Annotated in this window: 53 protein-coding genes and 2 pseudogenes; 29 read left to right on the forward strand and 26 right to left on the reverse strand. The window is 70.0% G+C overall.

Features of this window, described 5'->3' with window-relative positions; genetic code table 11:
- Both ETD85_RS63210 and ETD85_RS21075 read left to right on the forward strand, forming a co-directional pair.
- Positions 1-282 (forward strand): annotated as a pseudogene (locus ETD85_RS63210) (hypothetical protein); the annotation flags it as partial.
- A gap of 132 nt (positions 283-414) precedes the next feature.
- Positions 415-690 carry a TetR/AcrR family transcriptional regulator gene (locus ETD85_RS21075; protein WP_276617241.1) on the forward strand — a complete coding sequence of 92 codons (276 nt, stop codon included), beginning with the start codon at positions 415-417 and terminating at the stop codon, positions 688-690.
- 75 nt (positions 691-765) lie between these two features.
- Here the strand turns inward: ETD85_RS21075 and ETD85_RS21080 are convergent, their stop codons facing one another.
- From ETD85_RS21080 to ETD85_RS21090, 4 genes are all read right to left on the reverse strand, one after another.
- Positions 766-1830, reverse strand: a complete 1065-nt coding sequence (locus ETD85_RS21080; RefSeq protein ID WP_138691470.1) for a hypothetical protein — start codon at positions 1828-1830, stop codon at positions 766-768.
- A 633-nt stretch (positions 1831-2463) separates the two neighbouring features.
- Positions 2464-2706, reverse strand: a complete 243-nt coding sequence (locus ETD85_RS21085; protein ID WP_138691471.1) for a hypothetical protein — start codon at positions 2704-2706, stop codon at positions 2464-2466.
- Positions 2703-2864, reverse strand: a complete 162-nt coding sequence (locus ETD85_RS63215) for a hypothetical protein (protein WP_170246775.1) — start codon at positions 2862-2864, stop codon at positions 2703-2705. Before ETD85_RS63215 ends, ETD85_RS21085 begins: the two co-directional genes overlap by 4 nt.
- Complete coding sequence (locus ETD85_RS21090) at positions 2858-3688, reverse strand: ATP-binding cassette domain-containing protein (RefSeq protein ID WP_338087159.1); 831 nt, start codon at positions 3686-3688, stop codon at positions 2858-2860. The genes ETD85_RS63215 and ETD85_RS21090 overlap by 7 nt, the downstream gene beginning before the upstream one ends.
- On the opposite strand from ETD85_RS21090, the gene ETD85_RS21095 reads away from it, so the two are divergent.
- The 3 genes from ETD85_RS21095 to ETD85_RS21105 all read left to right on the forward strand — a co-directional run bounded on the left by ETD85_RS21095 (position 3629) and on the right by ETD85_RS21105 (position 6790).
- A complete protein-coding gene (locus ETD85_RS21095) occupies positions 3629-5146 on the forward strand; it encodes an FAD-dependent monooxygenase (protein WP_138691472.1) in 1518 nt (505 codons plus the stop codon). The two genes, ETD85_RS21090 and ETD85_RS21095, sit on opposite strands and share 60 nt — an antisense overlap.
- Before the next feature lie 56 nt (positions 5147-5202).
- Positions 5203-5715, forward strand: coding sequence for a TetR/AcrR family transcriptional regulator (locus tag ETD85_RS21100; protein WP_170246776.1), 513 nt, complete (start codon positions 5203-5205; stop codon positions 5713-5715).
- Between the two features lie 217 nt (positions 5716-5932).
- Positions 5933-6790 carry a universal stress protein gene (locus ETD85_RS21105; RefSeq protein ID WP_138691474.1) on the forward strand — a complete coding sequence of 286 codons (858 nt, stop codon included), beginning with the start codon at positions 5933-5935 and terminating at the stop codon, positions 6788-6790.
- A 239-nt stretch (positions 6791-7029) separates the two neighbouring features.
- On the opposite strand, the gene ETD85_RS21110 is transcribed toward ETD85_RS21105, so the two are convergent.
- The 5 genes from ETD85_RS21110 to ETD85_RS64725 all read right to left on the reverse strand — a co-directional run bounded on the left by ETD85_RS21110 (position 7030) and on the right by ETD85_RS64725 (position 12044).
- Entirely contained in the window at positions 7030-9234 is a 2205-nt protein-coding gene (locus tag ETD85_RS21110) for a xanthine dehydrogenase family protein molybdopterin-binding subunit (protein ID WP_138691475.1), read from the reverse strand.
- Positions 9231-10214, reverse strand: coding sequence for an FAD binding domain-containing protein (locus tag ETD85_RS21115; RefSeq protein WP_138691476.1), 984 nt, complete (start codon positions 10212-10214; stop codon positions 9231-9233). Before ETD85_RS21115 ends, ETD85_RS21110 begins: the two co-directional genes overlap by 4 nt.
- A 6-nt stretch (positions 10215-10220) precedes the next feature.
- A complete protein-coding gene (locus tag ETD85_RS21120; RefSeq protein WP_138691477.1) occupies positions 10221-10820 on the reverse strand; it encodes a (2Fe-2S)-binding protein in 600 nt (199 codons plus the stop codon).
- Positions 10821-11130: 310 nt separating this feature from the next.
- Positions 11131-11718 carry an MmyB family transcriptional regulator gene (locus ETD85_RS64720; RefSeq protein ID WP_206058433.1) on the reverse strand — a complete coding sequence of 196 codons (588 nt, stop codon included), beginning with the start codon at positions 11716-11718 and terminating at the stop codon, positions 11131-11133.
- Positions 11688-12044 (reverse strand): helix-turn-helix domain-containing protein, encoded by a 357-nt coding sequence (locus ETD85_RS64725; protein ID WP_206058434.1) that lies wholly within the window; start codon positions 12042-12044, stop codon positions 11688-11690. Before ETD85_RS64725 ends, ETD85_RS64720 begins: the two co-directional genes overlap by 31 nt.
- Positions 12045-12313: 269 nt before the next feature.
- Between ETD85_RS64725 and ETD85_RS21130 the strand changes: the two genes are divergently transcribed.
- From ETD85_RS21130 to ETD85_RS64730, 4 genes are all read left to right on the forward strand, one after another.
- Positions 12314-13288, forward strand: coding sequence for an aldo/keto reductase (locus tag ETD85_RS21130; RefSeq protein WP_138691478.1), 975 nt, complete (start codon positions 12314-12316; stop codon positions 13286-13288).
- A gap of 25 nt (positions 13289-13313) precedes the next feature.
- Entirely contained in the window at positions 13314-14171 is an 858-nt protein-coding gene (locus ETD85_RS21135; RefSeq protein WP_240779276.1) for an aldo/keto reductase, read from the forward strand.
- 105 nt (positions 14172-14276) lie between these two features.
- The gene (locus tag ETD85_RS21140) at positions 14277-14975 is read left to right on the forward strand and encodes a flavodoxin (RefSeq protein ID WP_206058435.1); all 699 of its coding nucleotides are present in this window, start codon (positions 14277-14279) and stop codon (positions 14973-14975) included.
- Positions 14976-15043: 68 nt separating this feature from the next.
- Positions 15044-15184: a hypothetical protein gene (locus ETD85_RS64730; RefSeq protein ID WP_206058436.1), complete on the forward strand. Its 141-nt coding sequence runs from the start codon at positions 15044-15046 to the stop codon at positions 15182-15184.
- A 14-nt stretch (positions 15185-15198) separates the two neighbouring features.
- Here the strand turns inward: ETD85_RS64730 and ETD85_RS21150 are convergent, their stop codons facing one another.
- Positions 15199-15471, reverse strand: coding sequence for a hypothetical protein (locus ETD85_RS21150; RefSeq protein WP_138691480.1), 273 nt, complete (start codon positions 15469-15471; stop codon positions 15199-15201).
- A 135-nt stretch (positions 15472-15606) separates the two neighbouring features.
- Positions 15607-16878 carry an MFS transporter gene (locus tag ETD85_RS21155; RefSeq protein ID WP_276617243.1) on the reverse strand — a complete coding sequence of 424 codons (1272 nt, stop codon included), beginning with the start codon at positions 16876-16878 and terminating at the stop codon, positions 15607-15609.
- Between the two features lie 53 nt (positions 16879-16931).
- On the opposite strand from ETD85_RS21155, the gene ETD85_RS21160 reads away from it, so the two are divergent.
- Positions 16932-17489: a CGNR zinc finger domain-containing protein gene (locus ETD85_RS21160; RefSeq protein WP_138691482.1), complete on the forward strand. Its 558-nt coding sequence runs from the start codon at positions 16932-16934 to the stop codon at positions 17487-17489.
- Between the two features lie 154 nt (positions 17490-17643).
- On the opposite strand, the gene ETD85_RS21165 is transcribed toward ETD85_RS21160, so the two are convergent.
- Positions 17644-18081 carry a hypothetical protein gene (locus ETD85_RS21165; protein ID WP_138691483.1) on the reverse strand — a complete coding sequence of 146 codons (438 nt, stop codon included), beginning with the start codon at positions 18079-18081 and terminating at the stop codon, positions 17644-17646.
- Positions 18082-18119: 38 nt separating this feature from the next.
- Between ETD85_RS21165 and ETD85_RS21170 the strand changes: the two genes are divergently transcribed.
- Together ETD85_RS21170 and ETD85_RS21175 are read left to right on the forward strand one after the other, a co-directional pair.
- Entirely contained in the window at positions 18120-18557 is a 438-nt protein-coding gene (locus ETD85_RS21170; RefSeq protein ID WP_138691484.1) for a hypothetical protein, read from the forward strand.
- Positions 18554-19066 carry a nitroreductase/quinone reductase family protein gene (locus tag ETD85_RS21175; RefSeq protein ID WP_206058437.1) on the forward strand — a complete coding sequence of 171 codons (513 nt, stop codon included), beginning with the start codon at positions 18554-18556 and terminating at the stop codon, positions 19064-19066. The genes ETD85_RS21170 and ETD85_RS21175 overlap by 4 nt, the downstream gene beginning before the upstream one ends.
- An 84-nt stretch (positions 19067-19150) precedes the next feature.
- Here the strand turns inward: ETD85_RS21175 and ETD85_RS21180 are convergent, their stop codons facing one another.
- The gene (locus ETD85_RS21180) at positions 19151-19984 is read right to left on the reverse strand and encodes an alpha/beta fold hydrolase (protein ID WP_138691485.1); all 834 of its coding nucleotides are present in this window, start codon (positions 19982-19984) and stop codon (positions 19151-19153) included.
- Between the two features lie 86 nt (positions 19985-20070).
- Here ETD85_RS21180 and ETD85_RS21185 point away from each other — a divergent pair, with 86 nt between their 5' ends.
- The 4 genes from ETD85_RS21185 to ETD85_RS21200 all read left to right on the forward strand — a co-directional run bounded on the left by ETD85_RS21185 (position 20071) and on the right by ETD85_RS21200 (position 22678).
- Entirely contained in the window at positions 20071-20799 is a 729-nt protein-coding gene (locus tag ETD85_RS21185; protein ID WP_138691486.1) for a TetR/AcrR family transcriptional regulator, read from the forward strand.
- Between the two features lie 176 nt (positions 20800-20975).
- The gene (locus ETD85_RS21190; RefSeq protein WP_138691487.1) at positions 20976-21407 is read left to right on the forward strand and encodes an Rrf2 family transcriptional regulator; all 432 of its coding nucleotides are present in this window, start codon (positions 20976-20978) and stop codon (positions 21405-21407) included.
- A 92-nt stretch (positions 21408-21499) separates the two neighbouring features.
- Positions 21500-22084: an SDR family oxidoreductase gene (locus tag ETD85_RS21195; protein ID WP_138691488.1), complete on the forward strand. Its 585-nt coding sequence runs from the start codon at positions 21500-21502 to the stop codon at positions 22082-22084.
- 177 nt (positions 22085-22261) lie between these two features.
- Entirely contained in the window at positions 22262-22678 is a 417-nt protein-coding gene (locus ETD85_RS21200) for a nuclear transport factor 2 family protein (protein WP_138691489.1), read from the forward strand.
- A 263-nt stretch (positions 22679-22941) separates the two neighbouring features.
- On the opposite strand, the gene ETD85_RS21205 is transcribed toward ETD85_RS21200, so the two are convergent.
- The gene (locus ETD85_RS21205) at positions 22942-23778 is read right to left on the reverse strand and encodes an NmrA/HSCARG family protein (protein WP_138691490.1); all 837 of its coding nucleotides are present in this window, start codon (positions 23776-23778) and stop codon (positions 22942-22944) included.
- An 88-nt stretch (positions 23779-23866) separates the two neighbouring features.
- On the opposite strand from ETD85_RS21205, the gene ETD85_RS21210 reads away from it, so the two are divergent.
- The 4 genes from ETD85_RS21210 (at position 23867) to ETD85_RS21220 (ending at position 26393) form a co-directional block, all read left to right on the forward strand.
- On the forward strand, positions 23867-24505 hold the full coding sequence (locus ETD85_RS21210; protein WP_206058438.1) for a TetR/AcrR family transcriptional regulator: 639 nt from the start codon (positions 23867-23869) through the stop codon (positions 24503-24505).
- 264 nt (positions 24506-24769) lie between these two features.
- Complete coding sequence (locus tag ETD85_RS67520; RefSeq protein WP_420847251.1) at positions 24770-25165, forward strand: hypothetical protein; 396 nt, start codon at positions 24770-24772, stop codon at positions 25163-25165.
- 85 nt (positions 25166-25250) lie between these two features.
- A complete protein-coding gene (locus tag ETD85_RS21215; protein WP_138691491.1) occupies positions 25251-25850 on the forward strand; it encodes a GNAT family N-acetyltransferase in 600 nt (199 codons plus the stop codon).
- Between the two features lie 291 nt (positions 25851-26141).
- Positions 26142-26393 carry a hypothetical protein gene (locus ETD85_RS21220; RefSeq protein ID WP_138691492.1) on the forward strand — a complete coding sequence of 84 codons (252 nt, stop codon included), beginning with the start codon at positions 26142-26144 and terminating at the stop codon, positions 26391-26393.
- On the opposite strand, the gene ETD85_RS21225 is transcribed toward ETD85_RS21220, so the two are convergent.
- The 3 genes and pseudogenes from ETD85_RS21225 to ETD85_RS21235 form a co-directional block, all read right to left on the reverse strand.
- Positions 26354-27067, reverse strand: a complete 714-nt coding sequence (locus ETD85_RS21225; RefSeq protein ID WP_138691493.1) for a hypothetical protein — start codon at positions 27065-27067, stop codon at positions 26354-26356. The two genes, ETD85_RS21220 and ETD85_RS21225, sit on opposite strands and share 40 nt — an antisense overlap.
- A gap of 869 nt (positions 27068-27936) precedes the next feature.
- A pseudogene (locus ETD85_RS21230) lies at positions 27937-28152 on the reverse strand (hypothetical protein); the annotation flags it as partial.
- 51 nt (positions 28153-28203) lie between these two features.
- Positions 28204-28812, reverse strand: coding sequence for a TetR/AcrR family transcriptional regulator (locus tag ETD85_RS21235; protein ID WP_138691494.1), 609 nt, complete (start codon positions 28810-28812; stop codon positions 28204-28206).
- A 94-nt stretch (positions 28813-28906) separates the two neighbouring features.
- Here ETD85_RS21235 and ETD85_RS21240 point away from each other — a divergent pair, with 94 nt between their 5' ends.
- The gene (locus tag ETD85_RS21240; RefSeq protein ID WP_138691495.1) at positions 28907-29656 is read left to right on the forward strand and encodes an SDR family oxidoreductase; all 750 of its coding nucleotides are present in this window, start codon (positions 28907-28909) and stop codon (positions 29654-29656) included.
- Positions 29657-29800: 144 nt separating this feature from the next.
- Positions 29801-30454: an NADPH-dependent F420 reductase gene (locus ETD85_RS21245; protein WP_138691496.1), complete on the forward strand. Its 654-nt coding sequence runs from the start codon at positions 29801-29803 to the stop codon at positions 30452-30454.
- 210 nt (positions 30455-30664) lie between these two features.
- Here ETD85_RS21245 and ETD85_RS21255 read toward each other — a convergent pair whose 3' ends face one another.
- Positions 30665-33931: an ATP-binding protein gene (locus ETD85_RS21255; protein ID WP_138691497.1), complete on the reverse strand. Its 3267-nt coding sequence runs from the start codon at positions 33929-33931 to the stop codon at positions 30665-30667.
- 100 nt (positions 33932-34031) lie between these two features.
- Here ETD85_RS21255 and ETD85_RS21260 point away from each other — a divergent pair, with 100 nt between their 5' ends.
- The 3 genes from ETD85_RS21260 (at position 34032) to ETD85_RS21270 (ending at position 36510) form a co-directional block, all read left to right on the forward strand.
- Positions 34032-34670: a hemerythrin domain-containing protein gene (locus ETD85_RS21260; protein WP_138691498.1), complete on the forward strand. Its 639-nt coding sequence runs from the start codon at positions 34032-34034 to the stop codon at positions 34668-34670.
- Positions 34671-34706: 36 nt separating this feature from the next.
- The gene (locus ETD85_RS21265) at positions 34707-35135 is read left to right on the forward strand and encodes a DUF4267 domain-containing protein (RefSeq protein WP_138691499.1); all 429 of its coding nucleotides are present in this window, start codon (positions 34707-34709) and stop codon (positions 35133-35135) included.
- A gap of 64 nt (positions 35136-35199) precedes the next feature.
- On the forward strand, positions 35200-36510 hold the full coding sequence (locus ETD85_RS21270; protein ID WP_138691500.1) for an FAD-binding oxidoreductase: 1311 nt from the start codon (positions 35200-35202) through the stop codon (positions 36508-36510).
- Positions 36511-36568: 58 nt separating this feature from the next.
- Here the strand turns inward: ETD85_RS21270 and ETD85_RS21275 are convergent, their stop codons facing one another.
- The 6 genes from ETD85_RS21275 to ETD85_RS21300 form a co-directional block, all read right to left on the reverse strand.
- On the reverse strand, positions 36569-37819 hold the full coding sequence (locus tag ETD85_RS21275; protein ID WP_138691501.1) for an MFS transporter: 1251 nt from the start codon (positions 37817-37819) through the stop codon (positions 36569-36571).
- A complete protein-coding gene (locus ETD85_RS21280; protein WP_206058439.1) occupies positions 37810-38310 on the reverse strand; it encodes a MarR family winged helix-turn-helix transcriptional regulator in 501 nt (166 codons plus the stop codon). The genes ETD85_RS21275 and ETD85_RS21280 overlap by 10 nt, the downstream gene beginning before the upstream one ends.
- Before the next feature lie 87 nt (positions 38311-38397).
- Positions 38398-39498 (reverse strand): hypothetical protein, encoded by a 1101-nt coding sequence (locus ETD85_RS21285; RefSeq protein WP_206058440.1) that lies wholly within the window; start codon positions 39496-39498, stop codon positions 38398-38400.
- 170 nt (positions 39499-39668) lie between these two features.
- On the reverse strand, positions 39669-41336 hold the full coding sequence (locus ETD85_RS21290) for an ABC transporter permease (protein WP_138691502.1): 1668 nt from the start codon (positions 41334-41336) through the stop codon (positions 39669-39671).
- Positions 41337-41341: 5 nt separating this feature from the next.
- Positions 41342-41941 carry an ABC transporter ATP-binding protein gene (locus tag ETD85_RS21295; RefSeq protein ID WP_138691503.1) on the reverse strand — a complete coding sequence of 200 codons (600 nt, stop codon included), beginning with the start codon at positions 41939-41941 and terminating at the stop codon, positions 41342-41344.
- Complete coding sequence (locus ETD85_RS21300; protein ID WP_138691504.1) at positions 41938-42486, reverse strand: PadR family transcriptional regulator; 549 nt, start codon at positions 42484-42486, stop codon at positions 41938-41940. The genes ETD85_RS21295 and ETD85_RS21300 overlap by 4 nt, the downstream gene beginning before the upstream one ends.
- 211 nt (positions 42487-42697) lie before the next feature.
- Here ETD85_RS21300 and ETD85_RS21305 point away from each other — a divergent pair, with 211 nt between their 5' ends.
- From ETD85_RS21305 to ETD85_RS63225, 3 genes are all read left to right on the forward strand, one after another.
- Positions 42698-42931, forward strand: coding sequence for a DUF6289 family protein (locus ETD85_RS21305; RefSeq protein ID WP_138691505.1), 234 nt, complete (start codon positions 42698-42700; stop codon positions 42929-42931).
- Positions 42932-43152: 221 nt separating this feature from the next.
- Positions 43153-44646 carry a hypothetical protein gene (locus ETD85_RS21310; protein WP_138691506.1) on the forward strand — a complete coding sequence of 498 codons (1494 nt, stop codon included), beginning with the start codon at positions 43153-43155 and terminating at the stop codon, positions 44644-44646.
- A gap of 85 nt (positions 44647-44731) precedes the next feature.
- The gene (locus tag ETD85_RS63225) at positions 44732-44884 is read left to right on the forward strand and encodes a hypothetical protein (RefSeq protein WP_170246779.1); all 153 of its coding nucleotides are present in this window, start codon (positions 44732-44734) and stop codon (positions 44882-44884) included.
- Between the two features lie 33 nt (positions 44885-44917).
- On the opposite strand, the gene ETD85_RS21315 is transcribed toward ETD85_RS63225, so the two are convergent.
- Together ETD85_RS21315 and ETD85_RS21325 are read right to left on the reverse strand one after the other, a co-directional pair.
- Positions 44918-46174: a cytochrome P450 family protein gene (locus ETD85_RS21315; RefSeq protein ID WP_138691507.1), complete on the reverse strand. Its 1257-nt coding sequence runs from the start codon at positions 46172-46174 to the stop codon at positions 44918-44920.
- Positions 46175-47030: 856 nt separating this feature from the next.
- Positions 47031-47339: a hypothetical protein gene (locus ETD85_RS21325; protein WP_206058441.1), complete on the reverse strand. Its 309-nt coding sequence runs from the start codon at positions 47337-47339 to the stop codon at positions 47031-47033.
- A gap of 231 nt (positions 47340-47570) precedes the next feature.
- On the opposite strand from ETD85_RS21325, the gene ETD85_RS21330 reads away from it, so the two are divergent.
- Positions 47571-49759, forward strand: a 2189-nt coding sequence (locus tag ETD85_RS21330) for an nSTAND1 domain-containing NTPase (protein WP_138691509.1), incomplete at its 3' end; no start/stop codon positions are given.

A 49759-nucleotide genomic window follows, 5' to 3' on the forward strand; every position in this document is an offset into this window, starting at 1 on the left:
GCCGCCAGCATCGGCATCACCGAACGCACCGCGCAGAACATCGTGCGCGATCTCTACGAAGCCGGCTATCTGACCCGCGAGCGCATCGGGCGGCGCAACCGCTACAGCCTCAACCTCGACCGGCAGTTCCGCTACCGCACCGAGGCCGGTGTGCCGATCAGCGTGCTGACCGACATCTTCACCCAGCGCGAGCTGTCCCCCCGAAACGGCCAGCCCGGCGAAACGCCGGGCAAGGCGATCCCGCCTCTCCGCACCCGGTTCCGGCTGGATGACAGCCGCTGACCTGCCACGACAGGCAGCGCCACTCCGGCTCGGAGGCGGCTTGGCGCTGGCCCCGCGCTCCCGGACGCACCGGCGCGGCCGGCGCGCCGCACCCACCGCCCGAACGGCTTCAGACTCTGGCCCGCCGCGCCTTTGTCACGCTGCTCCGGACCTCCGACTACGAGCGCGTCCGGGCGGCCCTGCAGGAGACGATCGGCCCGCTTGTTCGTCGACCGGCTCGCGGGCCTGCTCGAAGGCCCCGACACCCGGTTGCGCGCCCACCTGACCGGAGCCCAGCTCCTCGGCGTCATCCAAGCTTGGACGATCATGGATCCCGAGGGCGTCACCGACGCCGCCCTCGACCGGGCCATCGAACTGTACGGCGCCTCCCTCCAATGCCTCATCAGTCCTGACGGTGACACGCGATGACCCGGACGTCACCGGCGGCCGGCGGCGGGCACACCGCTGCCACCTGACGTGCTCGGCCGGCGGGTGCGGGGATGGTCAGCCGGTGTAGTCGGTGGTGTGGGTGGTGCCGGCTGGCCACAGATATTTGCCGTTGTCGGCCGGTGAATAGCGGGTGTTCCCGTCGCCGGTGCGCGCCTGGATGAGGTTGTTGCGCCAGGTGGAGCCGCGAGCGGAGCCGCCCCAGATGTTGCCGTACAGGAAGCCGTACAGCTGATCGAGCTCGGCTGAGAACACGTTTCCGGTCACGGTGATGTTCTTGGCGTTGTCGACGGTGCCGATGCTGAGGGCGTAACCCCATCCGGAGATGTAGTTGTCCGTGACGGAGACGTTCTGGTAGACGCCCGTGCCTTGCAGGGCGAGCGCATTGGTGTTGCCGAGGGATGCCAGGGTGTTGTGGCGGACGATCATATTTCCGCCGTCGCCTTCGCTCTGCGGTCCGATGCCATCGTGGTGATAGACATCGTGTGTGGTGTCGGCCATGTCATGGATGTAGTTGTTCGTCCAGGTCGAGGGGCGGTCGGGGAATCCCGTCACCATGATCATCCCAGCGTTGCCCCAGATGTCGTTGTGGTCCATGACGGCGACGGCTTCCTTCATCGTCGTCGCGAGCTGCCAGGAGTCCTCGAACGGCGTGCCCGGTTCGGTGTGGGAGGAGGACACCGTGCCGTCGTTGCCGGGAGGCATCGCGTAGGAGCTGGGCTTGAACGTCGAGTACAGGAACTTGATGTTGGTGTCGGAGTAGATCTGCACCAGGTTGTCGTTGGGGTTCGTGCCCTCGAACAGGCAGCCCACGAAGGTGAGATTGTCGCCGTAGATGTAGGTCTTCAAGGCGGTGAAGCGCGTGAAGGCGATCACGCTGTTGTCCGGGTATTCGACCCGCAACGGCTTGTCGGGGCTCATGCCGGCCGCGTAGTCGGTGAGCTTTCCGGGATAGGCCCCCAGCCCGAGGCCACCGGCGTTGGCGGGGGTGTTGGAGTAGCCGGTGTTGGAGAAGTCCGGCCAGTATCCCGAGCCGTCGTTGGGCCGCGCCTCGATGGCGGAGGTGAGAGTCGCACCGCTGGCGGCAGCGGCCTGGCCGTCCTGCGTGCTCGCACCGGCCATCAGGACCGAGGTGACGAGAGCGGCAGCGGCGGCGGCGCCAGCCCATCTGATCAGGCGGTTTACCGAGAAGTGGCGCGGTTGCGATAAATGCTGAGATGGCATCCTATTAAGGTCCCCAAGTCTTTGGACAATAAGATAACAACTCCGGACGGGCTGAGCTTGTGGTGTGCATGGGCCTCCTGCCGGCCTTCGTCATGCACGTTATGCCTTTGCCGTCCGGCGCCGAACACCTTAGGCCATGTTGATCAACTCACACAAGGAATCCGAGGAGGCGGTTCGCCGCGATTTCCTTGGCTCGGGCGAGGGCGGAGCGTGGCGGTGACGCTTCGTTCATCGGGAGTTTCCCTACTGGCAGGATCGGCCCCCAAGACGATCTGCAGGTGGGGCTCGGAGGCCGTATTGCCGCAGCTAGAGGGTACTGATCGACAACGTCGCCATTCGGCTGACAACGTGCGATTTGATGCGGTAAAGTGCTTCGGAAAGTCGCGCGCGATAGTGCCGTCGTCGGTAAATGCCGGGCGACAATGCTTGGGCTTTGTTAATTTCTGGTGCCGCTGCCCTCTTCCTTGCTTCCGTTTCGTATACCTGGCCGCGTAATGAGATGACGGGTGCGGGCAAGGAGCGTGCCGGACATCAGGATTGACCGCATTTTTCCGGGCAGAGCTTGACCTCCGGGTATTGTGTTGACGGCTTGTCCAGGAGTGGCTGCCGTCGTGCCTTCCGGTGCTGGTCGAGAAAGGCTGCCACATAGGGGCGGGCAATCGCGGCGCTGCACTTCGCGGGCTTGATGCCGAGGGGAGGCCCCATCAGCGGAATGTCGGTGAACGCCTGGTGGTCGCTATCCGTCACCACGATCCAGCGCTTCCATCCGGTCAACAGCTTCCAGTCACGTCCGATGATGAGTCGTTGCCGCCGGGGACGTGCTGCTCCGTACCGATGATCATGAACGGCCGGGAGAAGCCGCTCCTGGGGATCCGGGCGTAGGTGCTGCCGTCCACGTCGATCCCGGCGCGTACGCGGGAGTCCTTCACCATGGCCGCCAGGGCGGAGGTTGAGTTTCCGCGTCACCGCGACGAATCCGGAGGTCAGCAGCGAGCGAGGCGACCGGCTCATCCAGGATCAGCAGCTCGGGCCGCTTGGCCAGGCTCAGGGTGAGGGCGAGCTGGGCGCGCTGGCCGCCGGACAGCTTGCCCGCCCGGTGAGCGGGATCGAGGCCGAGTTGCGTGATGCGTTCGCGTGCCATGGCCTCGTCCCAGCGGGGGTTGAGCTGTGCGCCCAGTCGCAGGTGCTCGGCGACGGTCAGTCCCGCGTAGACGGGGGTGTCGTGGGCGACGAACCCGACCTTGGCCAGCTGCGCGGGCGTGCCCGCGGGGCGGCCGCCGAGCACGGTGATGGCGCCCGCAGTCAGTTGGAGCTGGCCACCGGCAAGCTTGGTCTTCCCGGTCCCGACCGACCCGACAACGTGCTCATATGTGTTCCATATGCGGGCGTTGCGATACTCGCGTGCTTCTGGTTGAAGACGAGCGGCCCCTCGCCGGGTACATCGAGGCCGGGCGGCTGCTGCGCCCACCCGGGACGGATCGCGGTCACCGCCCGGACCGGCAGCGGCCTTGACATCACCGTCGACCGCCCGACCCGGTGACGAAGGGACGCGAGATCGCGGGGCACCGACTCGCTTCGGGAATAACCCCTCCCTGTGAAGTGATCCGGTCTGGTGCCGCCATCTGGCGGGACGGTGACTGTGATCACATGCGTCCCCACTCTCTGACTTAGTAATCGGTACCGTATCGTTTACTAAGTGACTGACACCGTACTGGTCGCAGGCGCCGGCCCCACCGGGCTGGCCCTGGCCATCCACCTGGCATTACACGACATTCCCGTCCGCGTCATCGACGCCGCACCTGGCCCCGCCACCACCTCCCGCGCCCTCGGCCTGCAACCACGCGGCGTCGAGGTCCTGGAACGCATCGGCGCGCTCGGCGACCTGCCGCAACGTTCCCAGTCCTCGCTCAACATGTCCTACAACGAGGGATCGCGCACCGTACTGCGGCTCCACGTCGGTCAAGCCGTCGCCGACCAGCCGAAACAGGCGCTGCTGATCTCGCAGGCCGACGTCGAGGGCACCATGCGGCAACGCCTGGCCGAGCTGGGCGGCCAGGTGGAGTGGGGCACCCGGCTGGTCGCGGCCCGGCAGGACGACACGAGCGTCACCGCCACCGTGCAGACGGCCGGCGGCGGCGAGCAGCACATCGAGACCCACTGGCTGATCGGCTGTGACGGCGCGCACAGCACCGTACGCAAACTCGCCGGCATCGGCTTTCCCGGCCGCAAACTCCTCGAACGCCTGCTGATGGTCGACGTGCGGGCCCGCTGGCCGCTGGACAAGAACGGCAGCACGACCTGGATGGACGCCGGTCACATGCTGTCGGTCACCGCGCTGCCGGACGACACCTGGCGGGTGTTCACCGAACCCCCGCCGGACCTGCCGGACCAGCTGTCCGAGAACGAGATCACCGAGCGGGTGCTGAGCGAGTTCTCCCGCCGCAGCGGCGTCGGCCTCGACACGGTCAGCGACGTCCGCTGGGCCTCGGAGTTCCGCATCCACCGCCGCCTCGCCGACGCCTACCGGCGCGGCCGGATCCTGCTGGCCGGCGATGCGGCACACATCCAGAGCCCCACCGGCGGCCAGGGGCAGAACACCGGGCTGGGCGACGCGGAGAACCTGGCCTGGAAGCTGGTGCTGGTCGCCCGCGGCCGCGCCGAGCAGCGCCTGCTCGACACCTACGAGGGCGAGCGACGGCCGCTGGCCCGAAAAGTCCTGCGCGCCACCAGCACCGCCGTGGACATCATGCTGCCACACGACCCGTGGAAACGCCTGCTGCGCGACAAGGTCGTCCTGCCGATCGTCCGCCTGCCCGGGATCCAGCGCCGGCTGTGGCTGGCCGCCTCCCAGCTCGGCATCAGCTACCGGGGCGGACCGCTGGCCTCCGCCTCGCATCGGTGGACGCGCGGCCCGCGCCCCGGCGACCGGATGCCCGACCTCGCCTGCCGACGGCTCGACGGCGGTCAGACCACGCTGCACGCCGCGATCGCTGGACGCTGGGTGGTGCTGGCCGGCGATCGGCACGTCGCCGCCCGCCACGCCGAGGCCGCCGCGGCACAACTGGGCGCCGACCTGGTCCTCGCCCTCACCCCGGTGGAGCCGCACCCGCACGATGTGGTGCTGATCCGCCCCGACGGGCACATCGGTTGGCGTGACCAGCCGGGACCCGACAAACTGACGGCATGGCTGAACCAGGTGCTGTGGCCGGCATAGAACGCCACGGCCGCCCACGCGACCCAGGAAACGACGCCGCCATCCTGGAGGCGGCGTTGGACCTGCTGATCGAACGCGGCGCGGCGGGCACCAGCATCGAAGCGGTCGCCCAACGCGCCGGGGTGGCAAAACTGACCGTCTACCGCCGCTGGCGGGCCAAGGACGACCTTCTCATGGCCGCACTGGAGCACGCCCGCGCCCCCGACATGGACGCTGCCCCAGCCGGGCAGTCGATCGACGATCTCGTCTCGTCCATCGCCGAGCTCCTCAGCCGCCCCCGCTTCCGCGCGCTGATGGCTCGCGTCATCGGCGCGTCAGTCGACTACCCGAGGCTGGTGACCGCCTACACCGAGCGCTACCTGCGCCCACGGCTGGACGCCCTGGCGCAGATCGCGCAGCAGGCCATCGACGCCGGCCACTTCCCACCGGACACCGATCCGAGCGTCATCCACGACATCCTGGCCAGCTCGATCGGATCCGTCCTGCTCCAGCATGCGGAAGATGTGACCGCAGCACAGGTCGAGCGCCGGCTGCGGATTCTGTTGCACCACATCGGATACCAGCCCTGATCTCCATGCGCGAAGAAGGCTGTGGCGGCCGGGCCAGCAGGCGGTCGCGCGCGAAACTCGTGGCTGGAGCGGCACCCATGGCCGGTCGTCCCTGCTGGCCAGGGACTTTGTCCCCTGGAGACGGGGCCGGGGCGGGCGTGTACTGAAGACGTGAGATCGGGATGGAAGGAGCGGTACCGTCCACGGCTTGCCGCGCGCGTCTGAGGAGGCCAGGGAGATGACGAGAACGATCGTGGTGGGGATCGACGGCTCGCCGGCATCGTACGCCGCGCTGGACTGGGCGGCCGATGACGCGGCCCGGCGCAGGCTGGGCGTGCGCATCGTGCACGTACGCGGCCCGTGGACAGCCGAACACTCGCTGACCGCGGCCGGCGATCACCAGACGTTGACCGAGCAGTGCGACGCGATGCTGCGGGCGGCGGCGAGCCGGGCACAGCAGCGGCGGCCCGGCCTGGAGGTGACGACCGCGCTGGGCGTGGGCGCGGTGGCCGAGCGGCTCAAGCACGAGGCGCGGAGCGCCGACACCGTGGCGCTGGGCAGCCGCGGCCTCGGCAGGGTCTCGGGACAGGTGCTGGGCTCGGTCGGGCCGGCGCTGACCGGCCAACTCTCCTGCCCTCTGGTCATCGTGCACGAGCCGGCTCAGCAGCCGTACGGCGAGGTCGTCGCCGGGTTCGACGGCTCGGCTGACGCTGAAGCCGCCCTGGAGTACGCGCTGGAGCAAGCGCAGGCTCGGGATGCCCGGCTGCGCGTGCTGTACGGCCTGCAGGCGCCGGTGCAGACTCCGCATCCGGTGGGCTACGGGCCCATCCCGAACGGCATCACCGAGCAGGAGATCGAGCAGCGGCTGACAACGTGGCGGCAGAAGTACCCGGAGGTCGAGATGGTCGTGTCGGTCCTGGCCGGGAATCCGGTCACGGTGCTGGCCCGGGCGTCCCGGCAGGCCGATCTGGTCGTGGTCGGGTCGCGCGGACTCGGCGGGTTCGCCTCCGCCGTGCTCGGCTCCGTGAGCCGCGGCATCCTGCGCCGCGCTCGGTGCCCGGTGGCCGTGATACGCCGGCCGGACCGGACATCATGACCGTCATCCGCACCCCGCCGCACCTGACCGGCAGGCCCGCCGTGACTGGGACGCGCCGCAGGCCGAGACGGCCGGTGCTCCAGACTTCGACCGGGGCAGCCGCAACGTAGGGTCTGCCGCCAGGCGGAGCTGGCCGCGCCGCCGCGCCGCCGCGCGGCCTGGCGCCGGTCGCATCGACCGCCGCCGCGCGGACGCGCCTGCGTACCACCTTCATGATGGTTGACGTCTCGGCTCGCCTTTCAGAGCAGGGCGTCGATGGCGATGGGGAGCTGGCGGATGCGGCGGCCGGTGGCGTGGAAGACGGCGTTGGCGATGGCGGGTGCCACGCCGACCAGGACGACCTCGCCGAGGCCCTTGACGCCGATGGGGTCGGCGACGTCGTCACGGCCGTCGAGGTAGATGGCTTTCAGCTGGGGGACGTCGGCGTTGACCGGGACGAGGTAGTCGGCCAGGTTGGCGTTGGTGATCCGGCCGTCGCGGGGGTCGGTGAGCGTGTGTTCCAGCAGGGCCGCGCTGATGCCGCCGACCATGCCGCCGATGGCCTGGCTGTCGGCGAGTTTGGGGCTGATGATGCGGCCGGCGTCGTAGACGGCGAGCATGCGCCGGACCCGGACCAGGCCCAGCCGCTGGTCCACGGCGACCTCGGCGAACACGGCTCCGTAGGCGTACATGGAGGACTGCGGACGCGCGGGCGTGTAGGCGCCGTCCGCTTCGAGGTGGGTGCGGTTGTTGCGGGCCAGCAGCTGCCGGTACGTCTCCCCGCGTCCGGGATCGTCCTTGAGCTGGAGCCGGCCGTCGCGGACCACGACGTCGGCCGGGGCGGCGCCGTGCAGCGGCGACGTGGCGTCTTCCACGGCGAGCTGGATCGCCTGCAGGCGCAGTTTGTCGCAGCCGTCCTGCACGGTGGATCCGACGCTGGCCATGGTGAGAGAGCCGCCGTGGACGGGGGCGGGCGGCAGGATGGTGTCGCCGAGCCGGAAGGTCACCGCGCGGACGGCCAGGCCGAGGGCGTCGGCGGCGATCTGGGTCATGGACGTGTACGTGCCGGGGCCCATGTCACTGGTGGCCGATTCGACCAGGGCGGTGCCGTCGGCGTTCAACCGTACCCGGGCCTGGGCCGGGGCGCGGAGGGTGTCGTAGACGGCGGCTGCCACGCCGGTGCCGATCAGCCAGTCTCCGTCGCGGGTCTGGCCGGGCTCGGGGTTGCGGCGGCTCCAGCCGAACTCGCGGGCGCCGGCGGTCAGGCACTCGCGCAGCCGCCGGGTGGAGAACGGCAGTCCGCTGGCCTGGTCGTTTTCGGGCTCGTTGCGCAGGCGCAGCTCGATCGGGTCGATGCCGAGCTCGTGGGCGAGCTCGGCGATCGCGCTCTCGATGGGGAAGGCGGCGGTGGAGTATCCGGGACCGCGCATCGGGGTGGGCGTGTTCACGTCCAGCGGCACCGTGCGGTAGGCCTGGCTGACGTTGGGGGTGGTGTAGAGCATCTGCCCGGGCGACAGGACGCCGCGTTCGCTGAACCGCTCATACCGTGACGTCTCGGCGCGCAGGTCGTGGATCATCGCGGCCAGCCGGCCGTCCCGGTCGCTGCCCAGACGCAGCTTGTACTCGTAGGCGGGCCGGAACCCGACCCCGGAGTAGAGCTGCTTGCGTGTCAGCACGAGCTTGACCGGGCGGCCCACCTCGCGGGCGGCCAGAGCCGCGATCACGGTGTGCGGCCAGCAGCGGGCGGCGTTGCCGAACGCGCCACCGACGAAGGGGGAGATGACGCGTACGTCGGTGGCCGGGATGCCGAACACGGCGGCGAGCTCGTCGCGGGTGCTCTGCACCCATTGGGTCTTCTCCCACACGGTGACCCGCGCGCCGGTCCACCGGGCGACGGTGGCGTGCAACTCCATGGCGTTGTGGTGGGTGCGGGAGAGCCGGTAGGTCATCTCCAGCCGTACGGGTGCCGCGTTGAAGGCCGCGTCGGCGTCGCCGCGGGCGTAGGCGGCGGGATCGTTGGCCGGGGCTCCGGTCAGGTCGGTGACGGGCTGCTCGGCGGCGTAGTCGACGCGCACCAGGCCGGCGGCGTGCTGGGCGGCCTCCAGGGTGGTGGCGACCACCGCGGCGACGGGCTGGCCGTGGAAGCGGATCTGGTCGTCCTGGAAGACGCGCAGCCGTTCGCCCGGCAGGTTGAGCGAGCCGGGGTTGGGCCGGTACGGCAGCGTGGGGGCGTTGCGGTGGCTGAGGACCTTCAGGACACCTGGTTGCGCTTCGGCGGCGCTGGTGTCGATGGCGGTGATGCGGCCGCGGCCGACACCGCTGGTGACGACGACGGCGTGCACGATGCCGTCAATGCCGTGCTCGGGGCCGTGGTCGGCGGCGTAGGTGGCCTGCCCGGTCACTTTCAGCCGACCGTCCACCCGCGACAGCGGGGCGCCGACCGCTCGTTCTGGCTGCGGGCTCATGCGGTTCCTCCCACGATGCGGAGCTGGCGTTCGACGGTGCGCTTGAGCAGTTCGACCTTGAACCGGTTGTGGGTGAGCGGGCGGGCTCCGTCGGCGGCGAGCGCGGCGGCGGCGGCGGCCCACAGCGCGTCGGAAGGGCGCCTTCCGACGAGGTGCCGCTCGACGGCGGGCAGCTTCCACGGCACGGTGCCCACGCCGCCGGCGGCGACCTTCGCCTCGCGGATGACACCTGCGCGCAGGTGCAGGGCGACGGCGGCTGAGGTGAGCGCGAACTCGTAGGACTGCCGGTCGCGGACCTTCAGGTAGCCGGACTTCAACGGGCGCGGGTGAGCCGGGATCTCCACGGCGGTGATCAGTTCGCCTGGACGCAGGTTCTGCTCGCGGTCCGGCGTGGTGCCGGGCGGGAGCAGGAAGTCGGCGAACGCCACGCTGCGCTCGCCGTCCGGGCCGAGCAGGTGCACGGTGGCCTCCAGCGCCGCGAAGGCGACGGCGACGTCGGAGGGGTGGGTGGCCACGCATTCGCCGGACGTGCCGAGGATCGCGTGGGTGCGGTTGACACCCTCCAGGGCGGAGCATCCGGAGCCCGGCCGGCGTTTGTTGCAGGCGGCGCTCACGTCGCGGAAGTACGTGCAGCGGGTGCGCTGCATGATGTTGCCGCCGATTGTGGCCATGTTGCGGAGCTGGGGGGACGCGCTCAGCTCCAGGGCCTGGGAGATGACGGGATAGGTGGTGCGCACCTTGGGGTGGGCGGCGGCGTCGGCCATCAGGGCCAGGGCACCGATGCGCAGAGCGCCGCGTGCGGTGACGGTGATCTCCCGCAGGGGCAGGCCGGCGATGTCGATCAGGGTTTCAGGGCGTTCGACGGTCTCGCGCATCAGGTCGACGAGCGTCGTGCCGCCGGCGATGTAGCGTCCGCCGCGCCGGGCGGCGTCGATCGCCTCACGGGTGCCGGCGGCCTTGGTGAAGGTGAAGGGATACATGGCTGCTCACTTCCGGCCCGCGGCCTGCTCGACGGCGCGCACGATCTTGGTGTAGCAGCCGCAGCGGCAGATGTTGCCGCTCATCCACTCCCGGATCTCCGCATCGGAGCCGGTACGGCCCTCTTTGATGCAGCCGACGCCGGACATGATCTGCCCGGGTGTGCAGTAGCCGCACTGGAAGGCGTCCTGGTCGATGAACGCCTGCTGCAACGGGTGCAGGCGGTCGTCGCCGGCCAGGCCCTCGATGGTGGTGACCTTGGCGCCGTCCAGGCGTACGGCCAGGGTGAGGCAGGAGTTGACGCGCCGACCGTCGACGAGCACGGTGCACGCTCCGCAGGCGCCGGCGTCGCAGCCCTTCTTGGTGCCGGGCAGGCCGAGGTGCTCGCGCAGCAGGTCCAGCAGCGAGGTGCGGTTGTCGACCATGACGATGTGCCGGTCGCCGTTGACCGACAGCGTCACCCGGCCGGCGGGCGGCGCCTCGGCGGCCACCTCCTCGGCTGCCGCGGATGATGCCGCGGCGGGTCCGGACGGCGTCGCGGCCAGGCCCGCGGTCGCGGCGACGCCACCGGCGGTGGTGGTGGTCGCGATGAACGTGCGCCGGGACATGGCGGTCGCGGATCCCTCGGCGGGAGCGACGGGTTGACTCGGGTAGTTCGGTAGACATGGCCACTCTCTCGTAGCGGTGGAGGGGGTCAGTGGTCGTACGTGGGCTGTGGGTTCGGCCGGTGCCTCACTGTCGATGCATGCAGGGTGCGGGGGAGTGCGCAAGGGGCGGGCTTGACACCGTGACCGGACGGTGGCCAACCGCACCGTCAGACTGGCGGCTCGGCCGGCCTCGTGACAGGGCGTGCTGTGCCAGGGAACGGTGTTCAGGGGAGTGGCGCAACCCCCCACGCTCGATGGATCGCGATCGGGGTCAGGGCTGTGCGCCCGGCGGCGTCTCATTCCTCGCGGCCGCATGCGCGGCGGACTCGTGCGCGGTCAGGTCGAGCAGCAGCATCGCGTCGTAGTCCGGGCTGCCGGGCTCGGCGACGTAGACCCCGAGGCGCTGGCCGGGGGTGCCTTCCAGGGTCATGGACTGGGCGCTGAGGCTGAGGGTGCCCACGTGCGGATGGTGGAAGGTCTTGCGGATGGGCTTGCGTCCGGTCACGTCATAGCGCTCCCAGAGCTTGGCGAAGTCGGGGCTCTTCAGCAGGAGCTCGCCGACGAGGTTGGTCAGGTCGGGCGCGTCCGGCGCGGTGCCGGCCTGGGCGCGCAGCCGGGCGACACAGCCGCGGATCTGGTTGTCCCAGTCGGGGAACAGCCCGCGCGAGGCGGGGTGCAGGAACAGGTAGCGGGCGATGTTGCGCTGCTTGAGCGGCCAGTCTTCCAGGCCCGCGTACAGGGCGAGCCCGCCGGGATTCCAGGCCAGGACGTCCATGCTGCGGCTGACGATGTAGGCGGGGCTCGGGCGCAGCGTCTCCAGCAGCAGCCTCAGATGGGGGCGTACGGTCCGGCTGGGCACGGGCGGCGGCTCGGAGACGTAGCAACCGCGCGGGCGGCCAGCTCGCGCAGGTGCTGATGCTCCTCGTCGTCGAGCCGGAGCGCGCGTGAGAGGGTGTCGATCACCGAGGGGCTTGGCCGGGTCTCCTTGCCACGCTCGAGACGCACGTAGTAGTCGATACTGATCCCGGCGAGGGTGGCCAGCTCCTCCCGGCGCAGCCCCGGCGTCCGGCGCAACCCGGTGCCGACGGACAGGCCCACCTGCTCGGGGCTGGTCTGGGTACGGCGGGCACGCAGGAACCGGCCCAGCTCCGTGTCGCTGCTGCTGGTGGTGCTCTGAGGTGCCATACCTCCAGTTTCACACCACGCCGGCGTGCTCAGTGGCCAGGTGGGGGGCCGTGTCATTACCCCCGAACGTCACACCCCGGCACGACCCGCCCTGGCACCGAAGCCGGAACCACGCAAAAGTGAATACCAGTAACGACCCGTATGTCCCATTTACAGAGAGTCTTGCTCCTGTAGGCCACTCGGAGTGCATGAAATATTACAAAGGGCGACATCGGTGCGGCGCGCCTCCCGTACCGCACGATGTCCATTGCACAGAAACGGAGAACCCGATGAAGCACATCCTGCTGGGCGACCTGGAGGTCTCCCGCATCGGTCTGGGCGCGATGGGGATGTCCCATGGCTACACCGGCGCCGGCAGCGACGATGCCGAGTCCATCCGCACCATCCATCGCGCGCTGGAGCTGGGCGTCACGCTCATCGACACCGCCGAGATCTACGGCCCGTACATCAACGAGGAGCTCGTCGGCAGGGCGCTCAAGGGCCGCCGCGACCAGGCCGTGATCGCCACCAAGTTCGGGCTGGTCTCCCACGCCGGCGACGGCCCCTGGAACCTCGACAGCAGCCCGGCCAACGTCCGCACCGCCGTCGAGGGCTCGCTGCAGCGCCTGGGCACCGACCACATCGACCTGTACTACCAGCACCGGGTGGACCCGAAGGTGCCGATCGAGGACACCATCGGCGCGGTCGCCGAACTCGTCCAGCAGGGCAAGGTCCGCCACATCGGCCTGTCCGAGGCGTGGCTGGACACCATCCGCCGCGCGCACGCGGTCCATCCGATCACCGCGCTGCAGTCGGAGTACTCGCTGTGGACCCGCGACCAGGAGCAGGTGCTGCCGCTGCTGCGCGAGCTGGGCATCGGCCTCGTCGCCTACTCGCCGCTCGGCCACGGCTTCCTGACCGGCAAGATCCGCTCCGAAAGCGACTTCGGCCCCGACGACTTCCGGGCCACCAACCCCCGCTTCACCGGCGAGAACTTCCAGCGCAACCTCGCCCTGGCCGACGAGGTGCAGGCCATCGCCACCGAGGCCGGCGCCACGCCCGCGCAGGTCGCCATCGCCTGGCTGCTCAGCAAGGGCGACGACATCGCCCCCATCCCGGGCACCAAGCGGGTCCCGCGCGTGGAGGAGAACGTCGCCGCCGACGACCTCGTACTGACCGCAGAGCAGGTCGCCAAGCTCGACAGCCTGCCCCCGGCCGCCGGCGGGCACCACAACGAGGCGCAGATGCAGATGATCGAGCGCTGACCCGGCAACTATCGAGGAGTACGTCATGCGAGCAGCCGTCATGTACGGCGCCGGCGACGTCCGCGTCGAGCACCGGCCCGACCCGAAGATCGAGCAGCCCACCGATGCGATCGTCCGCGTCGTGCTGTCCTGCGTGTGCGGCAGCGACCTGTGGCCGTACGCGTCCATGCCCGCCACCGGCACCGGACGCCCGATGGGACACGAGTTCCTCGGCGTCGTCGAGGAAACCGGCTCCGACGTCGCGACCTTGCGGGCGGGCGACGTGGTCGTCACGCCGTTCACCTACTGCGACAACACCTGCGACTTCTGCCTCAAGGGCCTGCACTCCTCCTGCCGCCACGGCGGCCGCTACGGCCTGGACGGCGACGTCTACGGCCAGTGGCGCGCCATGCAGGAGCTGTACGGCCAGGGCCGGATCAAGGCCATCGGGGTGTCGAACTTCTACCCTGACCGGCTCATCGACCTCATCGACCACAACGAGGTGGCGCCCGCGGTGAACCAGATCGAGACCCACCCGTTCTTCCAGCGGACCGCCGACCAGCAGCTCATGGGCGAGCGCGGCGTCCAGATCGAGTCGTGGGGCCCGTTCGCCGAAGGCAGGAACAACCTGTTCACCCACCCGCTGCTGAGCGAGATCGCCGACGCGCACGGCAAGTCGGTGCCGCAGGTCGTGCTGCGCTGGCTCATCCAGCGAGGCGTCGTCGTGATCCCGAAGTCGGTGCGCCCCGACCGCATGGCGCAGAACATCGACGTCTTCGACTTCGAGCTCACCGACGACGAGACAGCCCGTATCGCCACCCTGGACACCGGACACTCGCTGTTCTTCGACCACCGTGACCCGGCCATGGTCGGCCAACTCGGACAAGTGCGCGTCAGCGACTGACGCGGCTGGAAGCGGCCTCCGCCGGCGCGATTCCGTCGCCGCGAGGAGCGGCGGCCCGCCCGCGAGATGACCGAACCCCGCGCACGCACCCCACCGGAGCATGTGATGACGAACCCTGGCGACGATCCCACCGCCGCGCTGGAACGGCGCTCGTTCCTGCGCAGCGCGTTCCTGTCCGGAGGTGCCATGATGGCCGGCGTCCCGATCCTCGGCTGCGCCGCCTCTCCGCCTGCCCGGCCGAGTTCCGCGCCGGCGAACCAGCCCGCCCGCTCCAGCCCGGCCGCCAAGCCCATCCTGCTGGCCTACTTCTCCCGGGCGGGGGAGAACTACCACTACGGAGGACGCCGCAACCTCAAGGTCGCCAACACCGAGGTCCTCACCCAGATGATCAGCAGGCGCATCGACTGCGACGTCCACCGCATCGAACCCGCCGACCCCTACCCCGACGACTACGAGGAGACCGTCGCACGGAACGTGCGCGAACAGGACGCCGACGCCCGCCCGGCCATCGCCGGCCCACTGCCGACGATCGACCGCTACGACACGGTGCTGCTGGCCAGCCCCATCTGGAACGTCCGAGCACCCATGATCATGACGACCTTCACCGAGTCCCTCTCCTTTCGCGGCAAGACCGTCTTCCCTCTCACGACGTACGCCATGAGTGGTCTGGGGACCACCGAACGCGACTACGCCGCCTCATGCCCGGGCGCGACCATCGCCGAAGGCCTCGCCGTGCGCGGCGAAGAAGTGAGCAGCGCCCAGGCCGAGGTCGACGCATGGCTTCGACGCGCCGGTCTTCGCTGAGGCCGATCAGCTGCGCAGGCGAAAGGAGAACGACACCAGCCACGGGCGTCAGCCGGACGATCGTCGATGTGGTCGCAGCCCCCGAGGCACCGTTCCGGCTCCTGCTGGGAAGCGATGCGATCACCGGTGTCGAAGCCGAGCTGGACACCCAGCGCGAGGAAATCCGCGCCTGGGAGGAGATCAGCCGGAGCACCGACTTCTCCGGCTGAACGGGCGGGCATCGCTAGTGGTAGACCAGCCGAGCCCGGTAGCCGCCGGCAACGGGGTCCACCGACGCATGGGTGACGGTGTAGCCCTGCTGGACGCGGATCTGGTACTCGAAGAGCAGGATCTGGGTGGCGATCAACTGTGAGGTAACGCTCGACGTCCACGTGCAGGATGGGTTGCAGACCTGAGGCATGACCGATGCTGCGGAGGCTGTCGAAGGTACCAGCGTTGCGCTGGCCAGGCTGCCCAGAAGCAGTGCGAGCCCGGCAAGGGCGCGTTTGCTGCGCACGGCACATCCTTTCGCTCGATGGAGGAAGCACGCCTACGGTGCCTCCAAGTTGAGATCGAATCTAGGTGTGCGACGGTCGTTTCCCCAGGTCAGCAGCAGGACATTTACCGGACATCCGGGCGAGGCCGTCCGCTTTCAGCTCTCTGGCGCAGAGACGCTGACCTCGGCCGGGCGCGGGCGGGCGTCCTCGGCGGTGCGCAGATGGCGTACGGGCGACAGCAGCACCCACATCGGTGCCAGCGCGAGCCCGATGCCTCCCACCAGCAGCGCGGGGCGCAGGCCGATCAGATCGCCGAGCAGGCCGCCGGTCAGGGCTCCGAGCGGGAGCACGCCGAACGACAGCGTGCGGTAGGCGGCGTTGGCCCGCCCGACCACGGCGGGGGGCACGGCGACCTGCCGCAGCGTGACCGCCTGTGAGGCTGACACCGCGAGGCCGAATCCCTGCACGAAGTAGGCGACGGCCAGCACGAACGGGGCCGCCGGGCCGGAGGCGAGGGGGATGGCGACGAGCGGCGTGGAGGCGATCACCATGGTCGCGATGAGCACGGGGCCGAAGCCGAGCCTGCGCACCAGTGACTGGATGGCGAGTGCTCCCAGCACGGCGCCCACCGCCGCCGCCGAGGCGATGGTGCCGATGACCCCGGCGGACAACCCCAGGTCGTGCACGGCGTACAGGACGTAGATGGCGGCGATGAACTGGCTGAAGAAGTTGAACGTGGCCGCCTCCAGGGCGACGGGCCGGACGTGGCGGTTGCCGAAGGCGGCGCGCGATCCTTCGGCGATCTCCTGCCGGATCTGCCGCCGACCGCCTGGCGCCGGAGCCGGCTCGCGGTGCCGGATGCGCAGCAGGAACAGCGCCGAGACGAGGAAGGAGGCCGCGTCGAAGACGAGTGCGACAGGTGCGCCGAGCAGCTGGATCAGCAGGCCGCCCAACCCCGGCCCGGCGAGCTGGCCGAAGGAGACGCTGAACTGCAGGCGGCTGTTGGCCCGCGTCAGGCTCCGGCCGGGCACGAGCGTGGGCACGTACGCGTGATAGGCGGTGTCGAACAGCACGGTCAGCGCCCCGCTCACCAGGACGATCAGGTAGAGACCCTCGATCTTCAGTATTCCGGCCAGGGCGGTGATCGGGATCAGGCCGATCATGACGGCTCGGCCCAGGTCGGCGCCGAGGAGCAGCGGGAGGCGGCGGCCGCGGTCGATCCACACGCCCGCGAGCAGGGTGAACAAGAGCGCGGGCAGGTAGCCGGCGGCGTTCAGCAGGCCCATCTGCGCGGGGCCGGCGTCGAACAGCGCGACGGCGGCCAGCGGCAGCGCCACGGTGGTGATCTGGGATCCCACCTGCGAGACGGACTGCGCGGCCCACAACGATGCAAAGTCGCGATCTTCTACCCTTTTAAACAATGTCACGGGGTTAGAAATAGATGGTTCTAACCCTGTGTGTCAACTCTTATAGTTAGAGCATGCCGTTCATGTTCGTCGGGGGCTCGCTTCCCCTCGACTTCGCCAACACGGTGAGCTGGCACACGGGGCCGGAGCCGTACGACCATCTGCGTACCCCCGCCGACCTGGCCGAATGGGCGGAGCAGGCGGGGATCCCGGCGCCCGCCGGCACGCAGTCCACCCTGGACGCGGCACGCGACCTGCGCGAGGCGTTGTTCCGCTCGTTTCGCGCCGCCACCGACGACCATCCGCCCGACCCCGGCGATGTGGACAGGATCAACGCGCACCTGCGAGCGGCGATGGGGCATCTGCGGCTGACCGCCGACCTGGCATGGAGCTGGGACGAGCAGCACTCACCCGACCTGGTCTCGTGGACGATCGCCCGGCAGGGCGCCGAACTGCTCGCCTCGCCCGATCTGCGGTCGGTGTCCATCTGCCAGGCCGACAACTGCGGCTGGCTCTTCCTCGACCGCCGTCACCTGCGCCGCTGGTGCACCAAGGAGGGCTGCGGCAACCGGGCCAAGGCGGCCAGGCACTACCAGCGGGTCAAGGCAAAGAGGGTGTCGCCGTCACAGTGAGCTCCGCCCCGAGCCGAAGGCTGGAGATCTGATGCCGGCTTCCGGCCGGTTCGTCGAACAGGTGCCATGAAGGGGCCGCGATCGGTTGGTGGACGAGGCCGTCACCAAGTCGCGGCGCCATGGCCGGAGTCATCATGACTTCCCTGCGGGATCGTCAAGAATGCTCGGAGGATGGCCGCGGCGCGCTCCAGATGCCGCGTAGCGGCCGCATGCCTTCCTCGACGTAGTCGGCGATGGGGCGGTTGCCGCCGTCGAGATACCACTGCTCGAGTGCGGCGAAGTAGCCGAAGGCGAGGGCGTTTGCGATCACGCGGGCCTGCGTCTCACTGATCTCCCCGGTCGCCTGGATCAGCGGTGCGATCCGCTGGGCGGCGCGGTCGAGTGTGGCGCAGACGGCCGTGCGCACCGACGGCTCGGCGAAAAAGTAGCGGACCCTGCGCCACGGGCTCTTGCCGGCCTGCGGGACCTGGCCGGACTCCGCCGGGGAGTCGGACGCGCGCCCCGGCGCGGCCTCGTAAGCGCGGATGGCTTGGAGCAAGCTGTCGATGGGGTCGCGCGGGTCGAGGAAGTCTTTGAGCGTTTCCGGGCTCATGGTGTCGAACTCGTCAGCGACCAGAAGGGACGCATGCGATGACACCGAAGCCGGGACCGCGTAACCAGCCTTCACCGGCGCTGCTGTGCACCGGGGCAGGGCTCACCGGGCTCATCACCCTCTTGCCCCTCATCGACCAGGGCATCCTGGCGGACCACATCAAGGCCGGCTATCCGGCCTACGAGCCCGGTGCGATCAGCGCCGCCGTCACCGCGTACCTGGTGATCCTGTCCGCGGTCGGAGGGCTGGGAATCCTCGGCTGGCTCAGCGTGGCCTGGGCGGCTCGGGTCGGCAAGAGGTGGGCTCACCCGCTGGCGATCGGGCTGCTCGCGGCTGCGGTCTGCTTCGCGATCGCCGCACTGACCGTCCGCGACACCTCGGGGGACGTCGGCCTCGCGCCGCTGCTGGGCTGGCTGCAGGTCCTGCCGTGTGCGGCCGGTCTCGCCGCGATTGTGCTGAGGAGAAGTACGAGATGACCAAAGCGTCGGGGAACATCGGCCGCGTAGTCGCGGGCGGGGTCGCGGCGCTCAAGCGCAGGATGTACCGGGGCGGGCGGCCGAACGCGCTCATGCGGCTCATCAACCGTTTAGATGTCCTCGTGTACGGGGCCCGGCGGCTGTCGCCGCGCCATTTCGCCGTGTTGAAGGTGGTGGGGCGCGGCAGCGGGACCATCCGCTCGGCTCCGGTCGCGATCACGGGCTACCGCGATGAGGAGTTCCTCGTCTCGATGCTCGGGCCGGACGCGAACTGGGTGCGCAACGTCCAGGCCGCGGGCGGTAAGGCGGCGCTCCACCGTCAGGGCCAGGAGACTCGGATCCTGCTCGAAGAGATCCCGTCCGAGCATCGCGCCGAAATCCTTCGCCGCTACCTCGCCCTCGCACCCGGCGCGAGACCGCACCTGGGGCTGCGGCCGACGGCTCCTCTGCCGGAGTTCCAGCGAATCGCGCCTGGTCACCCCGTTTTCCGCATCCACCAGCACCCATGAGACGGGTACGGCCGGAGCCCGGCCTGACGATGGCCGCTCTCGGGGCCGATCAGGACCGGCGCGGACCGTTCAGGCGCGGACCGTTCAGTCGCCGGACCAGAAGGCGGTGAGCAGCGCGTTCAGCCGCTCCGGCGCCTCGACGTGCGGGTAGTGGGCGCTGCCGGGCACCTGCTCGTGGCGGGCGCCGATCCGCTTGGCCGTGACCCGCGCGCAGGCCATGAGAGGGACGCCGCCGCGCTCCCGGTACGGGCCGGGCGCGTCCTCCCAGGTGCCCGAGACGACCAGCTTGGGGAAGGCCGCCGCCCGCAGCACCGGCAGCGGGAGACCCGCCTCCCAGCAGACGCGTTCGCGCAGCGCCGTGCCGGCCGCGCGCAACCGCCGATCGCCCGTCCCCGGCTGCGGCATCCCCGTCGAGCCGGCGGCGGCCTTAAGCCACTCCTCGGGCGTCAGGTCGGGAAGGTCGGCGTAGGCGGCGCGGTTGGCGTGCAACGCCTCAGCCACGGCGGGGTGGTCGGCGGCCGCCTGGTAGCTGCCCGGCTCGACCAGGGTGAGCGAGCGCACCGCCTCCGGCCTGCGCGCCGCCGCGATCATGGCTCCGACGGCGCCGTACGAGTGGCCGATCAGGTGCGCGCCCGCGCCGAGAAGCTCGGCGACATCGTCGGCGTCGGCCAGGTAGTCGCCGGGGAACCTGTCACCGGCGTCCGGGCTGCCGCCGTAGCCCCGGCGGTCCATCAGGAGCAGCCTGAACCGGCCGGCCAGCGGGCGTTGCGCCGCGAACCCGTACGCCGGGTCATCGCCCCAGCTCGTGGAGCCGTGCACGAAAACCACCGGCGGCCCGGACTCAGGGCCGAGCGCGGTCACGTGCACGTCGCCCGGCAGCGGGCCGTTCGGGCGGAACACCGGGGCGAGGGCGGGCATCCAATCCTCCTTGAACGCTGTCTAATTCTCTTAAACGTTGTATAAGGGAGGTGAGAGGGCAGCGTCAAGGCGAGTAGGGTGATCGCGTGCCGTCGTCAGAGTCCTCCGGCGGGTCCGTGTGGCTGCGTCCCGAGCGGCCGCCGCGCGACCGTCAGCTCACCCGGGAGCGGATCGTCGACGTGGCGGTCGCGGTCCTCGACGCAGAGGGTCACCGCGGCCTGTCGATGCGCCGCGTCGCCACCCAGCTCGGGGTGACCGCCGGCTCGCTCTACTGGTACGTCCACACCAAGGACGATCTGCTGGAGCTGGCCCTCGACCGCGTGCTGGCGGAGGTGCGCGCCGACCCTGACGCGTCCGACTGGCGGGGCGGCCTGGCGGCGCTGGCTCGCAGCAACCGCGCCATGCTGCTGCGCCACCGGTGGGCCCTGTCCGAGCTGACCGTCAGGGCCAACCTGGGCCCGAACGCTCTCACCCTGGCCGAGACCGGACTGCGGCTGCTGGAGCGCGCCGGGTTCACCGGCGCCGACCTCGACGCCGCCATGGCCGCCGTCAACGACCACGTGGTCGGCGCGGTCATCGCGGAGGTCGCCTGGCGCGACACCCTGGCCCGCATGAGCGGGACCGGATCCGGCTGGGACGAGCGGGCGGCCGAATACCTGCGCCAGGTCGCGGAACGCCACCCGACGCTGGCCGGCAGGATGGCCGCCACGGGCGAGATCGACGTCGAGCGCGAGAGCGAACGGCGCTTCGCGTTCGGCCTCGGCTGCCTCCTGGACGGCCTCGCCGCCCACTGCGCCGGCCCGTCCTCGTCATAACGTCGCCGACCTCGAATACCAGCGCGCCCGCGTCATCTCGACGGGCGGCGGCGTTGAGCACCGTGCACCGGGCCACCGCCAGGTCGGGCTGGCCAACACCGCGGGAATTGCCGCCCGGCAGTTGTAACAACTATCGTTACGACCAGAACCGAGGCGCGAGGGGGGTGGAGTCCGACGTGAGTGCCAACAGCAGGCTGACCATCGCGGCACACGCCCTGACATGGATCGGGCTGTATCAGCGCCGCGGCCACGAGGTCGCCACCTCCGAGCAGATCGCGACGAGCGTCAACACCAACCCGGTGGTGATCCGCCGCCTGCTGGCCAACCTGAGCAAGGCCGGCCTGGCCGAATCGCGGCGGGGGGCGGGGGCGGGCTGGATGCTCGCGCGGGACCTGGCGGCGATCACCCTGCTCGACGTCTACGAGGCGATCGAACCGGGACCGGTCTTCGCCCTGCATCGCGCGACACCGGACCCCGAGTGCGTCGTGGGCCACGGCATCGGGCCGGCGATGACCGCCGTGTACGACAAGGTGGAGGCCGCCCTGCGCAGCGAGCTGGCCAAGACCACGCTGGAGGACGTGCTGCGGGACGTCCTGAAAGCCGCCTGACCTCGTACCGCCAATTTCCCCCGGTCGAGAGGACCGTACCTCGCACATCGTCAATGTAACCAAAACGGTTACATCAAGAACTGGAGACTCTCATGGGACAGCTGGACGACAAGACCGCCCTCGTCACGGGCGCCTCCAGCGGCATCGGCCTGGCGATCGCCCGCCTGGACATTGTGGTGGTCAACGCCGGGGTCGGGGACTACGGCCCGCTCGGCGCGATCACCGAGGAGGCGTACGACCGCACTACCTCGATCAATCTCAAGGGCACGGTCTTCACTGTCCAGAAGGCGCTGCCGCTGCTGACGGCCGGCGCCTCGGTGATGCTGCTTTCCTCCAGCTCGGCCCTGCGGGCCGTCCCTGGGCTGGGCGTCTACGCCGCCACCAAGGCCGCGATCCGCAGCCTCGCCCGCACCTGGGCCGCCGAGCTGGCCGGCCGCGGAATCCGCGTCAACGCCCTCACCCCCGGCCCTGTCGAGACCCCGGGCCTGGACGAGCTCCTGGCCGCTTTCCCGCCCGGCGATCGGCCCACTGCGGCCGAGCTCGCCCCACCGACCCCGCTCGGCCGCGCCGGCCATCCCGACGAGGTCGCCGCCACCGCCCTCTACCTTGCCGGCGACCAAAGCACTTTCACCACCGGCGCGGAACTGTTCGTCGACGGCGGCGCCACACAGCTTTAGGCACCAAATCGGCGACGCGGGACGCAGCAGCCCGATCCCCGGCACCGCACCGGTCGATCTTGGCGCGCTGCGCGAAGGCGGGGCGCTCATGCATCTCGGCGGTCCGCTGAGCGGCAAGCACTTCCGGTTCCAGGGCTGAGGCCCGACCGGCACACCTGTACGACAAGGACATGGACGATGACAACAGATGCCCAGACCTCGCGGACCGTGGCCGAGAAGTTCGTGGAGCGCCTCGGCAGGCAGGACCCCGACGGTATCCAGGAACTGTTCGCCGAGGAGATCGACTGGTACGTCCCCGGCAGTGACGCGCTGCCCTGGACCGGACGCCGTACCCGCCGGGAGGAGGTCGCGCCGTACTTCACCACGATGTGGCCGCACTTCGCGCGCGGCAGGAGCAAGGTCGTGCTGGAGCGCGTCATCGTCGACGGCGGTGACGTGGTACTGCTGGCGGTCTGGACGCACACCGTCGTGGCCACCGGGAAGGAGTTCACCACACCGGCGGCCATGCACCTGATGGTCGAGGACAACCGGATCGTCCGCATGCATCTGTACGAGGACACGCTGACGGTCGAGAACGCGTTCAACGCCGGCTGAGTGGAGAGTGCTCATGTGCCCCGTGGCTCCGGGGCACACGGCGGCTAGGACCTCGCATTCGCCGTCCAGCCCCGCCCCACAGACCCGGCGACGTCACGTGGGACGTCCAGGACGTCCGGGGGACGTCCTCGCTCTCGCAGGCCATCCACAAGGACAAACACGCCATCGCCTTCGCAACCTCCCTCAGGCCACCAGGAGTCACACGCTGGTCGTCCCCAGAGCGCACCACCGGGACCGACGACGGCGATTGCCTGGAGCAAGGGTCAGGAGCAGGCTGGGTGTAGCCGCCGAGCGAGGAAGCGCTCAAACGTCAACAATTCGGGGTGCTGTCGGCGCAGGGCCTGCACATCGGCTCGGTAGCCCTCCTCGGCGAACCACTCGAACATGCGCTCGTCGATCGGCAGCGCCTCGAACCTGGTCGGGGTGCCGGTAACGCGCTCATAGATCTCGGCGACTTCGGGGAAGGTGAGCTCGTCGCCGGCGAGCTCGATCTGCTGGCCGATGAACTGTCCGGGACTGTCAAAGGCGTCGGCGGCGAAGACCCCGATGTCGTCGGTGGCAATGAGTTGCATCGGCTTGTCGGGCCTGACCGGCAACGCAAGGAGCCGCTCATCCCCGGCGTCGGCGTAGTGCAGGAGATTGTTCATGAAGAACACCGGCCGCAGGATGGTGGCGGGCACGCCGAGGGCCAGGATGTGCCGCTCGATCTCGGCCTTGCTTTCGAAGTGGTCGATGCCGGTCTCGCGCTCGGCACCGCCCACGGAGCTGTAGACGAGGTGGGCGACGCCGCTGTCCTGGGCAATGTCGGCCACCGTCTTGCCCTGGCGTACCTCGGCGGCCAAGGTCTTGGGCTCGTAGGCCAGCGCCTGAACGCTGAACACGCCGTACACGCCTTGCATCGCCTCCCGCAAGGAGCCGGTGTCATCGAGATCGCCCTGGACCAGCTCGGCGCCATGGTCTCGCAGGGCCTGAGCCGCGGACTTGCTCGCATCGCGTACCAGCGCACGAACAGCCCACCCGCGAGCCAGCAGTTGGCGGGCCGTGGCCCCGCCTTGATTGCCGGTCGCGCCGGTGACGAGAACAACACGGGAAGTAGACATGGTCAGGTAACCGCCTCTTAACTCGGAGCGCTTTGCTCCGGGTAATGTAACCCGGAGCGGATCGCTCCGCAATTGGTATCCTGGTGTCATGCCCGACCCTGTGACGCCACGCAAGCGAGGACCCCAGGCCTTGGCAGCCCGGAACGACCAGGCGCTGATCGAGGCCGCTCGCCACGTGTTCACCACTCTGGGATTCGACGCGCCCGTCTCCGCCGTCGCCGAGTATGCGGGCGTGGGAATGGGCAGCCTGTACCGCCGTTACCGCACCAAACAAGAGCTGCTCCAGCAACTGTGCGTCGACTCGATGGAACGCGTCGCGGCCGCTGCCCGAGCCGGCCTGGCTCACGAGGATCCCTGGCAGGGACTGGCCTCCTACATCCGGCAGTGCGTGGCCTTCGGCTTCGGCATCCTGGCCCCGCTGGCCGGTGCCATCGACGTTACGCCCGAAATGCGGCAGGCCAACCAGCAAGCCCAGCATCTGGCCGACGAGCTCACCGCCCGGGCTCACCGTGCCGGTGTGCTCCGCACAGACGTAACCACCATGGACATCTCTCTACTCATCGGCCAGTTCAGCCGCACAACCCCACCCCCACCCGGGCACAGCGAGGAAGAGATCCGCTCCCGACTGCTCGCCATCGCCCTGGATGGCCTCAAAGTTCACAGCAACGACCCACTGCCCGGCAAACCACCCAACGCGGAGCGCTACCAGGCCCTCTGGGACACCTGACGAGCGTAGACCCAGGTCGGGGGTTGCCGGGCATGACGTCCGAAACGCCGTGGAGTCAATCTCCGTGAACGAACTGCCTGTCGAGCCGGACCGCTCGATGACGGACGAGCAGCTGATCTCGATGCTCGTGAATCGGGCACGCAGCGAGGGTCCGCCCCCACTGCGGGGATCGCGCGGATCAGGGCGGCTACCAGGGGCGGCAACGACACACTCCGAAACTTCACCTCCCTGGCGCTCCAGGGCGGACATGGGGCGTGGGGGGACATCTTCTACGGTGGGACGGCCAGCGACGTGATCTTCGGCCGGGCGGGCGATGACGTCCTCAAGGGCCCGAGAGGCAACGACGCCGCCAACGGCGGCCCGGGCTTCGACCACTTGCACTGCCGAAACCAGGGTGCTCTGCCCCTAGCGAGGGTCCGACAATCCGGCGCGCCGGAGCCAGAGCATGAGCGAGGCTATGGTGGCTCCCGCCAGGTACCTGTCGAAGCGGGAGGCGACGGCGCGTCGCCGAGCAAAACGTCAGGCCTGGTACGGGGCCGGCCACCGGCGGGGCGGCGCAGCCGGAATTTCGCCATCACCGCCTCGAACGCGGTGCAGTCGACGATGTTGCCCCCGGTCAGGTGCAAACGTCATCGGCAGGCCTCGTCCTTCGACGATTAGATGGAGTTCCGCCGCCCACTCTCCTTGATCATCCGGGATTGACCCAATTACTGGATCTACCTGCTGGTATGTCAACCTCTACCCCATGCACATCCGATTCGGAACAAAGGACGACGCCGAGCACATCGCCACGCTGCATGCTCAAAGCTGGCTGACCGCCTACACCGGGATCATGCCCGCCAGCTATCTGAACGGGCCGCGGCTGCTCGATGAACGTAAGACCCTGTGGACCACACGCCTCACCACGGTCGCCCCGGAACCGGATCGCACCTCCTGCCTGCTCGTCGCCGTGGATGACTCGGCCACGCTGGGGTTCGCCTACCTGGCCCTTGAGGCCGATGGCCGCATCTTGCTCGACAATCTTCACGTCCGACCTCGGCGCAAGGGCTCGGGCATCGGCCGCCACCTCATGCAGCACGCTTGCGCCTGGACGGCGAATCACCATGCGGGAAAGGCCGTCTACCTGGAGGTGCTCCAGGCCAACGTAGCCGCGATCGCCTTCTACGAGCGTCTGGGCGGCCGTCCTACCAGGCAGTTCGTCGAGCGCTTCCCTGCCGGCTTTGAACTGCCCGTCGTGGAGTACACCTGGGATCTGGATGCAGTGAGCGCTCTTGCCGCCACCTGCTTCACCGGTGACCAACCGGCCTGTTTGGTTGATCATCAAGAGCAGCGGGCGTCCTCGTGATCACGTTCATGGCGCACTCGGATGGCGACGCCTCCGCGCAACAGGGCGAATGTCTCGCAGCAACCGCCGGTAACGACCATCCAAGCTCACCTGGCGCTCCCGAAGGATGTGGCGAGGCCCGCTTCCCAACGAGACATCGCAAGTTGCACGCTGAACGCCGGGCGTAGTCCTGCGCGCAGGCGGGAGGCGGCGGTGTCGGCATTGCGAGGCAAGTTCTCCGCTTCGATGGCCAGCCGGGCTTCGCCCTCAGGAGTGAGGCGGTAGTAACACCAGGAGTGAGCGCCGCACGTCGTGCCGCCCTTCCGCCGTGATCAGGCGGACCTGCGCCAGCGCCTCTTCTCCCTCTTCTGTGCCCGGCTGACCCGCCGCCAGGGGCACCGGCAGCATGGCCTGCTGTTCGAGGAGGCCATCGGCGACACCCGTCCGGTGAACGTCGCCGCGCTCTTACGCGAACGCGTTGCGGGGGCGAGCCCGCTGACCCCGCAACTGTTGAAATTTCTGGCTCAGTTGATGTACGGCACAATGAGGGGGGCGGTGTCGTAGACGCAGAACATCGATACGCCGCCGAGTTCTATGGTGCAGCGGGACGGGACCGAGGTCCACGTATAGAAGGCAGGCAGATCGACTCTGAAACCGATCGTGGCATAATATGTTCCATTACAGTTTCCGATTCCGCCGCACTCCCATTCGCCGCTGCTGGAAACCGCACCGCAGTTACCCGTCGGATTTCCGGCGTGCCCGCAGAAATTGGTGGAGCCGTTGCGCACATTGCTGTTCCTGAAGTACAGGCTGGTCGAGGCGGAAATGTAGGCCATTCCTGCACAGCTCACCGAGCCTCCCCAGTCGGCCTCGGACATGAGCGTTAAGCGACTGCTCGTGTCGTACCACCACCGGACCTCTCCAGCGATGTTGTACCAGTTCCCGGAGCAGGAGGGCGCCACTTGCGCGAGGGATCGCGACTCGCCAGTGGGGGACTTGATGGTGACTTTCTGGAGATCCGCACGCACCTCGTCCGTCGGCAGCGCGAGTGCGAGCGATTTGTGCGGATATTTATCCGCCGCCTTGCTGGCAGGGGTCGGTTCGTTCGCGCTGGCTGGGAGCGCGCCGGCGACCATGAGCAGCGTACTTAGCATCAACGCGGCGATCAGGCCGATGGTTCGTCGGAATTCGGCTATGACACGAGGTCGATTCCGGTATGGCTTCGGGGAGAGATTCATGGATTGCGCCCTTCCACTAAGGGGTTGTCTTTCTCCACGACGCTCCACTATTGAATGAAACCGGAACAGGACATCGGCCGGTCATTCGGCGGACATCTACCGGCCTGGCTCACAGTGCCGCCACCACCTCGACGACGCCGAAATCCCGCTGCAGCTCATCATGGGCAAGACCCGGCATAAGGATCCCCGCACCGCCATGCGCCGACGATGCCGGTCCCAGCGCCGCGACGGTAGCGAAAGCGGTGGCCGAGCCGGGACCGGCGGCGGCTCCGCTCGCCGGAAGGCTGCGCGAGTTGCTCGACGCCCGCTCGCCGGACGTGCGGTGGCGGAGCAACGGACAGAGAAGCCGTACCGGCACTGCGGGCGGAGCAGACGCACCCGTCGCCGCTACGACCCCGGACAGGCATGCGGGACCGGCACGATCGCCCTCGACGAGGACCTGCGCCGACGCCCTGCGCTGGATCGGGGAGACGGTCCCGTGAACGGGACGGCGAGTCTTGTGCGGCGGGCTTGCCGGATCTACGAGAGGGCCCGTGAGCAGGACGGTGAGCAGGGCCCGCAAGGTCCATCTGAGCACTGCCTCCTGTACGATTCGCCGGCCCCTGCCGTCGTGAACGAGCAGGGCGGCAGCCGCCGAGGCACTGTCTACGTCGCGGCGGTGGCGTAGGAGGACACGTCCTTCCTGACGCTGCGCTGGGACGCCGGCGCACGCGTAGGGGCTCGCCGACGTGGCCGCGTGGCCGGACTTGCATGACGCGCCAAGTCGCCCACTCGCTGAAGACCAACACTGCGCCGGACAGCCGACATGCCTTACGTGGCAAACAAGATCATATCGCTCTGACCTGCGATAAGGGTCTGGGTCCAAGGTCGCCAGGGGCGATCCACTCGTCGCGGCGGTTGCGGATCGTGGTGGTCGAGCACGTCGTGTCGGCTATCGCCTCGTACGAACAGCCGAAGCGCAGCAGTCGCATGAGCTTGTCAAAGATGATCCGGTCGCCGTGGCACCCGCCGCGGTACGTCGGCCGCTCGGGCAGCAGGGCCGCGGATTGGTCCCAGATAGGAGCCGGTCGGCCGGACGCACTCACCCTTCACGGTACAGCGAGCCGCTCCTCACGACGGCGAACGCCGCGTGACTCTCAAGGGAGCGGCCAGTTGCGTAGGGCGGCGTCGGCCATCCCTTGGAGTTCGTCGCGGCCGACGCCACTCGCGGCTTGCACGGCGATGCCGAATGCCAAAGTGGTGACGTAGCGGGCCAGGAGCCCCGGATCGGTCTCCGGGGGCAGGTCGCCGTCGTCGATGGCTCGCTGGAACCGCTCTCGGACGCGAGAGCAGCCGTCGTTGCGCCAGGCGGCGAGGAGGTCACGGACTCCACGCCCTGAGTCGCTGGCGGCCAGGGCGCTCTGAACGCCCAGGCACCCGTGGGGATGGGCGGGGCGGGTGGTGGTTCGGATGGTGCCGGTCAGGATCGCGGTGGCGACGCCGAGGGCGGTCGGCTCCTCCATGGCCCGGGACAGGTATGCGCTCGGGCCTTCGGTGTAGCGCTCCAGGGCCTTGCGAAACAGCTCTTCCTTGTTGCCGAAGGCTGCGTACAGGCTCTTGGCGGAGATGCCCATCGCCTCGGTCAGGTTGGCCAGACTGGCCCCCTCGTAGCCGTGCTCCCAGAACACCAGCATGGCGCGCTCGAGAGCGTCGTCGGCGTCGAATCCTCGCGGTCGGCCGATGGGGCCTCTCTGTTTGATCGCCACCCCCGCAGCCTACCCCTTCTGCAGCGGTCGCTGCAGAAGTGCTACCGTTCGGATTCTGCAGCGATCGCTGCAGAAGTCGAGAGAGGTTGTTCACATGGGACTGCTTGAGGGTAAGACCGCGCTCGTCACCGGCGGCAGCACCGGAATCGGCCTGGCCAGTGCCGTACGGCTGGCGGCCGAGGGCGCGCACGTGTTCATCACCGGCCGGCGCAAGACCGAACTCGACGCGGCCGTCGAAGTGATCGGCCCGGCGGCTACCGCGGTGATCGGTGACATCTCGAACCTGGCCGACCTGGACCGGCTCTACGAGACGATCCGCTACCGGGGACGGGGCCTGGACGTGCTGTTCGCGAATGCCTCCGTCGCCGCGTTTGTGCCGCTTGAGCAGGTCACCGAGGAGCACTTCGACACCCTCTTCGGTATCAACGTCCGGGGCACGCTGTTCACCGTTCAGAAGGCGCTGCCCGTACTCAATGACAGCGCCTCGGTGATCTTGAACGGCTCCACCAACGTGGACGTCGGCGCGGAGGCGTTCGGTGTGTACGCGGCGACCAAGGCCGCCACTCGATCGTTCGCCCGGACCTGGGCCAACGAGCTCAAGGGACGCGGCATCCGGGTCAACACCATCACGCCCGGCCCGACCGACACCCCCGGTTTGTCGGGGCTCGCTCCCGACCCGGAACATGCCGCCGGTCTGAGGCAGCACCTGGCCACGCAGGTGCCGCTGGGCAGACTCGGGCGACCGGAGGAGATCGCCGCCGCCGTGGCCTTCCTCGCCTCCGAGCAGAGCAGCTTCATCACCGGTTCGAGCCTGTACGTCGACGGCGGCCTGAACCAGATCTGAGTTCCTTGGCCGCACGTCCGGCAGGATGACGGCTCCTGGCCCGGCGGGGCTCTCCCAGGCGGAGCAGGCCGGTCTGGACTGTCAAGACGGCCACGATCAGGGCGGCCCGACGGCGCGACAGTCTGACCAGAGAGGTAAGGACCCATGCCCGTAATCGGCATCATCGGCGCAGGCGAGGTCGGTGGCCAGATCGCGCGTGCAGCGCTCGCGAACGGCTACGACGTCGTCATTGCCAACTCACGAGGACCCGAGACCTTGCAAGACCTGATTGACGAGCTCGGCCCGTCAGCGCGTGCCGCAACCGCGGCCGGCGCCGCTGCCGCAGGTGAGTTCGCCGTCGTGGCGGTCCCGCTCAAGGTGGTCAACGACATGCCTGCGGAGGAACTGGCAGGCAAGATCGTGCTTGACACGAACAACTACATGGTCTGGCGCGATGGCCATATCCCGGTCATCGACTCGGGGGAGAAGACAGTTCATGAGCTACGCCAGGAGCACCTTCCGCGATCCAAGGTGGTCAAGGCCTTCACCCACATCCAAGCTCCCCGCATCACCACCGCGGGTAAAGCGGCGGGCACCCCCGGCCGGCTGGCGCTGTCGACCTCGAGCGACTTTCCCGACGCCGTGGCACTCGTGACGCGACTGTACGATCAGTTCGGGTTCGACACCGTCGACAACAGCCCGCTCAGCGAGTCGTGGCGCAGCGGTCCCGGGCAACCCGCGTGGGTCGCGCACGAGCACCAGACCCGTGCCGAACTGATCGCCAACCTCGCCAGGGCGCGACGGATCGTCTTGAGGTGAGTAGGACAGGCGGCCCCGCCCGGTGACGGGACAGACGTCGCCGGATGCCGGCGCGCGGCGGCCGGAGGAAGGAGCGCGCCGGTCGGCTGGCTGGCGCGGTCGCCGCGGCGGGCCGGGGAAGGACACGGCGGGCACGGACGTCCTCCGGGTGGGCGCGTGTCACTCCGGGTGGGCGCGTGTCACGGATGTGCGGCGCCGTGGGCAGAGAAGCTAGGTGGTCGTTCGCAACCGGGCCTCGGCGGCCCAGTGGGGTGCGTTCCAGCGGTCGGCGACGGCGGCGGCGCGGGTGAAGTGGGCGGCGGCCTCGTCGGTACGGCCGAGGAAGACGGCCAGTTCACCGAGGGTGTGGGCGACCGGGCGCAGCGCCAACGCCAGGCTCGCGGCGCCCGCCGGGGGGCCGTCGCGGTGCGGAAGCAGCGTCGCGTACATCTCCTCGGCGGCATCGCGGTCGTTCAAGGCGACGCCGGCCATCGCGCGCAACGTGGTGAGGAAGGTGAAGAAGAAGTCGGGGCGGATCGGGCTGGGTGACGCGCGGACCTCGCGGGCTTCGGCGTCCAGGCCGTTGGCGTGGAGGGCGAGCGCGAGCAGGTCGGAGGTCATGGGGCCGAGCGCGGCGTGGAGGGCGCGAACGTCGTCCAGGTGCGCACCGAGCGTGCCCTCGTTCAGCCAGATCGTGGCCAGGGCGAGTTGGAGAAAGCCCGTGTGCACCGATCCGATGCGCCGCATGCCCTCGTCGGCCTTGATGTAGAGGAGCTCGGCGTCGGCGGACCGGCCTTCGATGAGCGCCAGGCCGGCCAGCGTGATCTCGGCGGCGGCGATCGCCTCGCGCATTCGGTAGGTACGCGCGAGTTCCAGGGCCTCGGTGATCACCTGGTGCAGGGTCACCGGGTCGTTGGCGGCGGCGGCGATGCCGGCCTGGTTGAGCAGCCCGGTGACGCGGTAGACCGGCAGGTCGTGTTCGGTGCCGATCTCCACGAGCTCCCGGCAGAGCTCGGCGTCGCCGTGGACTTCGGCCAGGATCTCGAGTGCCGCGGCCCGCAACCGGGGTTCGGTGGCGAGGTCGAGTGCCTCCTGCGCGGCCTCCACAACCGTCGGGTCGTCCTCGCCGACCAGTTCGTGCGCGTACGCCGTCAGGAGCCGGGACCGCACCGAAGGGGTCAGGTCGCGCTTCAGCAGGCGGCTCAGGCGGTCGACGACGGGCCGGTCCACCGTGCCGTACGTACGGGCCTGCCAGGCGGTCGGCTCTGTCCACGCGGTGAATGCGGCGATCATCAGGTCGTCGCGGCCCAGGGACTCCGCGTACTCCACGGCTTCACGGCGGGTCTCGCGGGCGGCTGCGACGGCTCCCGCCCGGATCTGCGCGCGCAGCAGCCTGCCGAGCAATTCGACGCGTTCGTCCGGTCCGGTCGAGTTGGTGACGGCGTCGCTGAGGAGGCAGACCGCCACATCGTGGGCGTAGCGGGCCTCGGCACGCTCGGCGGCCTGGACGCAGTAGCCGACGGCCTTCGGCGAGCCGGCGCGCGCGTAGTGATGGGCCAGCGCGGCGATGTCGTCGGTGCCTTCAAGAGCGGCGGCGATCCGGGCGTGCATCCGGGTGGCGCGCAATCTGCTGGTGTCGGCGATGAGCGTGTCCCTGACGAGGGCGTGGACGAAGCGGATGAGGCCCGGGCCGGGCTCGTCGAGGAGCCCGGCGATGACGCCCGCGTCCAGGGCGTCCATCACCCCGTCCTCGTCGGTGTCGGCGGCCTTGACGAGGACGTCCACCGAGCTCTCCCGGCCCGCGACCGCGGCCAGCCGGAGGACGGACACGCCTCCCTCGGGCAGGCGCGCGAGCCGCCGGCGCAGGACGTCCCGTACGCCTTCGGGGACCTCGGAGAGGGCGACCAGCGCGCCTTCGCCGTTCAGCAGCCGGGCGCTTTCGCGCACGTAGAACGGGTTGCCGCCGGTGCGCTCAACGATCCCCGCGATGGTCTCCTCGTCGGCTTCGCATTCGGCCCGTACGAGCTTCGCGACGGCCTCGGCGTTCAGCCCGGGCAGCGCCAGGCGCAGGGGCGTGGCGCGCGCGAGGGAGGCCAGCGTCTCGGTGAGGTGCCCGCTCTCGTCCGCGCGGTACGCGGCGACGACCAGGATCGGGGCCCGCAGGCCGAGGCCGCCGCCGAGCAGCTCCAGCGTGGCGGCGTCCGCCCAGTGCAGGTCGTCCAGCACGACCGCGACCGGGCGTTCCGTGGCGACTGTCGCGAGCCATTTCCACACGGCTTGCCGCAGGCGGAACCGTCCAGCGGTGGCGTCGGCGTTCACCGGCCCGGTGTCGGTGAGCAGCGGTGCGAGGTCGTCCGCGAACTCGCCCGGGGACCTGGACGCGGCGACGGCTCTCAGCGCCTCGGTCCAGGCCCACGCGGGCGGCGCGCTGTCGACCTCGGGGCAGCGGCCGACGGCGACCAGCCACCCGTCACGTTCGAGCCGCCTGCCGAGGTGTTCCAGCAGCGCCGACTTGCCGAGCCCGGCCTCGCCGGTGACCAGGGCGATACGGGCTCCGTCGGCGGCAGCCCCGGCGGCGGCCGTGACCAGCGCCGACAGCTGTGCCTCGCGTCCGACGAACGGCGCCTCGACGCTCGGAGCCGCCCCCTGGAGAGGGGCCATCTGCGGCAGCGGGGCGGCCAGCGGGAGTGGGGCCACCTGCGGCAGCGGCGCGGTCAGCGGGGGCGGGGGCACGGTCGCGCGTAGGACGTCTGTGCGCTGGGTGAGGATCGCCTCCTCCAGCGCCGTCAGGTCCGGGCCAGGGTCGAGCCCGAGCTCCTCGGAGAGGATGCCGCGCGCGCGGCGGAGCGTCGCCAGCGCGTCGGCCTGGCGGCCGCTGCTCCACAGTGCCAGGGCGTGCAGCCGCCAGCCTTCCTCGCGGAGGGGCTCGTCGCGGGTGAGCCGCTCGGCCTCGGGAACCACCGCGGCGGGGCCGCCGATGCGCAGACCCGCCGCGACGTGCAGCTCGGTGGCGACCAGGCGTAGCTCGTTCAGCCGGGCCGTCTCGGCCGCGGCCCACGGCTCGTCGGCGACCTCGGCGAACGCCGGTCCCTGCCACAGCCCCAGCGCCTCGGCGAGCCGAGCCTGCGCGGCGCGTGGGTCGGTGTCCGTACGCGCTTGGCCCAGCAGGCCCTCGAACCGCCACGCGTCCACCGCCTCCGGTGGCAGCCGCAGCGCATAACCCGGCGCCGCGCTCACCAGCAGCCGGGCCGGCGTGCGCGGCGGACGTCCGGGCTCCAGCAACCGGCGCAGGTTGGACACGTACGCCTGCAGGGACATCAGCGCCCGCCCGGGCGGCTCCCCGCGCCACAGATCCTCGATCATCCGGTCGACCGGCACGACCTGCCCGCGCGCCGCCACCAGCAACGCCAGCACGCCCCGCTGCCGCGGCCCGCCGAGGTGAACGGCCGCACCGTCTACCTCCGCTGCGAACGCGCCCAGCACCCGGATGAAGACCATGATCTGCACATCGTATGTGGACGTTCCAAATCGGCTCCAAGCCCCCTCCAAATACCCGGGAGCAGCCTGAACACCTCGCAACCGACCGAGGGCAGGACAGATGAGCGTCAACACCCAGGACATGGAGATCGTCCACCGCGTACTCCGCCGTGAGTCACGGCTGCTGATGGAGCTCGCCGCGGCCGTCATCCCGGGTGACACCGCTCGCGCCAAGGTGATCGCCGGCCACTTCCGCGTCTACCGGCTGGGCCTGCACAACCATCACGAGGCCGAGGACGAGCTGCTGTGGCCGCCGCTCCTCGCCCGGGTGGACCTGGAGGCCGACATCGTCCTGCGCATGCAGGCCCAGCACGAACGCATCGCGTTCACCCTGACCAGGCTGGACGCCTCGGTCCCCGCCTGGGAGGCCACCGCGGGCGCAGACGAGCGCGACACCCTCGTGGCCGCACTCGCCGACCACCGCGCGGTCCTGATGGAACACCTCGACGACGAGGAGGCCACCCTCCTCCCGCTCGCGGCCAAGCACATCACCGAGCAGGAGTGGGCCTCCCTGGGCGACCACCTGGTGAACAGCACTCCCGAGCTCACCCTGCTCACGCTCTTCGGGGCCGTCCTGGAAGACGCGAGCCCGGCCGAGCGCGCCATCGTCCTCAGCGGCCTCGCCATCCCCGCCCGCGTCGTCTGGCACGTCATCGGCCGCCCCCGCTACGCCCGCCACATCCGCCGTGTCCGCGGCTGAACCCTGCCCAGTCTTGAACATCAAAGGAGAACAACCATGTCGCTGAAGAAGCTCAACACCGTCCTGGCCGCCGCCGTCGTCCTGTTCAGCCTCTACCTCGGACTGTCCTTCGTCCTGCCCCTCGGGACCACCTTCCCGGGGCTGGCGAACTGGCCCTCTGACGGCAGCGGCTTCTCCATCGTGAAGGGCAGCCGCGAAATCGCGATGGGCCTGACTATGGGCATCCTGCTGGTGACGGGCCACCGCCGCCCGCTGGGCTGGGTCCTGCTGATGACGGCCGTCGCCCCGTTCGGCGACATGGTCAACGTCCTGGCCCACCACGGCTCCACGGCCGCCGCGCTCGGCATCCACGGCCTGACCTCGGCGCTGATCGCGGTCACTGGGTTGCTGATCCTCCGCGAGACCAGCAAGGCGCGCAAGGCCCGAGAGAGCGCCACCCCAGCGCCCGCCGCGCAGCCCGCCTGACGTCCCCGCAGCGCGGCACGGCATTCCTTCGCATTTTCTGAGAACTCGAAAAAGGGAGACGACAATGACGATCAACGACTTGCGCGGTGTCCTCAAGGGGCGCGTGCTCCTGCCCGATGACGACGGCTTCGAACAGGCGGCCACCGCCTGGAATCTGACCGTCAGGCAGCCGGTGGCGGCCGTGGCGGAGGCCGCGGATGCCGATGACGTGGCGGCGCTGGTGCGGTACGCGCGGCGGGCGGGTATGACGGTGACCGCGCAGCCGAGCGGGCATGGCGCCTCGGGTGATGTGGACGGCCTGATCCTGTTGCGTACCGGCCTGCTGAACGAGGTGGAGGTACGCGCGCAGGAGCGCGTGGTCCGGGTGGGCGCGGGCGTGAAATGGGGGCAGGTGCTGGCGGCGGCCGGTCCGCTGGGGCTGACCGGCCTGGCCGGCAGCGCTCCGGGGGTCAGCGTGACCGGCTACACCCTGGGCGGTGGGGTCGGCTGGTTCAGCCGCAAGTACGGCTTCGCCTCCGACAGCGTGCGGGCTGTCGACATCGTGGACGCCGATGGCCGGCCGGGCCGGGTGAGCGCCGAGTCCGATCCTGACCTGTTCTGGGCGCTGCGCGGCGGTGGCGGGGACTTCGCGATGGTGACCGCCCTCGAACTCGAGCTGTATCCCGCGCCGGCCCTGTACGGCGGGCGGGTGATCTGGCCGGAGCACCGGACCAGGGAGGTGTACGACGCGTTCGTGGAGATCACCGCCGAGGCGCCGCGTGAACTCAGTGTCTGGATCAACCGGCTCCAGCCCCCCGGCGCGCCGGCGATGGTCACGCTGGACCTGGCCTACCTGGGCGCGGCGGCTGAGGCGGAGGACCTGCTGAGGCGTATCGACAAGATCGAGGGCGCGATCTCCGACAGCCGCGGCGTCGTCCCGGTCGCCGACCTGGGCGCCATCGCCGCCGAGCCCACCGACCCGGCCCCGTCCATCACCCGTGCGGAGCTGCTCACCGGCCTGGACGCGGACGCGGTGGAGCTCCTGCTGGCCAAGCCGGTCGAACCGCTCATCAACCTGCAGATCAGGCACCTGGGCGGGGCGCTCGCCGAGCCGGGCGACGGGGCCGGTGCGAGCGGCGCGGTGGCCGAGCCGTACCTGCTCAGCCTGCTGGGCCTCGGCCTGCCGCACGCGGCCGATACTACGCGCGCCAGGCAGGCCGAGGTCGTGGCCGACCTGGCGGCCTACGTCAGCGGCCGCAAGCCGTACACCGTGCTGTCGCCCGGTGACACGGCGGCCAGCTCCTTCTCCGGCAGCGCGCTCGCGCGGCTGCGGGAGATCAAGCGGGCCCGTGACCCGCAGAACGTGTTCCGCGCCAACTACCCGGTGCACGGGTAGATCGGTTCCCAGCAGGTCCCGGCCCCTCCGCCCATCGGGCGGCGGGGCCGCACCACACCTACCGGCCGGCAGGTGCAGCCGGGGGTGGTGCCGAGAACCGGCGCAAGTCCGGAGTAGTGCCTCCAACCGCGGCGACGGCACCGAGGCAGAGCAGACCTCCGCTGATCAGGGCTGCCGCTCCCGAGGTTGCGTCTGCGACCAGGCCGCCGCGCATGTTGCCGATGTCAGGGCCGGCTTGCCCGACGATCTGCTCGGCAGCGCTGACACGGCCGAGTAGTTCGCTCGGGGTATGCAGCTGGACGATGGCGCTCCGGGACACCACGGAGACGGTGTCGGCCGCGCCGGCCAGGATGAGGAAGGCCAGTCCGGCCCACGGGTGGGGCGACAGGCCGAACAACGTGAGCGCCGCGCCCCAGGTGGCGGATCCGCCGAGCATGACCAGGCCGGGACGGGGGAGCCGGGTGAACGTTCCGGAGAAGAGGGAGGCGGCGACGCCGCCGACAGCTATGGCGGTGAGGAACAGCCCGAGCGTGCGTGGGTCGTCGCCGAACCGTTCTGCGTTGATCAGGGGGAACACGCTGATCGGCATCGACAGCACTGTGGTGGCCAGGTCGGTGAGCAGGGCTCCGCGGATGACGGGAGTGCGGGCCAGGAAGGCCAGGCCGTCAAGCACTCCGCGCAGGCCGGGGCGGGCGGGCTCATCCGCGGGTCTCATCGGCGGCAAGCCGAACACGGCGTAGAGCGCGACGATGAAGGTGAGCGTGTCGATCAGGTAGCAGCCGCCGACACCGAGCCCGCCCGCGATCAGCCCGCCGAGCGCGGGGCCCATCAGCATGGAGCCCTGGAAGGCGATCCGTCTCAGCGCCAGTCCGGCGGCCAGCTGATGCTTGGGCAGAAGGTGTGGGATGAAGGTGCGCGAGGCCGGACCACCGACGGCGGCGAAGCAGGAGTGCGCGACGACCAGCCCCAGAACTCCGGCGACCGGGAGGTGCCCGAAGAAGCCCTGAAGTGTGAGAAGCAGCGAACAGGCGGCGTGCCCGCTGGTCGTGATGAGGCAGAGTTTGCGGCGGTCCACGCGGTCGACGAGCGAGCCGGCGAAGAGTCCGAGCACGACGAGCGGAGCCGCCTGTGCCAGGCCGACGGCGCCGGTCCATGCGGCGCTGTTGGTGGTGTGCCAGACCTGGAACATCACGGCGACGAGCGTCATTTGGCTGCCGAATCCGGACAGGGCCTGACTGATCCATAACCGGCGGAACGGTGGTGAGGCCCGTAGCGGGGTGACATCGAGCAGGGCGTGCCTCAGCCCCATGCGGGATCCTCCGCCAGCTTCTCCGCGATCCGGTCGTGGAAGCTCTTGCGTGCGAGGGCCTGCTCAATGTCGGTGACGACCCGTGAGAGTGGATAGGGGATCTCGGCCTCGATCTCGGCGACGGCGGCCTCGGTGGCCCGCCACTCCGCCGCCAGGCGACCCACGATGCGGCGGGCGTTGTCGGTGAGCGTCACCTTCTTGCTGCGCGCGTCGTCGCCCTCGACGGTCTGGACCCAGCCGGCCTCGCGCATCGCGGCCACCTTCTGGCTGAGTGCCGAATGCGTCCGGTTGACCGACTCTGCCAGCTCCGTGATGGTCATTGGCCCGCAGGCGTGCAGCCGGAGCAGCTCCATCACGAAGCTCGGCTTGAGCCCTTTGATGCGCTTCTTGGAGTAGAGCCGGGCGATGTCCGCGTCCATGGAGGCCTGGAGAAGGCGAAGCGGCCGCCAGAGGCTTTCCTGGGTGGGATCGGATGCAGGGGGATGCGTCATGAGCGGGATCGTATCAGTACTTATATAAGTGCTTATGTTATTTGGCGCCGCCTTGCTACGGCAGGAGGCGAAGCCGCCACCATGCCATCAATCGAGCTGGACCAGCGGCCGTGCTTCTCCGATGCGGTCACGTTCACCCGCGACGGTGAGATCCGCGGTGGTCGCGTTCGGCAGGAGCAGCGCCCCGAGCGCCAGCCCGATCAGTCCGGCCACGATTGGCGCACCGGTCCACAGCTCGGGCACGGCGGGCAGGCGGCCCCCGATGGCCGAGGCGACTGCGATGTACAGCGACCAGGTGACGAAGGCCGACAACCCGGCGAAGGCCCAGTACGCGGCCCGCCGCCCGGCCGACGGGCGCAGCCAGCGGATCAGCAGGTCGCTCACGAGTCCGGCGGCCACGAACGCCAGCAGGATCGGCAGGTTGCCGAAGCTCGTCCGGACGCCCGGCATGAGCGCGATGACGGCGTACAGGATGGTCACCGACCCGAACGGCAAAGGCCAGCGGCGCAGCAGGAACAGCACCGGGCTGAGCACGACGACGTTGGTGACGACCATCGCGACGGCCACGCGATCGGCGCCGAGGGCGACAGGACGGGGACCGGCGACCCGCGGCGCGACGCCCGCGTCCTGCGCCATGGACAACGCCTGGACGATGGCCTGGGGCCGGTACTGCAGGGCGTCGCCGTAGGACAGGAACAGCGACACCAGCGCGGTCGCGAACGCGAGCCCGATCAGGGCGGGCAGCAGCCGGCCGAGCCGCGGCCGGGCACCGATGTCGGGGGCGTGCCACGCCGAGCGCAGCGGGGTCGTGATGATGAGCATCATGGTCACGATGAGGCCGAGGTGCGACGGGCTGAAGAAGATGTTGATGGTCGTCTCGATGCCGAGGACGGTGTGCCAGGTCAGGTCGGCGAGTCCGAAGGCGGCGAACGCCGGGATCGCCAGCAGCCCGGCGAGATAACCCGCGGGGACGGCTGCCAGCCCCTGCCGGCCGGCACGCACGTTGCGCCACACCTGCCAGATGATCCAGCCGGCGACCACGGCGTACCCGGAGTAGAACACCGCGTGCCAGGGGGTGAAGAACGTCTCCAGCTCGGCCAGGTTGGCGTGCGCCCAGGCGTCGATCATCAGCCCGACCCCGAACCAGACGCCGAGCAGCGCCGTCACCAGGTCTGTCCGGGGAGACACCCACGCGCGGGGCTCTTTCGTGCCGGCGATGAGGCGCCGAGTGCCGGCGGCGTCAAATACCACTTCGTGATTCCTTTGCGTCGGTGAATTCGATTCGTGCCAGAAGCCGGTGCGCCGGCGAGGCTCTGCGCGTTGCCGCTGCCGACCGCGCCCGCCCGCCTGCCCGCCCATCACGCTGTGTCGGCGCAGAGGACCGGTACCACGGGACGGCGGGCCGCCAAGTGCGCGGGCAGAGCGGTGAGCGGCACCGTCACCAGGAGCGTCGCGAGCGCGGCGAGGAGCATCCAGGAGACCGGCGCCAGGATCGCGTTCCTGGGGCTGAGGGCTGAGAACACCCCGATGCCCAGAGGGACGCCGATGACGGCGCCGGGCAGGCAGGGCAGGAGCTGGGCGATCAGCAGGGCGGCGACCGCGATCAGCAGATGGCCGGAGTTCTCGGCCCGCAGGTTGGGCAGAACCGTGGAGCCGTTCAGGCCGTAGCCTCTCGACGGCTGGACGGGCAGGGAGAGCAGCCCGGTAAGCGCGATCAGCGTGGTGGCGGTCGAGCACGCCTGCAGCACCACCCGGCCCGGCCGGCGGGCGGTCAGCCTGAGGCCGAGCAGGAACGGCGTGGGCAGCAGCGCCGACAGCGTGGTGAGCCACGGCCGCCGCCGGGCCCGGTGGTCGGTGTCCGCCAGGGCGGCGACGGTCGTGGTGCGCAGGGCCCGCAGCGTGGGACGCAGGGCCGACAGCACCGCCACCGCCACCGCGAGGACGGTCGTCGCGGCGATGACGGGGCCGGTCGGCCCGCCGACGTCACCGATCCTGCTGGCGGTGGGGCTGGCGATGCCGGGCACGGTCAGGCGCGCGATCACCAGCCCCAGCACGTCGGCCAGCAGCGCCACGGCCAGGTACTCCGTGAGCAGGACGGCGGCGATCAGACCGGGGGTGGCGCCGACGGCCTTGAGCAGCCCGGCCCGCCGGGTCTGCTGGACGGCGCGGCCCGCGGCCAGCGCCGCCACCCCGGTGACGGCCAGGAAGCTGAGCAGCCAGCTTCCGAGCACCAGGATCGGCTGGGTGCCCCTGAGAATGACGGCGTCCTGCTCGGCCTTGCGCTGCCAGGAGTGGAAGGTGATCCTGACGTCGGAGCCCGGGTGGGCATCGGTGAAGGCCTCGGTGGCGGCGGGGTCGCGCAGCTTGAGGTCCATGGCCGTCGTCACCGGCAGATCGTGGGAGGAAGCCAGGGAGCGGGCGTCGGAGCGGGTCATCCAGGCCAGGCCGGTGTAGTCGGCAGGGCCGCCGCCCGGGCCGATCTGGGCCGCCCAGGGGTAGACGGAGGTGGCGGCGGTGACGGCGATCCCGACGACGGGGTACGACCGGCCGGCGATCGTGACGCGGTCGCCGACGCCGGCGCCCAGCGCGGTGGCGAAGCCGCGCTCGAGGACCGTGCCGCCGGAACGCACCCACTGCCCGGAAGTCACCAGCGGCCGGTTGAGCGCGCCGGACTTCTCGGCGAAGCCGTGCACCACCACCGGGGACGCCGTGGCGTCGCGCGTGGTGAGACTGGCGTAGACGATGCGATAGGGGCCATGGTGGGCCACCACTTCCGGAGCGTCCGCCAGCTCGGCCAGGGCCGAGGTCACAGCGGGGCCCGTGTCGCCGGACAGCGCCACCACGTCCGGCCCGGCGGTGGCCGCGCGGGTCTGCTCGTACAGCGTCCGGCTCGACCCGCCCAGGGACAGGCCCAGAGCCAGAGTGGCGGTGGCTGTGGTCACGGCGAACAACAGCATCGCGACCTGGGACGGATAGCGGCGAACGTCGGCGAGCACCAGCCGTACGACGAGCACGAGGGAGCCCATGACGTTCAGCCCTCCAGCCCGATCAGCCCGCCGAGCCCGCGCGGGTGGGCGTCGGCCAGGCTGGTGTCGTCGACGAACATCCCGTCACGCATCGCCACCAGCCGGTCCGCAGTGGCCGCGACCCGCTCGTCATGTGTGACGATCACCAGCGTCTGCCCCGCCGAACGCAGCTCCTCGAAAATCCGCAGCACCTCGATCGTCGCCGTGCTGTCGAGGTTGCCGGTGGGCTCGTCGGCCAGGACGACCAGCGGTTCGTTCGCCAGTGCCCGGGCGATGGCGACCCGCTGGCGCTGCCCGCCCGACAGTTGCGACGGCAGGTGCCGGGCCCGCGCCGTGAGCCCCACCCGTTCGAGCAGGACACCTGCCCGGCGCCTGGCCCGGCGCCTGGCCTGGCGCGGCGAACGGCCGGCCAGCAGCGCGGGCAGCTCCACGTTCTCCGCCGCCGAGAGCTCCTCCATCCCGCAGCCACTCGGGCCCATCACCGCCAGCATCTGCCCCTCGGGCACCTCCAGGTCGACCTCGTCGACCGCGCGAACCCTGCTTTCCCCTTGACCGTGCTCCTTCACCAGGTCACGAACCCGGACCACGGCACTCGACTCGCTCACGCACCCTCAACTCTGTCATCGGCCCTGGGGACGTCGGCTCTGGACCAGGCCCGCTCGCAAACTTCCAGCCAGCGCAGGTCCGCCTGCAGCCGCAGCACGACACCCTCCAGCAGCGGTACGGCCTTCGAACCCGCCGGCTCGGCCATGATCGCCCGCTGCGCCTCGCGCAGGCGGCGCAGCAGCTCGCGGCGCTGGGCCGCCACCAGCTCGACCGGGTCGGCGAGCCGGGCCGCGGCCGCCGCGACGAGCTTGAGATGGAACTCCGCCATGTCGGGCTTGGGCCAGCCCACCTCGGCCAGCCACGCGGCCACCCGCTCCTGCCCGGCCGGCGTCAACGCGTAGACCTTGCGATCCGGCCGGTCGGGCAGGCCGTCCGCCCGCTCGCAGACCACCAGCCCGGCCTTCTCCAGCCGGGACAGGGTCACGTAGATCTGGCCGGGGTTCATCGACTCGCCCAGCGGGCCCAGGCTCTGGCGCAGCCGGGCGCGCAGGCCGTACCCGTGTGACGGCTCCTTGGCGAGCATCGCCAGCACTGCGTCTTGCACGACATCTCCCTAACGGTTAGCCAATAGATAGCGGTTAGCCGTATGAAGTGTCAAAGCGCTGCATCTGGAGATCTTGTGGAGGACCATGGAGGGCACGCTGAAGGTCTTCTTCACGCCCTGCTGATCAAGAGGCACAAACTGCCAACTCTTGATCAATCGCACCGGGTGGCCGATCATCGAGACAGATCCCCCCACTCATGGAGGAACCCCCATGATCCGCCGCCTCCTGCTGGCCACCGTCCTCGCCCTCGCCGCCGTCACCACCGTCACCACGGGCCCCGCCCAGGCCCGCGCCTGCAAGTACAACTACGCCTGCGTGACCGTCTTCTACAGCGATTCCACCCGCACCACCGTGGTCGGGGAGAAGTACGAAGACTGCACCGGCGTGGTCGACATGTGGGGCGTCCGCACCGGCTACCTGGAGTTCTACGAGAGCCCCTGCTGAGCCGTCAGCACCAGCCGAGCTCCTGCGCCGTGATCTATCAGTGGGCGTACGAGCCGGACGTGTGGGCAGACACACTGGCCGGGATGGGGACGCTGATCGCGGAGGCTGGCGCCTGAGCGACCTTCCGTCGGCCGCCCTCTGAGTCTCCGCTTGCCCCAAAGGGTGGAAGGCTTCGTTCCCGGAATTGAACTCCAGACCGTCTACCCGCCCGAAGGCATCTGATGTACTTCATCCATCGCGACTGGGAAGCCGGACCGCTGTGCAAGAGCGTCCGACACGTGCCCGGCCGCACCGTCCTGGAATGGTTTCGCGGCCTGTGGGAGCCGGACGGCCTCGACCGGGCGCACGCCGACCTCAACGGCGCACCCTACGAGTTGGAATGGCTGAGAGAATGCGGCGACACCCCTCCTGAGGACATGATCGAACTACGTCGCCGGATCAGGATGCAGCTGTGGGCCGACAATGACCTGCACATCGATGACCACAGCATCCGCATCAGCAGCATGGGCGTACATCTGGAGGAGGCGTTCTACTTCGTCGACGACGCCCGCGTCGCTGAGCAGCCGGATCGCTGGGCCTACCCCGTCCACCCCTCGTGGCCGCTGCCCGCCGCCGCCGCTTCCGGCCCGGCGCCGTTCGTCCCGCCCTTCCCTTGCGCAGAACTCGCCGCCCCGACAACTGGCGACGCTGGCGCCACCTACCTGCTGTTCACCACTCTGAATGCCAGGCACGACACCCTGGGCTGGGATCGGACGTACGTTTTCCCCGGTGTGCGACTGCCTCAATTAGGCGCCGCGCTCCGCCGGCCCCTTCAGAATCGGGACGCCTGGCCCGGCCCTCTCCTCGATCTCAGAGCATTGGTGGCCCCGGACGAAGACGGCATCGCACCTGCCCTCGAACGTCTCAGCCGTCTCACAGGCGACGCCGGTGAGACGGCTGAGACGCATGACCAGGCGCACCGGGCGGCGCTGGAACACCTGCGCGCCTTCACCCCCGGCGAGGGTCGTCTGCCCGACCGGACCCTCCTCCACGTCGGCGAGCATCTGGCGCAGACGGCCCTGCGTGGAGACTCCATCGGCCACCGGCCCTGGTACGTCTTCGATGACATCTGGGCCAGTACCCACCCCGACCTGGCCGCCTCACTGATCCACTACGCCTACCACTGGGACCCCGGCTGCAGTCGTAAGCACGGGTTGATGATGCCCTGCGCTCACGAGGAGTACCTGGACCTCCGCCTCGGTTACGCAGACCGCGTCCGCGACTACGAGCCCTACGACGAACCGCTGGTGACCAAGCTGACCGGCTCGCGCAGCGTCGCTGAACTGCGCCATCAGATCTCCCAGGACGCCGGCACCGGCAAGCAGCGCCTCCTGCTGGTCCTCGATCAAGACCATCGAAGCGAGCTGTTCGGCGTCATCGGCGCCCTTCTAGGGCATCCGACCCCCGACGCCTGCGAACTCCGCTACATCCACCTGGTCCAACCGCGCCGCCACCGGTCGGAGCAGCCGGCTCGGCTGATCAAGGCGCTCTGCTTCGAGCTGCGGAAAGAGGGCTACACCAGCCTCGTCCTGAGCCAACCCCCGACCGAGCCATGCCAGAAGCGGCTGAGAGCGGTCACCTTGCGCGGCACAGCGCCCACCAGCCGAGTGATCCCCTTGACCGACTTCCGCCCACCCAAGAACTACGCTTGGCGAGCGGACCCCTTCCTCCTCTGAACGGGAAGGGCGTTTCCGCAGAACGACCGTCCCGAAATCGTCCTCGAAATGAGCGCGGGGGAGCGCACGATTCGCCACCGGGATCGTGCTGGACTTCTCGCCGTTCGTGCACGTGCCGGTGATGCTACTGAGCGACGCCTCGTCACCGGTGGCGCCGCTGGGACTGACCGGGGCAGCCGTCGCCCTGGCCACGGCGGGGCTGGCGTTCCTGCGCCTCGACCTGATGCCCTCTGCCTGAGACGCGCGCCGGCGACGACCTCGCGGACCCAGCTCAGCGGCTGAAGCGAGGCCCGGCGCCGGTGAGGCGGGCAGGCAGGGTGCGGTGCCCGTTGGAAATGAAGGATTCCAACGGCGTTAGCGCGCTGGGACCGGCCGCCAGGGTCAGCCCGGGATAGCGCGCGAACAGCGCGGGCAGCGCGACCATGGCCTCCAGGCGTGCGAGCGGTGCGCCCAGGCAGTAGTGCGCGCCGTGGCCGAAGGAGAGATGGTCCTTGACCGGGCGGGTGACGTCGAAGCGGTCGGCGTCGTGGCCGTGCACCAGCGGATCGCGCCCGGCCGCCGCGTAGCAGGCGAGGATCGCCTCGCCCGCCCGCAGCGTGATCCCGCCGCCGAGGTCGATGTCCTCGACGGCGTAGCGCAGCGGGATGCCGGCGACCGGGGCCTCGTGGCGCAGGGCCTCCTCGATGACCGCCTCCCAGACGACCCGGCCGCTGCGGACGAGCTCGAGCTGGTCAGGATGGGTGAGCAAGGCGAAGATCGCGTTGTCCAGCAGGTTGACCGTGCTTTCGTGTCCGGCGCTCAGGAACAGCGAGAGCGTGTCGACCAGCTCGTCCTCTGACCGCCGCGAGCCGCCGTCCCGCGCCGCGATCAGCGCTGAGGAAAGGTCGTCGCCTGGGTGCTCGCGCTTCTCGGCAACAAGCCCGCGCAGGATTGCCCGGATGCGGGGATAAGCCTCGGCGGCCTCGCGCGGGTTCGCTGCGGTGCGGAAGAAGGCGTCGACGCAGCGGCGCACCTCCCGGCGGGTGTCCTCGTCGGCGACGCCGAACAGCTCGCAGATCACCTCGACCGGGATCGGGTACGCGTAGTGCTCGCGCAGGTCCACCGGTTCGCCGCGCGCGAGATCGACCAGCTCGTCGAGCGCCCCGTCGACGATCTCCTCGATCCTGGGGCGCAGCGCGGCTGTATGGCGGGCGGTGAACGCGCCGGAGACGAGCCCGCGCAACCGCCGGTGGTCGGGGCCGTAGGCGGTGAACATGTTGCGCGCACCCACCCACGGGAAGAGCTGCCAGTCGGCGGTGACCTCGCCCTTGATCAGCGCCGGCCAGTGCTGGTAGGCGTCCTTGGACACCCGGGGGTCGGTGAGCAGGGACCTGAGCAGCTCCTGCCCGCACACCGCCCAGGCCGCCACGCCGCCGGGCAACTCGACGCGTACGGCGGGTCCGAGCGCCCTGAGGCGTGCCCCCTCCGCCTGGATGTCACGGCCGGCCGGGTCGATGACGAAGGGTCGGTCCTCGGTGGCATGCTCCATGCTGTCCTCCCATCCCGGGCTTCGGACGTGGCGGACCCCACGCGCCGGCATCACGGCGTGGACGAGGGCCTGACCGTACGCGAAGCCGCCGGTCACCCGGGCGGGCTACAGCCCGGACGACAACCGGCGCTGGTCGATCCCGACCCGAGCCTGAAGTGGGACGGTCTGCGGCAGCGGACAGTGCCGGAGAGCGGCGCGGTGGTTCACCTGTGTCATCGCCACCGTCAGGGTCTGCGTTACCCGGGCGCGGTCCTGGACCATCAGCCTCTCACGGAGCTCTGCGAACGAGCAGGAGGTGATCCGTCATCGGTGGCCGAGCTGTGGGACGCGGCGCGATGGGCTTCACGCAGGCCGAGCTCGACGTCGCCGACGTGATGATCTGGCTGCGCTGCCACCACGGGCGCGAGGTCAGCTACGCCGACCTCGCCGTCGGAGTGGGGTCTCCGGTGGTCGCCAAAGGTCCAGAATTGGTCATAGGAGACATGGCCGAAGACATAGCGCAAGGTGGATCGTGGTCTTGGCCACCGCACGGGTCTCGTCGGCGGTTTCCTTGCGGCGTTCGGCCTGAGCCGGCGCGCTCGTCCCCCAAAGCTCGGCGAGGGCGGCACCGATCTCGGCGTCGGTCACCTCCGCCAGCGGGCGGTCACGCCCGAGCAGGCCGATGGTGCGGTCGATAGGTGACGTGCCTGCCGCGCAGAGCGGAGACCTTCGGCGCCGCGCTCATGCCGGCTCCCGGTTGGCTGCGATCGTGGCAGCGGTCCCAGCGTCGTACGCCCACCTCCACGCAGAACCGATGGGACGGTCGCCCGGGCTTGGACCAGGCGTCAGACCTGGCTCAGCCCGGGCGACCGGAACGTCAGCAGCCCCAGCTGTCGTGATAGACGCCGTAGACGTTCAGGTAGTAGCCGAGTTCTACCTGCTTGCCCGCCGGGACACAGAAATGCTGGTTGTCGGAGGACCTCCGGTAGGTAACCCAGATCCTTTCGCTGGTGTCCTTACAGTTGCGGTAGTACTCCGTTCCGTTCTTGGTGTAGTGGCCGCACGTATCGTCCGAGAGCGCAGCCGGCCGCATGCCGGTTGACTGCGCGACGGCCGGCGTGGCGAGGGCGGCGAGACCGAGGGCGAGGGCGAGCCCGCAGCTGACCGTCTTCATCTGAGCACGCATGATGTTTCCCGTTCTGTAGAGGACCTCGGGTCCGGATGACCGTCAGCGGTGTTCGGCAGCCGCCGAGGTGTGTGGCGGCGTCCATGGCACCGATCGTGCTGCCGGCGCGGGGAGGGGCAGAAGGGGTTTCCCGTCGCCCCGCAGACGAGGTGGTCAGGGAAACCCGGAGATACCACCACAAGCCGCACCACTCACTGCGACCAACCTGTCACCCCTTGTAAAGTCTCGGGAGTGCGCGAGGGCATGCAGGACGGGCCTCCCGCCCCAACGGGCGACGGCGGTTCGCGGATAGCCCCCGGCGCCGCGTTGCGGCGGCTGCGGGTGGCGCGCGGGCTGTCGCTGAATGAGCTGTCCCGGCTGACCCACTACAGCAAGGGCTATCTGAGCAAGGTCGAAACCGGCGAGAAGGCGCTGTCTGTGGGCGTGGCACGCCGCTGCGATGGGGTGCTGGAGACCGGCGGCGAGTTGAGCAAGCTGGCCGAGTCGATCACGGGAGCGAGTGAGGGCTGCCCCTACCGAGGTCTTCAGCCCTACGAGTCTGAGGATTCCCGCTGGTTCTTCGGCCGGGACCGGACAGTGAGCGTGCTGGTGGGGCGCCTGGCCGAGCGGATGCCGGGACGCGGGCCGCTGATCGTGGTGGCCCCCTCAGGGGCGGGCAAGACGTCCCTGCTCCAGGCGGGACTGCTGCCCGCCCTACGCAGAGGCATGCTACCGGCGCCCGGATCCCGCTCATGGCCGGCCGTCGTGTTCACCCCTGGCGAGCATCCGGTCACCGAGCTGCTGGCCAGGATCAGCGCGTATACAGAGCTTGACCTGGCCGAGATGGCAGCTGCGCTCGCGGAAGATTCCGCTGCCTTTGCCGGGCAGGTCGCGGACGCGCTCAACGGCGGGACACGCGGTGGCCATCTGGCTCACCGGCGACGTCTGGTGCTCATCATCGACCAGCTTGAGGAGATCTTCACGCTGTGTGGTGCGGAGGCCGAGCGCCGCGCCTTCCTTTCGGCGCTGGCCGCACTGGCCGTCACCGGCACGGCGGGCCATCCCGCGGCGCTGGTGGTGCTCGGCGTGCGGGCCGACTTCTACGGCCACTGCCTCAGCCGCCCGGGCCTGCTGGATACCGTGCGCGAGGGGCAGTTGCCGCTGGGCCCGATGACTGTCGCCGAACTGCGCGAGGTGATCACAGGTCCCGCCCGCGAGTCGGGCCTTCATGTGGAACCGGCACTGGTGGAACTGTTGTTGCGGGACATGGGCGTGCCTGCAGGGATGGACGGGGGAGAGGCCGGACGGGTGCATGAGCCAGGTGCGTTGCCATTGCTGTCACATGCTCTGCTGGCGACCTGGCAGCACCGCGAGGGCGACACCCTGACCGTGGCGGGCTACCGGCTGACCGGCGGGATCGCGGGCGCGGTCGCCGCAACCGCCGAGCACGTCTATACCGGTCTGGATCCCCGCGGTCAGGATCTTGCCCGGCGGCTGCTGCTGCACATGGTGTGCCTCGAGGGGTCCGGCACCGAGACGCGCCGCCCTGTCGACACTCGTCACCTGCCGCCGGAGTATTTTCCGCCGCAGGCCATGTCGAAGGTAATCGACGCCTTCACCTCCGCCCGCCTCATCACTGTGGACGCCGGTTCCGTCCAGCTCGCCCACGAGGTGCTACTTCGGGCCTGGCCGAGGCTGCGCGAGTGGATACATGCCGACCGCACCGGGCTGCGCATGCGCCACCAGCTGTTGGAAACGGCCTTGGTGTGGGAACGCGAGGGCCGTGACCCGTCCTTGCTGTACCGAGGCGCGCGCCTGCACACGGCCCTGGACTGGGCCGCCGCCGATCCCACCGCCCTCACGACCGTGGAGCAGGCGTTCCTGGACGCGTGCCGGGCGTTGCATGTCGCAGAACGAGCCACGGCCCGCCGCCATGCCCGCCTCCGGCGGCAGGCGGTCGCGGGGTTTGCTGTGCTGCTGGCATTGGCGCTCGTAGCGGCGGTCGTCGCGGTGCGCGCCGCCCATACCGCCGAGCGTCGCCTTGAGCTGGCCCAGAGGGAGAAGAATCGCAATCTGTCCCACAGCCTGGCCGTGCAGAGCGAGGGACTGCTGGACCGCGACTCCACCGTCGCCCAGCTGCTGGCGGTCACCGCCTATCGGATCGCGCCGACAGCCACAGCCCGGCGCGCCATGCTGAGCGCCCTGGCCCACCCGGCGAGGGGGGAGCTCTTTGGCCACAGCAACTGGGTGATGAGGACGGCGTTCAGCCCTGATGGGCGCCTCCTGGCCAGCGCCAGCCAGGACGGCACGGTGCGGCTGTGGGACGTGGCCAGCCGCCGGCAGGTCGGCGAACCGCTCACCGGCCACCAAGGAGCGGTGTACGCGGCGGAGTTCAGCCCTGACGGGCGCCTCCTGGCCAGCGCCAGCCAGGACGGCACGGT

It is taken from the genome of Nonomuraea zeae, from assembly GCF_005889725.1.
Lineage (GTDB): Bacteria > Actinomycetota > Actinomycetes > Streptosporangiales > Streptosporangiaceae > Nonomuraea > Nonomuraea zeae.

Excerpts from the sequence above, each read along its gene's own strand:
- ETD85_RS21160 (WP_138691482.1), top strand. The coding sequence starts at position 16,932 with ATGCCGTTCATGTTCGTCGGGGGCTCGCTTCCCCTCGACTTCGCCAAC.
- ETD85_RS64725 (WP_206058434.1), bottom strand. The coding sequence starts at position 12,044 with ATGGCACCTCAGAGCACCACCAGCAGCAGCGACACGGAGCTGGGCCGG.
- ETD85_RS21130 (WP_138691478.1), top strand. The coding sequence starts at position 12,314 with ATGAAGCACATCCTGCTGGGCGACCTGGAGGTCTCCCGCATCGGTCTG.
- ETD85_RS21205 (WP_138691490.1), bottom strand. The coding sequence starts at position 23,778 with ATGTCTACTTCCCGTGTTGTTCTCGTCACCGGCGCGACCGGCAATCAA.
- ETD85_RS21310 (WP_138691506.1), top strand. The coding sequence starts at position 43,153 with ATGTACTTCATCCATCGCGACTGGGAAGCCGGACCGCTGTGCAAGAGC.
- ETD85_RS21210 (WP_206058438.1), top strand. The coding sequence starts at position 23,867 with ATGCCCGACCCTGTGACGCCACGCAAGCGAGGACCCCAGGCCTTGGCA.
- ETD85_RS21260 (WP_138691498.1), top strand. The coding sequence starts at position 34,032 with ATGAGCGTCAACACCCAGGACATGGAGATCGTCCACCGCGTACTCCGC.
- ETD85_RS21105 (WP_138691474.1), top strand. The coding sequence starts at position 5,933 with ATGACGAGAACGATCGTGGTGGGGATCGACGGCTCGCCGGCATCGTAC.
- ETD85_RS21115 (WP_138691476.1), bottom strand. The coding sequence starts at position 10,214 with ATGTATCCCTTCACCTTCACCAAGGCCGCCGGCACCCGTGAGGCGATC.
- ETD85_RS21280 (WP_206058439.1), bottom strand. The coding sequence starts at position 38,310 with ATGACGCATCCCCCTGCATCCGATCCCACCCAGGAAAGCCTCTGGCGG.
- ETD85_RS21200 (WP_138691489.1), top strand. The coding sequence starts at position 22,262 with ATGACAACAGATGCCCAGACCTCGCGGACCGTGGCCGAGAAGTTCGTG.
- ETD85_RS21135 (WP_240779276.1), top strand. The coding sequence starts at position 13,314 with ATGCGAGCAGCCGTCATGTACGGCGCCGGCGACGTCCGCGTCGAGCAC.
- ETD85_RS21110 (WP_138691475.1), bottom strand. The coding sequence starts at position 9,234 with ATGAGCCCGCAGCCAGAACGAGCGGTCGGCGCCCCGCTGTCGCGGGTG.
- ETD85_RS21225 (WP_138691493.1), bottom strand. The coding sequence starts at position 27,067 with ATGAATCTCTCCCCGAAGCCATACCGGAATCGACCTCGTGTCATAGCC.
- ETD85_RS21080 (WP_138691470.1), bottom strand. The coding sequence starts at position 1,830 with ATGGCCGGTGCGAGCACGCAGGACGGCCAGGCCGCTGCCGCCAGCGGT.
- ETD85_RS21170 (WP_138691484.1), top strand. The coding sequence starts at position 18,120 with ATGACACCGAAGCCGGGACCGCGTAACCAGCCTTCACCGGCGCTGCTG.
- ETD85_RS21140 (WP_206058435.1), top strand. The coding sequence starts at position 14,277 with ATGACGAACCCTGGCGACGATCCCACCGCCGCGCTGGAACGGCGCTCG.
- ETD85_RS21165 (WP_138691483.1), bottom strand. The coding sequence starts at position 18,081 with ATGAGCCCGGAAACGCTCAAAGACTTCCTCGACCCGCGCGACCCCATC.
- ETD85_RS21245 (WP_138691496.1), top strand. The coding sequence starts at position 29,801 with ATGCCCGTAATCGGCATCATCGGCGCAGGCGAGGTCGGTGGCCAGATC.
- ETD85_RS21270 (WP_138691500.1), top strand. The coding sequence starts at position 35,200 with ATGACGATCAACGACTTGCGCGGTGTCCTCAAGGGGCGCGTGCTCCTG.
- ETD85_RS21215 (WP_138691491.1), top strand. The coding sequence starts at position 25,251 with ATGCACATCCGATTCGGAACAAAGGACGACGCCGAGCACATCGCCACG.
- ETD85_RS21180 (WP_138691485.1), bottom strand. The coding sequence starts at position 19,984 with ATGCCCGCCCTCGCCCCGGTGTTCCGCCCGAACGGCCCGCTGCCGGGC.
- ETD85_RS21195 (WP_138691488.1), top strand. The coding sequence starts at position 21,500 with ATGGGACAGCTGGACGACAAGACCGCCCTCGTCACGGGCGCCTCCAGC.
- ETD85_RS21175 (WP_206058437.1), top strand. The coding sequence starts at position 18,554 with ATGACCAAAGCGTCGGGGAACATCGGCCGCGTAGTCGCGGGCGGGGTC.
- ETD85_RS21305 (WP_138691505.1), top strand. The coding sequence starts at position 42,698 with ATGATCCGCCGCCTCCTGCTGGCCACCGTCCTCGCCCTCGCCGCCGTC.
- ETD85_RS63215 (WP_170246775.1), bottom strand. The coding sequence starts at position 2,864 with ATGGTGAAGGACTCCCGCGTACGCGCCGGGATCGACGTGGACGGCAGC.
- ETD85_RS21275 (WP_138691501.1), bottom strand. The coding sequence starts at position 37,819 with ATGGGGCTGAGGCACGCCCTGCTCGATGTCACCCCGCTACGGGCCTCA.
- ETD85_RS21265 (WP_138691499.1), top strand. The coding sequence starts at position 34,707 with ATGTCGCTGAAGAAGCTCAACACCGTCCTGGCCGCCGCCGTCGTCCTG.
- ETD85_RS21120 (WP_138691477.1), bottom strand. The coding sequence starts at position 10,820 with ATGTCCCGGCGCACGTTCATCGCGACCACCACCACCGCCGGTGGCGTC.
- ETD85_RS21290 (WP_138691502.1), bottom strand. The coding sequence starts at position 41,336 with ATGGGCTCCCTCGTGCTCGTCGTACGGCTGGTGCTCGCCGACGTTCGC.
- ETD85_RS21240 (WP_138691495.1), top strand. The coding sequence starts at position 28,907 with ATGGGACTGCTTGAGGGTAAGACCGCGCTCGTCACCGGCGGCAGCACC.
- ETD85_RS21255 (WP_138691497.1), bottom strand. The coding sequence starts at position 33,931 with ATGGTCTTCATCCGGGTGCTGGGCGCGTTCGCAGCGGAGGTAGACGGT.
- ETD85_RS21315 (WP_138691507.1), bottom strand. The coding sequence starts at position 46,174 with ATGGAGCATGCCACCGAGGACCGACCCTTCGTCATCGACCCGGCCGGC.
- ETD85_RS21325 (WP_206058441.1), bottom strand. The coding sequence starts at position 47,339 with ATGCGTGCTCAGATGAAGACGGTCAGCTGCGGGCTCGCCCTCGCCCTC.